The 56067-nt window shown below is 59.8% G+C and carries 54 protein-coding genes (1 of these 54 only partly in view); 23 read left to right on the forward strand and 31 right to left on the reverse strand.

What is annotated here, in order from left to right; translation table 11 throughout:
• Nucleotides 1–207, forward strand: the end of a protein-coding gene (locus GOX63_RS00840) for a potassium channel family protein (protein ID WP_170324596.1). Its footprint begins 564 nt before the window's first position; 207 of the gene's 771 nt are visible here — the last part of the coding sequence; its start codon lies off the left edge, out of view; its stop codon occupies nt 205–207.
• On the opposite strand, the gene cobS is transcribed toward GOX63_RS00840, so the two are convergent.
• Nucleotides 204–968 carry an adenosylcobinamide-GDP ribazoletransferase gene (gene cobS, locus GOX63_RS00845; protein WP_170544521.1) on the reverse strand — a complete coding sequence of 255 codons (765 nt, stop codon included), beginning with the start codon at nt 966–968 and terminating at the stop codon, nt 204–206. The two genes, GOX63_RS00840 and cobS, sit on opposite strands and share 4 nt — an antisense overlap.
• A gap of 79 nt (nt 969–1047) precedes the next feature.
• Between cobS and cobT the strand changes: the two genes are divergently transcribed.
• Entirely contained in the window at nt 1048–2061 is a 1014-nt protein-coding gene (gene cobT, locus GOX63_RS00850; RefSeq protein ID WP_170544524.1) for a nicotinate-nucleotide--dimethylbenzimidazole phosphoribosyltransferase, read from the forward strand.
• Nucleotides 2062–2089: 28 nt separating this feature from the next.
• Here cobT and GOX63_RS00855 read toward each other — a convergent pair whose 3' ends face one another.
• Nucleotides 2090–3970 carry a monovalent cation:proton antiporter-2 (CPA2) family protein gene (locus GOX63_RS00855; RefSeq protein ID WP_170544527.1) on the reverse strand — a complete coding sequence of 627 codons (1881 nt, stop codon included), beginning with the start codon at nt 3968–3970 and terminating at the stop codon, nt 2090–2092.
• Nucleotides 3971–3989: 19 nt separating this feature from the next.
• Entirely contained in the window at nt 3990–4445 is a 456-nt protein-coding gene (locus GOX63_RS00860) for an Lrp/AsnC family transcriptional regulator (RefSeq protein WP_170324600.1), read from the reverse strand.
• Nucleotides 4446–4593: 148 nt separating this feature from the next.
• Here GOX63_RS00860 and hppD point away from each other — a divergent pair, with 148 nt between their 5' ends.
• Nucleotides 4594–5691 carry a 4-hydroxyphenylpyruvate dioxygenase gene (hppD, locus tag GOX63_RS00865; RefSeq protein ID WP_170324601.1) on the forward strand — a complete coding sequence of 366 codons (1098 nt, stop codon included), beginning with the start codon at nt 4594–4596 and terminating at the stop codon, nt 5689–5691.
• 33 nt (nt 5692–5724) lie between these two features.
• On the opposite strand, the gene GOX63_RS00870 is transcribed toward hppD, so the two are convergent.
• Nucleotides 5725–7581: a hypothetical protein gene (locus GOX63_RS00870; RefSeq protein ID WP_170324602.1), complete on the reverse strand. Its 1857-nt coding sequence runs from the start codon at nt 7579–7581 to the stop codon at nt 5725–5727.
• Between the two features lie 164 nt (nt 7582–7745).
• On the opposite strand from GOX63_RS00870, the gene GOX63_RS00875 reads away from it, so the two are divergent.
• On the forward strand, nt 7746–8441 hold the full coding sequence (locus GOX63_RS00875; protein WP_170324603.1) for an SIMPL domain-containing protein: 696 nt from the start codon (nt 7746–7748) through the stop codon (nt 8439–8441).
• Here GOX63_RS00875 and GOX63_RS00880 read toward each other — a convergent pair.
• The 3 genes from GOX63_RS00880 to GOX63_RS00890 form a co-directional block, all read right to left on the reverse strand.
• Nucleotides 8397–9155: a GNAT family N-acetyltransferase gene (locus GOX63_RS00880; protein WP_170324604.1), complete on the reverse strand. Its 759-nt coding sequence runs from the start codon at nt 9153–9155 to the stop codon at nt 8397–8399. The genes GOX63_RS00875 and GOX63_RS00880 overlap by 45 nt on opposite strands.
• A 3-nt stretch (nt 9156–9158) precedes the next feature.
• Complete coding sequence (locus GOX63_RS00885; protein WP_170544530.1) at nt 9159–10451, reverse strand: O-acetylhomoserine aminocarboxypropyltransferase/cysteine synthase family protein; 1293 nt, start codon at nt 10449–10451, stop codon at nt 9159–9161.
• Nucleotides 10452–10523: 72 nt separating this feature from the next.
• A complete protein-coding gene (locus tag GOX63_RS00890) occupies nt 10524–11519 on the reverse strand; it encodes a hypothetical protein (RefSeq protein ID WP_170324606.1) in 996 nt (331 codons plus the stop codon).
• 311 nt (nt 11520–11830) lie between these two features.
• Between GOX63_RS00890 and GOX63_RS00895 the strand changes: the two genes are divergently transcribed.
• Together GOX63_RS00895 and preA are read left to right on the forward strand one after the other, a co-directional pair.
• Entirely contained in the window at nt 11831–13165 is a 1335-nt protein-coding gene (locus tag GOX63_RS00895; RefSeq protein ID WP_170324607.1) for an NAD(P)-dependent oxidoreductase, read from the forward strand.
• A 45-nt stretch (nt 13166–13210) separates the two neighbouring features.
• A complete protein-coding gene (gene preA / locus GOX63_RS00900) occupies nt 13211–14515 on the forward strand; it encodes an NAD-dependent dihydropyrimidine dehydrogenase subunit PreA (RefSeq protein ID WP_170324608.1) in 1305 nt (434 codons plus the stop codon).
• 293 nt (nt 14516–14808) lie between these two features.
• Here the strand turns inward: preA and GOX63_RS00905 are convergent, their stop codons facing one another.
• A complete protein-coding gene (locus GOX63_RS00905) occupies nt 14809–15315 on the reverse strand; it encodes a hypothetical protein (RefSeq protein ID WP_170544533.1) in 507 nt (168 codons plus the stop codon).
• A gap of 238 nt (nt 15316–15553) precedes the next feature.
• On the reverse strand, nt 15554–16162 hold the full coding sequence (locus GOX63_RS00910) for a TetR family transcriptional regulator C-terminal domain-containing protein (RefSeq protein ID WP_170324610.1): 609 nt from the start codon (nt 16160–16162) through the stop codon (nt 15554–15556).
• Nucleotides 16163–16333: 171 nt separating this feature from the next.
• Here GOX63_RS00910 and GOX63_RS00915 point away from each other — a divergent pair, with 171 nt between their 5' ends.
• The 9 genes from GOX63_RS00915 to GOX63_RS00955 all read left to right on the forward strand — a co-directional run bounded on the left by GOX63_RS00915 (nt 16334) and on the right by GOX63_RS00955 (nt 25227).
• Nucleotides 16334–17584 carry a Zn-dependent hydrolase gene (locus GOX63_RS00915; RefSeq protein ID WP_170544536.1) on the forward strand — a complete coding sequence of 417 codons (1251 nt, stop codon included), beginning with the start codon at nt 16334–16336 and terminating at the stop codon, nt 17582–17584.
• Between the two features lie 92 nt (nt 17585–17676).
• On the forward strand, nt 17677–19131 hold the full coding sequence (gene hydA / locus GOX63_RS00920) for a dihydropyrimidinase (protein WP_170324612.1): 1455 nt from the start codon (nt 17677–17679) through the stop codon (nt 19129–19131).
• Nucleotides 19132–19187: 56 nt separating this feature from the next.
• Nucleotides 19188–19982, forward strand: coding sequence for an ABC transporter ATP-binding protein (locus GOX63_RS00925; RefSeq protein ID WP_170324613.1), 795 nt, complete (start codon nt 19188–19190; stop codon nt 19980–19982).
• Nucleotides 19975–20907 (forward strand): ABC transporter permease, encoded by a 933-nt coding sequence (locus tag GOX63_RS00930; protein WP_174826663.1) that lies wholly within the window; start codon nt 19975–19977, stop codon nt 20905–20907. Before GOX63_RS00925 ends, GOX63_RS00930 begins: the two co-directional genes overlap by 8 nt.
• Nucleotides 20904–21749 (forward strand): ABC transporter permease, encoded by an 846-nt coding sequence (locus GOX63_RS00935; RefSeq protein WP_170324614.1) that lies wholly within the window; start codon nt 20904–20906, stop codon nt 21747–21749. The genes GOX63_RS00930 and GOX63_RS00935 overlap by 4 nt, the downstream gene beginning before the upstream one ends.
• 56 nt (nt 21750–21805) lie before the next feature.
• Entirely contained in the window at nt 21806–22795 is a 990-nt protein-coding gene (locus tag GOX63_RS00940) for an ABC transporter substrate-binding protein (RefSeq protein WP_170324615.1), read from the forward strand.
• Nucleotides 22796–22948: 153 nt separating this feature from the next.
• Nucleotides 22949–23662, forward strand: a complete 714-nt coding sequence (locus GOX63_RS00945) for an ABC transporter permease (RefSeq protein ID WP_170325507.1) — start codon at nt 22949–22951, stop codon at nt 23660–23662.
• Complete coding sequence (locus GOX63_RS00950; protein ID WP_170544539.1) at nt 23655–24389, forward strand: ATP-binding cassette domain-containing protein; 735 nt, start codon at nt 23655–23657, stop codon at nt 24387–24389. The genes GOX63_RS00945 and GOX63_RS00950 overlap by 8 nt, the downstream gene beginning before the upstream one ends.
• Before the next feature lie 22 nt (nt 24390–24411).
• Nucleotides 24412–25227 carry an extracellular solute-binding protein gene (locus tag GOX63_RS00955; protein WP_170324617.1) on the forward strand — a complete coding sequence of 272 codons (816 nt, stop codon included), beginning with the start codon at nt 24412–24414 and terminating at the stop codon, nt 25225–25227.
• A gap of 6 nt (nt 25228–25233) precedes the next feature.
• On the opposite strand, the gene GOX63_RS00960 is transcribed toward GOX63_RS00955, so the two are convergent.
• From GOX63_RS00960 to GOX63_RS01000, 10 genes are all read right to left on the reverse strand, one after another.
• Nucleotides 25234–26106 (reverse strand): helix-turn-helix transcriptional regulator, encoded by an 873-nt coding sequence (locus GOX63_RS00960; protein WP_170324618.1) that lies wholly within the window; start codon nt 26104–26106, stop codon nt 25234–25236.
• Nucleotides 26107–26232, reverse strand: coding sequence for a hypothetical protein (locus GOX63_RS23925; protein WP_302477108.1), 126 nt, complete (start codon nt 26230–26232; stop codon nt 26107–26109).
• Complete coding sequence (locus GOX63_RS00965) at nt 26229–27506, reverse strand: c-type cytochrome (RefSeq protein ID WP_170324619.1); 1278 nt, start codon at nt 27504–27506, stop codon at nt 26229–26231. Before GOX63_RS00965 ends, GOX63_RS23925 begins: the two co-directional genes overlap by 4 nt.
• Nucleotides 27507–28709: a formate dehydrogenase subunit gamma gene (locus GOX63_RS00970; RefSeq protein WP_170325508.1), complete on the reverse strand. Its 1203-nt coding sequence runs from the start codon at nt 28707–28709 to the stop codon at nt 27507–27509.
• A 70-nt stretch (nt 28710–28779) separates the two neighbouring features.
• Complete coding sequence (gene fdh3B, locus GOX63_RS00975; protein ID WP_170324620.1) at nt 28780–29373, reverse strand: formate dehydrogenase FDH3 subunit beta; 594 nt, start codon at nt 29371–29373, stop codon at nt 28780–28782.
• 11 nt (nt 29374–29384) lie between these two features.
• Nucleotides 29385–32279, reverse strand: coding sequence for a formate dehydrogenase subunit alpha (locus GOX63_RS00980; RefSeq protein WP_170544541.1), 2895 nt, complete (start codon nt 32277–32279; stop codon nt 29385–29387).
• Nucleotides 32280–32411: 132 nt separating this feature from the next.
• Nucleotides 32412–32600: a ubiquinol-cytochrome c reductase iron-sulfur subunit N-terminal domain-containing protein gene (locus tag GOX63_RS00985; RefSeq protein WP_170324622.1), complete on the reverse strand. Its 189-nt coding sequence runs from the start codon at nt 32598–32600 to the stop codon at nt 32412–32414.
• A gap of 58 nt (nt 32601–32658) precedes the next feature.
• A complete protein-coding gene (locus GOX63_RS00990; RefSeq protein WP_170324623.1) occupies nt 32659–33270 on the reverse strand; it encodes a TorD/DmsD family molecular chaperone in 612 nt (203 codons plus the stop codon).
• A gap of 4 nt (nt 33271–33274) precedes the next feature.
• The gene (locus GOX63_RS00995) at nt 33275–33835 is read right to left on the reverse strand and encodes a DUF3306 domain-containing protein (protein ID WP_170324624.1); all 561 of its coding nucleotides are present in this window, start codon (nt 33833–33835) and stop codon (nt 33275–33277) included.
• Nucleotides 33832–34386 carry a DUF3305 domain-containing protein gene (locus GOX63_RS01000; protein ID WP_170544544.1) on the reverse strand — a complete coding sequence of 185 codons (555 nt, stop codon included), beginning with the start codon at nt 34384–34386 and terminating at the stop codon, nt 33832–33834. Before GOX63_RS01000 ends, GOX63_RS00995 begins: the two co-directional genes overlap by 4 nt.
• Before the next feature lie 231 nt (nt 34387–34617).
• On the opposite strand from GOX63_RS01000, the gene GOX63_RS01005 reads away from it, so the two are divergent.
• Nucleotides 34618–36570, forward strand: a complete 1953-nt coding sequence (locus GOX63_RS01005) for a 4Fe-4S binding protein (RefSeq protein ID WP_170324626.1) — start codon at nt 34618–34620, stop codon at nt 36568–36570.
• Here GOX63_RS01005 and GOX63_RS01010 read toward each other — a convergent pair.
• Nucleotides 36564–37292: a c-type cytochrome gene (locus GOX63_RS01010; protein WP_170324627.1), complete on the reverse strand. Its 729-nt coding sequence runs from the start codon at nt 37290–37292 to the stop codon at nt 36564–36566. The two genes, GOX63_RS01005 and GOX63_RS01010, sit on opposite strands and share 7 nt — an antisense overlap.
• A 108-nt stretch (nt 37293–37400) precedes the next feature.
• Between GOX63_RS01010 and GOX63_RS01015 the strand changes: the two genes are divergently transcribed.
• From GOX63_RS01015 to GOX63_RS01025, 3 genes are read left to right on the forward strand one after another with little or no spacing between them, the layout of a single operon-like run.
• Nucleotides 37401–38462 (forward strand): Mrp/NBP35 family ATP-binding protein, encoded by a 1062-nt coding sequence (locus GOX63_RS01015; RefSeq protein ID WP_170324628.1) that lies wholly within the window; start codon nt 37401–37403, stop codon nt 38460–38462.
• On the forward strand, nt 38459–39151 hold the full coding sequence (locus GOX63_RS01020) for a biotin/lipoate--protein ligase family protein (RefSeq protein WP_170324629.1): 693 nt from the start codon (nt 38459–38461) through the stop codon (nt 39149–39151). Before GOX63_RS01015 ends, GOX63_RS01020 begins: the two co-directional genes overlap by 4 nt.
• Entirely contained in the window at nt 39151–39630 is a 480-nt protein-coding gene (locus GOX63_RS01025; protein ID WP_170324630.1) for a DUF6505 family protein, read from the forward strand. The genes GOX63_RS01020 and GOX63_RS01025 overlap by 1 nt, the downstream gene beginning before the upstream one ends.
• On the opposite strand, the gene GOX63_RS01030 is transcribed toward GOX63_RS01025, so the two are convergent.
• The 8 genes from GOX63_RS01030 to acs all read right to left on the reverse strand — a co-directional run bounded on the left by GOX63_RS01030 (nt 39627) and on the right by acs (nt 49054).
• Nucleotides 39627–40127, reverse strand: coding sequence for a flavin reductase family protein (locus GOX63_RS01030; RefSeq protein ID WP_170324631.1), 501 nt, complete (start codon nt 40125–40127; stop codon nt 39627–39629). The genes GOX63_RS01025 and GOX63_RS01030 overlap by 4 nt on opposite strands.
• 88 nt (nt 40128–40215) lie before the next feature.
• Nucleotides 40216–41628 carry a 3'-5' exonuclease gene (locus GOX63_RS01035; protein WP_170324632.1) on the reverse strand — a complete coding sequence of 471 codons (1413 nt, stop codon included), beginning with the start codon at nt 41626–41628 and terminating at the stop codon, nt 40216–40218.
• Between the two features lies 1 nt (nt 41629).
• Nucleotides 41630–42148: a hypothetical protein gene (locus tag GOX63_RS01040; RefSeq protein ID WP_170324633.1), complete on the reverse strand. Its 519-nt coding sequence runs from the start codon at nt 42146–42148 to the stop codon at nt 41630–41632.
• Between the two features lie 49 nt (nt 42149–42197).
• Nucleotides 42198–44021: a DUF294 nucleotidyltransferase-like domain-containing protein gene (locus tag GOX63_RS01045; RefSeq protein ID WP_170324634.1), complete on the reverse strand. Its 1824-nt coding sequence runs from the start codon at nt 44019–44021 to the stop codon at nt 42198–42200.
• A gap of 109 nt (nt 44022–44130) precedes the next feature.
• The gene (locus GOX63_RS01050; protein WP_170324635.1) at nt 44131–45915 is read right to left on the reverse strand and encodes a sodium:solute symporter family protein; all 1785 of its coding nucleotides are present in this window, start codon (nt 45913–45915) and stop codon (nt 44131–44133) included.
• Nucleotides 45916–45930: 15 nt separating this feature from the next.
• Nucleotides 45931–46215 carry a DUF4212 domain-containing protein gene (locus GOX63_RS01055; protein ID WP_170324636.1) on the reverse strand — a complete coding sequence of 95 codons (285 nt, stop codon included), beginning with the start codon at nt 46213–46215 and terminating at the stop codon, nt 45931–45933.
• 183 nt (nt 46216–46398) lie between these two features.
• A complete protein-coding gene (locus tag GOX63_RS01060) occupies nt 46399–47082 on the reverse strand; it encodes an adenylate kinase (protein WP_170324637.1) in 684 nt (227 codons plus the stop codon).
• 7 nt (nt 47083–47089) lie between these two features.
• On the reverse strand, nt 47090–49054 hold the full coding sequence (gene acs / locus GOX63_RS01065) for an acetate--CoA ligase (protein ID WP_170324638.1): 1965 nt from the start codon (nt 49052–49054) through the stop codon (nt 47090–47092).
• A gap of 414 nt (nt 49055–49468) precedes the next feature.
• On the opposite strand from acs, the gene GOX63_RS01070 reads away from it, so the two are divergent.
• The 3 genes from GOX63_RS01070 (at nt 49469) to GOX63_RS01080 (ending at nt 52585) form a co-directional block, all read left to right on the forward strand.
• Nucleotides 49469–50485, forward strand: a complete 1017-nt coding sequence (locus GOX63_RS01070; protein WP_170324639.1) for a C4-dicarboxylate TRAP transporter substrate-binding protein — start codon at nt 49469–49471, stop codon at nt 50483–50485.
• Nucleotides 50486–50548: 63 nt separating this feature from the next.
• On the forward strand, nt 50549–51178 hold the full coding sequence (locus GOX63_RS01075) for a TRAP transporter small permease subunit (RefSeq protein ID WP_170324640.1): 630 nt from the start codon (nt 50549–50551) through the stop codon (nt 51176–51178).
• Between the two features lie 3 nt (nt 51179–51181).
• Nucleotides 51182–52585 (forward strand): TRAP transporter large permease, encoded by a 1404-nt coding sequence (locus GOX63_RS01080; protein WP_170324641.1) that lies wholly within the window; start codon nt 51182–51184, stop codon nt 52583–52585.
• 51 nt (nt 52586–52636) lie between these two features.
• Here the strand turns inward: GOX63_RS01080 and GOX63_RS01085 are convergent, their stop codons facing one another.
• From GOX63_RS01085 to rocF, 3 genes are read right to left on the reverse strand one after another with little or no spacing between them, the layout of a single operon-like run.
• Nucleotides 52637–53677, reverse strand: a complete 1041-nt coding sequence (locus tag GOX63_RS01085) for an ornithine cyclodeaminase (RefSeq protein ID WP_170324642.1) — start codon at nt 53675–53677, stop codon at nt 52637–52639.
• A 9-nt stretch (nt 53678–53686) separates the two neighbouring features.
• Nucleotides 53687–54604 carry a citrulline utilization hydrolase CtlX gene (ctlX, locus tag GOX63_RS01090; RefSeq protein WP_170324643.1) on the reverse strand — a complete coding sequence of 306 codons (918 nt, stop codon included), beginning with the start codon at nt 54602–54604 and terminating at the stop codon, nt 53687–53689.
• Nucleotides 54604–55524 (reverse strand): arginase, encoded by a 921-nt coding sequence (gene rocF / locus GOX63_RS01095; RefSeq protein WP_170324644.1) that lies wholly within the window; start codon nt 55522–55524, stop codon nt 54604–54606. Before rocF ends, ctlX begins: the two co-directional genes overlap by 1 nt.
• Nucleotides 55525–55610: 86 nt before the next feature.
• Here rocF and GOX63_RS01100 point away from each other — a divergent pair, with 86 nt between their 5' ends.
• Nucleotides 55611–56039: an Lrp/AsnC family transcriptional regulator gene (locus GOX63_RS01100; RefSeq protein WP_170324645.1), complete on the forward strand. Its 429-nt coding sequence runs from the start codon at nt 55611–55613 to the stop codon at nt 56037–56039.
• Nucleotides 56040–56067 lie beyond the last annotated feature (28 nt).

Below are 56067 nucleotides of genomic sequence, written 5' to 3' on the forward strand. Positions count from 1 at the left end.
TTGGCAACGCCGGGTGGTAAGTTGTTTTCGGTGTTCATCATGGTGGTGGGCGTGGCGCTGTTCGTGCGATTGGCGCAGGCGATCTTCATGCCGCAGAAAGTCCGGCACAAATGCCCAAGCTGCGGACTTTACCGTCACGATCCGGATGCCGTGCATTGCAAGCATTGCGGCGAAACCCTGAGGATCGAGACCGGCGGTACGTCCTAAAGTGCTGCCGCAGTTGTGGCCAGAAAGGCCAGCTCGGCCAGTTGTTGCGTCGCACCCAGAATGTCACCGGTTTGGCCGCCGATTTTGGTTTTCGCGACTCTGGCAAGCACAGCGACGACCAGAGCAGCAATGAGGACGGGAAGGGTGGCTGCGAACCCCATTAAAAGCGCGCCGCAGAAAACGGCCAGTACAAGCCCGGCCGCTACTGTTGTGCCGCGTGGTCCACCGACTGAATGGCTCAGGCCGCTGTTGCGGGCGTTGGGCAGGGTGCTCATTAGTACTGGCATGAACGTGCGCGATACGATGCACGCGGCGAGAAACGCTCCATAATCACCTGCCGTCAGCAGGGTTGCGATCAAGGCGACGCGCATCAATTGGGTGAAGATCAGCGTCAGAACCCCATAGGCCCCGATATGGCTGTCCTTCATGATTTCCAGCCGACGTTCCCGCGTGAACCCGCCCCAGAGCCCGTCTGCCGTGTCGGCCAGCCCGTCTTCGTGCATTGCCCCGGTTGAAATCACCAGCGTGACGGTGACGAGTACGGCCGCGACCATCGAGGGGAGCCCTAATGCCATCGAAACCCAACCAACGGCGCAGGCCAGCAGGCCCACTACCAGTCCGACCACCGGGAAAGCCCAGGCGGAATCGGCTTGGCGCGCAAAGACACTCTCGGGCAAGCGCGGTACCGGCAGGCGCGTCAGTAGCACCAGTGCCAGTGGAATATCCCATGCGGAAATCAGGGGGTTGTCGTTTTTATGCACTTCCGCGCCTTTCCGGGCCTTGTTGGATCGAACGCTTCGGTTAAACACACAGCACCACTCTGATGCAACGAGGCTTTCGATGCTACCCGAACTTAATGACCTGAAAACACTCCGTGATGCTTTGGCACAAGCGCCTGGTCCTGACGACGCCGCGCTGGCAGGCGCAACTGACCGCAACGGGCAGTTGACCAAGCCGCCAGGCGCATTGGGGAGGCTCGAGGATCTGGCGATCTGGTATGCGGGATGGCGTGGGGATGCCCGCCCGCAAATCAACGCACCTCAGGTAATCGTGTTTGCTGGTAACCACGGTGTCACGGCGCAGGGCGTTTCGGCCTTCCCGCCGGAAGTCACCGTGCAGATGGTGATGAATTTCGAACATGGTGGCGCCGCGATCAACCAGTTGGCCAAGGCGGCTGGTGCCACGATGGATGTGCACGCGCTGGATCTGGACACTCCCACTGCCGATTTCACTGCAGGCCCGGCGATGTCTGAGGACGAGCTGTTGCAGGCGCTGCGGACCGGTTGGAACGCTGTTGATCCCAAGGCTGACCTTCTGGTTGTCGGAGAGATGGGGATCGGAAACACCACGCCGGCCGCTGCAATAGCTTGTGCCCTGTTCGGCGGGGACGCGGCTGGCTGGACAGGGCGGGGCACCGGTGTGGATGACGCTGGGCTGATCAACAAAACCCGCGTCGTGGCCGAGGGTGTGGCCCTGCACGCGGCCTCAGGTGACGGGCTGGACATCCTGCGCTGCCTCGGCGGGCGCGAGATTGCCGCCATGGCTGGTGCCATCGCCGCCGCGCGTGTTCTGCGTATTCCGGTCATTCTGGACGGTTTCATCTGCTCGGCAGCTGCGGCCTGTCTGGCGAATGTCTCCGCAGGGGCTTTGGATCACGCCGTTGCCGGGCACCAAAGCGCCGAAGGCGCACATGGCGCTGTGCTGGAGAAACTTGGCAAGGAACCGTTGCTGAACCTCGGCCTGCGACTGGGTGAAGGCTCGGGCGGGGCGCTGGCGATCAACATTCTGAAAAGCGCGGTGGCTTGCCATTCCGGCATGGCCACCTTTGCCGAGGCCGGCGTTTCTGACGGATGAACCCATCGGCCTGACCGGTTCGCTCCGGTCAGGCTGATTTCTTGGCGTGCTTTTCGGCCAGCTCCAAAAGCTCGGTTTCCAGATCTTTCTCGAACTGCTGCGCGCGTTCGATGTATTTCTTATTTTCTGCCGTCGGCATCCCGGGGATCCACAACTCGGCCAGTTCTCGGATCGATGTGCGGTCGTGGTGGTAGAAGGTCTGCTCGGCCTGCGCGGCCTCATATTCGCTCAGACCGATATTCTCGAGCACATAGCGCCCGGCCCGAAGTGAACTGTCGAACATTTCGCGCACGATATCGTTCGCGCCTGCCTGATACAGCTCGTACACATGGGTGCGGTCATGGGCGCGGGCGATGATGTGCAGGTCCGGGCGCTGACGCCGGGCAAAGCTGACGATCCGTGTCACCTGTTTGCGGTCATCCATCGCGGCGACGAGCACAGCCGCTTTCTCAAGCCCTGCGGCGCGCAGCAACTCGGGCCGGGTTGGATCGCCCAGAAACCCTTTGACGCCAAAGCGGCGCATCAGCTGGATCGTTTCGATATCATGATCCAGAACGATGGTTTTAAAGCCGCTGGCGCGCACCAGACGGTTCACGATCTGACCAAAGCGACCGATACCCGCGATGATCACGGGCCCTTGCTCGTCGATTTTATCGGGTTCCTGCTGGGGTCCGCTATCCCGAATCCGGCGGGATAGCAGGTCATAGATAATGAACAGCAGTGGCGTGATCAGCATGGTCAGCGCGATGATCATCAGCAGTTTTTGCGACAGATCGGATGGGATGACGTTCTGCTGGGTCGAAAAGGCCAGCAGGACAAAGCCGAACTCACCCGCTTGCGCGAGGCCCAGAGTGAACAGCCAGTGATCCCGCCCACGCAGCTTGAAAGCGCGCCCGACGAGGAACAGAATGATCCCTTTGAATAGAATAACCAGAAGGGCCAGGCCGATCAGTTCAAGCGGGTCATTGAAGAAATAGGCGACATCAATCCCGGCGCCGACGGTGATGAAGAACAAGCCCAGGAACAGGCCCTTGAATGGCTCAAGGTCGCTTTCCATTTCATGGCGGAACTCCGAGCTGGCCAGAACAACGCCCGCCAGAAATGCGCCGAGAGCAGGGGAGAGGCCAACAAGCGTCATCAGGAAGGAAATCCCCACCACGATCATCAGCGCCAGCGCCGTATACATCTCGCGCAGACGAGTGGCGTGGATAAAGCGGAACAGCGGGCGCGTCAGGTAGACGCCCGCAAGGATCACAAACGCGATCGCACCGATGGTAACCAGTGTCACGGCCCAGCCCGGCAGGCCTTCGACCAAAGACAGGCTGTGATGGGCGGTATCGTGCAGGTCTTTCACACCCCGGTCGATCGACCCGTCGCTTTCCAGATGCGGTATGGACGGCAGGGCCAACAGCGGCAGCAGCGCCAGAATGGGGATGACCGCGATGTCCTGCGTCAGCAGCACTGAAAACGTTGCGCGGCCGCCATTGGTCTGCATTAGACCCTTTTCCGATAGCGTTTGTAGCACGATCGCGGTTGAGGACAGCGACAGGGTCAACCCGACCGCCAGAGCCACCGACCAGGGGTGGTTTGCGTACATGGCGACGCAAGCGATAGCAGCCGTGGACAAGCCGACCTGCAGACCACCCAGGCCCAACAGCCGGTCCCGCATATCCCAGAGCGCGCGGGGCTCAAGCTCCAACCCGATAAGGAAAAGCATCATGACCACGCCGAACTCGGCCACGTGCTGAAGGCTTTCGGTTTCGGCGCCGACCAGGCCGAATACGGGGCCGATGACGATACCGGCAGCCAGATACCCCAACACGGACCCCAACCCCAGACGTGCCGACAGGGGCACGGCGATCACCGCGGCTGCCAGATAGATCGAGGCCTGGTAGAGGAAATCGTCCATGTCGGTCCTTTCGGTCTGGTCAGGTGGGCAAAGGGGCGTCGCGCTTGAGCTGGTCCATCACGATCTGGCTTTGCACCCGTGCGACCGCAGGATGCGGCAGTATCACCTGATGAAGCAAGCTGTTGAGCGCAGATAGATCATCGCAGTAGACGCGCAAGAGGTAATCTGCCTCACCGGTCATCGTCCAGGCGCTGGTGATCTCGGGGCGCGAGTGGACCATGCGGGCGAAACTCTCCGATTGTTCGGGGCCATGGGTGCCCAGATGCACCTGAACGAATCCCTGCACATGCAGGCCCAGCTTCAGCGCGTCCAAACGTGCGGTGTATCCGGTGATGTACCCTTCGGCCTCCAGCCTTTGCCGCCGCCGCCCGGCCTGACTGGGTGACAGGTTCAGCATTTCCCCCAATTGATGCGCGGTCAGATGGGCGTCTTTCTGAAGGGCGGACAGCAGGCGCGTGTCTGTGGCATCCAGCATATGCGTACTTTCTTCATTAAAGCTCGAAATGATGCGGTTTTTACGCGTTTTTTATTAGGTTACACGAAAACTACGCGCAGAAACAGCGCTGATTAAGGCGTATTTTGGAATCAGCAAAGAAATTCCTGTTTTTAAAAGGAGGTGCGCCATGGGTCCTTTCCCTCACAACGCCCCGAAATCTGTCATCAGCAAGGAAAACCCGGTCGGAACCGACGGGTTTGAATTTGTGGAATTTGCGCATCCTGAACCGCAGGAACTGCGCGATCTGTTCGCCAGAATGGGCTTTGAACATGTCGGCTACCACACAGACAGACCCGCGGTTGAGCTGTGGCAGCAAGGCGACGTGACCTACATCCTGAATGCCGACCCCGAAAGCTTTGCCGCCCGCTTTGTGGCCGAGCATGGACCCTGCGCATCTGCGATGGGCTGGCGCGTGGTGGATGCGAAGAAAGCCTATGACCATGCGGTCGCCAAGGGCGCAGAACCTTATGACGCGGCGGACAAGACTATGGATGTACCGGCGATCAAGGGGATCGGAGGGTCGCTGATTTACTTCATCGACCAATACCATGATACGTCGCCCTATAACCAAGAGTTCACCTGGACCAAACAGTCCAAGCCGCGCGGCGACGGGTTCTATTACCTCGATCACCTGACGCACAATGTCTATCGCGGAAATATGGACAAGTGGTTTCAGTTTTACGAAAGCCTGTTCAACTTCCGCGAAATCCGGTTCTTTGACATTCAGGGTAAATATACCGGCCTCTTCAGCCGTGCCCTGACTTCGCCCTGTGGCCGTATCCGCATTCCGATCAACGAAGATCGTGGAGAGACCGGGCAGATCGTATCTTACCTGAACAAGTACAAGGGTGAGGGCATTCAGCATATCGCGGTGGGCAGCGAGGATATCTATGCCTCGACCGATGCGATTGCCGAGAAGGGGCTGAAGTTCATGCCCGGTCCGAACCAGGCTTATTACGACATGTCCAAGGAACGTGTCACCGATCACGAAGAGCCTCTGGACCGGATGATGAAGCACGGCATCCTGATCGACGGCGAGGGCGTTGTAGACGGTGGAGAGACTCGAATCCTGCTGCAAATCTTCTCGAAAACCGTGATCGGGCCGATCTTTTTCGAATTCATTCAACGCAAAGGCGATGATGGGTTCGGCGAGGGGAACTTTCAGGCCCTGTTCGAATCCATTGAACGTGAGCAGATTGAAAGCGGCGAGATTTCAGCGGCTTGATTGAGTAACTTAAAGCGGGCGTTATCGCCCGCTTTAGCTCCGCGGCATTTTCAGCGTCACGTTCCGGCCTTTTTTCTGATAGCGTAACTCGTTGTCACCGATGGCGATGACTTTACCGCCGTCCAGCCTGTCACCCACTTTCAGTTTCTTGTAGCGACCGCTGGGCAGGCGTACCAACGCCCGACGGTTTGCGGGCGTGCCGTAGACGCCGATCAGGTTCAGCTTGCGCAGGTTCAGCGCATTGTCGATCGTCGCCTGACGCGCGACAGAGGCTGATGACGGGATCTTGGGGGCCACGGCTTTGGGCTTGAACCCGTCTGTGTCGATCTGACCAATACCAGCAGCCGAACCCAAGCTCGCGGTTTGTGTGCTGGGTGAACGTGCAAGACCGGCAGGGCGCGTTTTTGGACGTGGCACGCGCATCCCGCCCAGCACAACGGGTGCAGGGGTTTCTTCAATCTCTGGCTGAAGCAAGGACGCGGGGCGAACTTTGGGGCGCAGCGCCGCCAATTCCTCGCGCGATCGCCCGCCCAATTGCTGACGTTCGAACCGTTCGACCAGGTCATCGGGGCGCGGTTTAGGGCGTAACCCGGCCAGCCTGTCAGAGGGCTCTTCCAGGCTTGGTTCCTGCTCGAACCGGAGCGGCGGGGCAGGAGGTGCTTTTGACGGGCGCCCGAGATAGACGGCAATCCCCTCGGGGTTCAACGTCCCCTCGGTGCTGGGGATGACCAGCCCGCGTTCATCCAGATCGAACCGGGAGCCGGCGATGCTGGGCAGGGCGACCTGATCGAAGGGCATGTCGGTGGCAAAGCTTTCGACGGAAGGTTGCGCAATCGCGTCTTTGGACAGGTCGGAATTGTCGATGGAGGCCAGATATAGATCGTCCTCCGGGGTCAGCGCCGGGGATGTCAAAGGGGCCGGCGTCGTGATCTCAATGGCGGGTTGCGCCGGGATGTCCTGCGGTTCGGGTTCACGGTCGACCTCTTCGACCAGCGTAGGTTCCACGTTCAACGCTTCGAGGATGGCGGCATCCGTGGGCGACGGGCCAGCGTCCTCTACTGGCGCAACATCCGGTTCGCGCTCGACTATTTCTGTAGGCGGTGTTTCGAGTTCGGCCTCAATCTCCGGCGTGGTTTCACTGACTTGAGTGTCAGGCTCGGGCAGGGTGAAGTCGTCCTGCGCGGTTTCCGGCTCCTCGCCACCATCCGACGAGATCAGAGCCCAAGCCCCCAACGCAACCACGACGGCAAGCGCCGCAGTTCCTGGCAGGGCATATCGTTTGACCAATGCGTCAGCGGTCGGCTTAGGGGCCGCGCTGTCGGACGGCGTGCGGAACACATCCGGAGCCGTTGTGTCCGCAATCGCGTGGACGTTTGGCGCTACGGTATCGCTGTCCTGCGCCACTGTTGGGCTTTCGCTTTTCTGGTCCGAAAACTGCGGCTCAGACGGAAACTGGGCCTGATCGGTGTCTGCTGTGAACTGAACCGGGATAAAGCCGTGTTCGGCGGCAAAATCGCGTGCTTCGTCCAGTGTCTGTCTCGTGACTGCCGCAACATGGGTGGTGGCGCCAACCGTTGCACTGTCAAAGACAAGCTCTTCGACCGAGTAGGGTGTCGAATCTGCCAGCGCGGATCGCGCCTGTTTCGCGCTTTCATCCGGGGTTTCGGCGCCTGTTTCCACCGACAGAAATCGGACCTGATCGGCCGGAATCACAACCTTGCAGTTTAGGTTGTTTTCCAATGCAAAGGCCTTGTCCCGCAGGGCATGTAGCTGAGCTTTCAGGTCTGGCGCATCCAGTGAAACCTCACCAATGCAGAACCAGTCGTCATTCGACTGGTGGTGCACAGATATTCCGGTCGCAGAAAAAGTCAGCGCAAAGGCGGGTTTCATATTCCCGAGGAACCATATTTGTCAGCATCATTGCAAACGACATCTCGTTCGCAGAGCGACATTAAAGCAGGTTCCCGCCGAGGGAAAGAAAAAGCCGGACATTCCCCTTGTTTGATCGGCCCTCACATCCCCATGTTGGTGCGGAAGAAATTGGAGGGAAGACCTTGAAGAAAATCGCTTTTCTGGCCGCGATGATGGCCGTGACAGCCGCAGGCATTGCCCATGCGGAAGAACGTCGCATCACGGTGGATGCAGCCGGTACCGTTCAGGCCGCGCCTGACATGGCGACCATCACTCTGGGTGTAACAAACGAAGACCCCGAGGCGTCGAATGCAATGCAGGCGACCTCTGATGCAGTTGCGCAGATTCTGAAGCGGCTGGAAGACATGGGCATCGAATCCCGCGATGTACAGACCCGCGACCTGTCGCTGTCGCCGGTCTGGTCCGGGCGCAATAGCCCCAATGGCGAACGCCCCGAGATTTCGGGGTTTGTTGCGTCCAACAATGTTCAGGTGCGTGTGCGTGATTTGACCAAGCTGGGAACAATCATGGATGCGGTCATTCAGGATGGTGCCAATGATTTTGGCGGGCTGAGCTTTGGCGTGCAAGATCCCGCGCCACTGCAGGCAGAGGCGCGGGCCAAGGCCGTGGCCGAGGCCACCGCAAAAGCCGAGCAACTGGCGCAAGCGGCCAACGTGAATCTGGGGCAGGTTCAGACGATCAGCGAACAGGCTGGCGGCATTCGTCCCGCGCCTCAGATGCGCGCGATGAGCATGGCCGAAGCGGGCGGCGTTCCGGTGGCGGGGGGCGAGATCTCAGTCTCGGTCAACGTGTCTATGGAATTCGGGATTGCCGACTGATCCAGAGTCTTTGGCGCGGGCCTGCAGTGATTGCCGCTGCTGGCCCGTCTGGTCGAAATTGTCCGGCGACAGCCAGGCCTCGAACGCGCTCTTGATGCGTGGCCATTCGCTGTCGAGGATCGAATACCACGCCGTATCCCGGTTGCGGCCTTTATAGTGGGTTGCCTGCCGGAAAATACCTTCGAAGGTAAAGCCCAACCGTTCTGCCGCTTGGCAGGACGCGGCATTCAGCGCGTCGCATTTCCATTCGTACCGGCGATAGCCCAACTCGTCGAAGACGCGACGCATCATTAGGTACATGGTCTCGGTCGATGTCGGGCTGCGCTGCAACAGGGGTGAGAAGTGGATGTGCCCCACTTCGATCGCACCCGCTGCAGGTTCAATCCGCAGGAATGAGGCCATGCCCACCGGTGTCTCGTTTTCATCGAGTACCGTGTGGAACATCGGATCGGCATCCATGCAGGTCGCGCGTGTCCATTCCACAAAATCGTGTTCCGACTCGAACGGTCCATAGGGCAGGTAGGTCCAGTTGCGACCGTCTGTATCGTTGGCAAACGCCCGGTATAGCCCGGGCGCGTGCCGATTCACGTCCAGCGGTACGACAGAACAATACTGGCCATCCATCGGCGTATAGGGCGGCGTCGGTCGCGGGAAGTCGCCCGAAACCGGTTGGCCGATGGGTTGGCCCAGATCATTGGTGTCGTGCCCGCTCATCCGTCAGGCCGAAGCTTTGGCCAGCGCCTGATCCAGATCAGCGATAAGGTCGTCGGCGTCTTCGATGCCGATGGACACACGCACCACGTTCGGGCCAGCGCCTGCAGCCTCTTGCTGTTCCGGCGTCAGCTGGCGGTGGGTGGTCGAGGCCGAGTGGATGATCAGCGACCGCGCATCGCCCAGGTTGGCGACGTGGCTGAAAATCTCAAGCGAGTTCACCAGCTTGACGCAGGCGTCATAGCCGCCCTTGACCGCAAAGGTGAACAGGGCGCCAGCACCTTTCTTGTACTGCGCCTGAACCCGGTCGTGATAGGGCGAAGAGGGCAGACCGGCATAGGTCACGTAATCCACGCGGTCGTCGGCCTCGAGCCAGGCGGCGATCTTCTGGGCGTTTTCGACGTGACGCTCCATCCGCAGCGAAAGAGTCTCGATGCCCAGCAGCGTATAATGGGCTGCTTGCGGGTTCATGGTCATGCCCAGATCGCGCAGGCCGATGGCGATGCCGTGGAAGGTAAAGGCCAGCGGGCCGAACGTCTCGTGGAACTTCAGTCCGTGATAGGCCGCTTCCGGCTCGCTGAGCGAGGGGAACTTGTCATTCGCCGACCAGTCGAACTTGCCCGAATCCACGATGCAGCCGCCGGTGACGGTGCCGTTGCCGGTCAGGTACTTGGTGGTCGAATGTACCACCAGAGTGGCACCTTGTTCGATCGGGCGACACAGGTACGGCGTGGCCGAGGTGTTGTCGACGATCAGCGGAATGCCCGCGGCATCCGCCACATCCGCCAGCGCGCGGATATCGGTTACATAGCCGCCGGGGTTGGCGATGGATTCGCAGAACACCGCGCGGGTGTTTTCGTCGATGACGTCTTTCACGGCGTCTAGATCGTCGGTGTCCACAAACTTGGCCGACCAGCCAAAGCGTTTGATGGTCTGGCTGAACTGTGTGACCGTGCCGCCGTACAGGCGGGTCGAGGCCACCACGTTGCAGCCCGGTCCCATCAGCGGGAACAGCGCCATGATTTGTGCCGCGTGACCCGAGGAGCAGCAAACTGCACCAACGCCGCCCTCAAGCGTGGCGATACGTTCCTGCAGAACAGCCACGGTCGGGTTGGTCAGGCGGGAATAGATGAAGCCAACCTCTTGCAGGTTGAACAGGGCCGCGGCGTGATCGGCATCGCGGAACACGTAAGCCGTGGTTTGGTAAATCGGCGTCTGGCGCGCACCTGTAGCGGGATCGGGCCGTGCGCCGGCGTGAATCTGCAATGTGTCGAAACCGTAAGTCGGGCCGTCAGACATCGTCGAAATCTCCTGTTGGAATGTGTGTTGCTGAATCTCTAGGCGATCCGGCGCGCGCGCACAACAATCCTGTCAGCGCATCCACAGGCCGTTGTTGCGGATCGTGTTACGAATGGCCTGCTCGCGCTGGGGCAGCTTTTCACGGTCGAACAGATCGCGGATTTTGTGGCCCTTGCGTTGCAGAACCAGCTTCTTGATTGGCTCATACCCTTTGAGCACCTTCTTGACCCGGTTCGGGGCTGCAACGGTTTCCAGTACCTCGATCACCTGGTCGCTTTCACGTGCATAGAGCAGTGGGAACAGGCGATAGTGGCAGCTAACCGACCCGTCCAGCAAGCCTGGGGGCAGGACATCACGGCCGCCGCCAAACGAATGGATGACCAGCGGAAGAGCAGCCTGATCCAGCCAGGGGTCAAGGTTTTGCCCAGCCAGTTCTGGGATTTCCTCATCCCGGATCGTGCGGGCATAGTCCAGAAACCGCTCTCCGAACTTGTGCGGGCAGGAATAGAAGAAATACCCGGCGTTGAAATATAGATAACGTCGCCAGTAATCCATCGGCTGGCTGGTATCCTGAGAGCTTTCGAAATCCAGCCCAAAGCGGCGGTACAATGCGTTCCAGATGCCATCAAAGCCGGGGCCATAGAGCGTTGGTTTGGGCCATGTGCCCTCGACCTTTTGCGAGGCTCCGGGACGGTCGAACTCAAACGGCACCGAGGTCACGTCGCCGGTGATCAGCGTGTCGCTGTCGAAGAAGACGAAAGGCTCGCCTTCGGGCAGCGCCAGCAAGGACTCGATCTTGTTGCCATAGGGATAGCTGTCGCCGAAGACGTGTGTGTCGAAAGGCAGTATCTCGACATCCAATTGTCGCAGGGCTTTCAGTACGTCCTCGTTCCGGATGCTCGGGTCCTGACGCCAGCGCGGCCCAGGCTGTGGCACCGCCACAAACAACCGCCCTGTGAAGTTCGGTGAGCTGTGCCGCAGAGAGGCCGCGAACAGCAGGGCTTCGTATTGCAGCCGGTTGTTTTGCCCGATGATGACGATGTTGAACTTCGAAGGACTGGCCTGCATCAGGTGACTTTCACGTATCTGGCCGTCGTTCGGCGCTGCTCGTTGTGTTTGACCTACAGCACGTTGCAAGGCCCGTCAAAACCAGATGCGGGGAATCTTTTGTTTCCATGCAACCAGAGGCCGTATCGGCACATCCCATGTGTTGCGCGTTTTCAGAATGCAAGAAAAACAGGCGTATTTGCCTGTGAATCCCGGGCAATCCGCCTTGGATTTGCGGTTTTTGACGATTTTCTAAATTTTACCAATTGATAAAAAATCAGATTGTGGCAAGCTGAGAGCATAACAAACATATCTACACAGGGAGTAGAGCGATGGCACAGGGCCAGATTGCCCCCGGCATTGTCTCCGGGCGGCTTTCCAGCGATGAGCTGACCTCGAATTTTACCGATCTGCATCCGCCATTGGCTGCCCATGAGGCCGCTGTGGCGGCAGACCGGTGCTATTTCTGCTATGACGCGCCATGTGTGACGGCCTGTCCGACGGATATCGATATTCCGTTGTTCATGCGCCAGATTCAGGCCGGACAACCGGAGGCCGCGGGCGAGACTATTCTGGCGCAGAATATCTTGGGCGGCATGTGCGCCCGCGTTTGTCCGACCGAGACATTGTGCGAAGAGGCCTGCGTGCGCGAAACCGCCGAGGGTGCTCCGGTCGAGATCGGCCGCCTGCAACGCTATGCGACGGACAGCGTAATGGCTGCAGGGGGCCACCCGTTCGAGCGTGCCGCGCCGACAGGCAAAACCGTTGCCGTGATCGGGGCAGGGCCTGCGGGCCTGGCCTGCGCGCATCGTCTGGCGATGTTTGGGCATGACGTGGTGATCCACGAAAGCAAACCCAAACCGGGTGGTCTGAACGAATACGGCATCGCCGCCTACAAATCGACCAATGACTTTGCGCAGGCCGAGGTGGATTGGCTGCTGAACATCGGCGGTATCACGATTGAGACCGGTTCGGTGCTGGGCGAGGGCGTCTCGCTGGACGGTCTGGTCGAAAACTACGACGCCGTCTTCCTGTCCATCGGTCTGGCCGGGGTGAACGCTCTGCGCGCGGACGGGGCTGATAAGGACGGCGTGCGCTTTGCGGTCGATTTCATCTCGGATGTGCGTCAGGCATCCGATCTGGCGGATTTGCCGGTGGGGCGAAATGTCGTCGTCATCGGTGGCGGTATGACTGCCGTGGACGCGGCGGTGAAATCCAAGCTGCTGGGCGCCGAGCATGTGACCATCGCATATCGGCGCGGCCGTGACGCGATGGGCGCCAGTCGGTACGAGCAAGACCTGGCAGCCTCGCATGGTGTTAAAATCATGACCAATGTGCAGCCTGTTGCCGTACACGGAAACGGGGCGGCGGCCGAGATCGAATTGGAGTATACTACCAGCCACAACGGTCAGCTTTCGGGGACCGGAGAAATGATCCGTCTGCCTGCAGATCAGGTCCTCAAGGCGATCGGTCAGAAACTGGAAGGCGCGCCGGAAGGGCTGAAGCTGGACGGCAACAAGATCGCTGTGACCGAGGATGGCCGTACCTCACTGGCCGGTGTCTGGGCCGGGGGCGACTGCGCGGCTGGGGGCGAAGACCTGACCGTGACCGCCGTGGCCGAAGGCCGCGATGCCGCGATGGATATCCACGCAAGCCTGACTGCGTGAAACTCAAAGACAAAGATGCTGAATTGCATCAGGGAGGCCGGATAAATGGCTGATTTGAAAACGAACTTTCTGGGTATCGAAAGCCCGAATCCGTACTGGCTGGCCTCGGCGCCGCCGACTGATAAAGAATACAACGTCCGCCGCGCCTTTGAGGCCGGATGGGGCGGTGTTGTGTGGAAAACGCTGGGATCCGAGGGGCCTCCGGTCGTGAACGTGAACGGGCCGCGCTATGGCGCGATCTATGGCGCTGATCGCCGGTTGCTGGGCCTGAACAACATCGAACTGATCACCGACCGCCCACTTGAGGTGAACCTTGAGGAGATGGCGCGGGTCAAGGCCGACTATCCGGACCGCGCTCTGATCGCCTCGATCATGGTGCCGTGCGAGGAGGAGGCGTGGAAAGCCATCCTGCCGCGTGTGGCCGAGACCGGCGCGGACGGGATTGAGCTGAACTTCGGCTGCCCGCACGGGATGAGCGAACGCGGCATGGGTTCGGCTGTGGGGCAGGTGCCGGAATATATCGAGATGGTCACCCGCTGGTGTAAGAAATACTATGACCGTCCGGTCATCGTGAAGCTGACGCCGAACATCACCGATATCCGTAAGCCTGCCGAAGCCGCCAAGAACGGCGGTGCAGATGCGGTGTCACTGATCAACACCATCAACTCGATCACCAGCGTCAATCTGGACACGTTCAGCCCCGAACCCTCGATCGACGGCAAGGGCAGCCACGGCGGCTATTGCGGTCCGGCGGTGAAGCCGATTGCCCTGTCGATGGTGTCCGAGATTTCGCGGGCGCAGGCAACGCATGGTTTGCCGATTTCCGGCATCGGCGGCGTGACCACATGGCGCGATGCGGCAGAGTTCATGGCGCTGGGTTGCGGCACCGTTCAGGTCTGCACCGCTGCCATGACCTATGGGTTCAAGATCATCGACGAACTGACTGCTGGTCTGTCCAAGTGGATGGATGAAAAAGGCTACAAGGACGTCTCGGAAGTCGTGGGTCTGGCCGTTCCGAACGTCACCGATTGGCAGTATCTGAACCTGAACTACGTGGCCAAGGCCAAGATCGATCAGGACCAGTGCATCAAATGCGGCCGCTGCTATGCCGCCTGCGAAGACACCAGCCACCAGGCGATCTCGATGTCCGAGGATCGGGTGTTCGAGGTCATGGATGACGAATGCGTCGCCTGTAATCTTTGCGTGGATGTTTGTCCGGTGGATGGATGTATCTCGATGGAACCGATGGCGGCTGGAGAGGTCGATCCGCGCACCGGCCTGGAGGTGCAGCCTGACTATGCCAACTGGACGACGCATCCGAACAATCCCATGGCAAAAGCCGCCGAATAGATCGGTTGGTGAAAAACAAGAAAGGGCTGGCGGACGCCGGCCCTTTTTTGGGCACGCTGCAATCTCTGAACCTAAAAGGAGGCCTTTGCTTAACAAGGCTGAACGATTGCTAACAAGCCTTTAAAAATTTAAGAAATTTCTTGCGAGCAAACGCTTGTTTCTAACATTGCGGTTGGCCGACAAAAAAAGCTTCAAAATACATTGGTCCAATTCAAAACTGCCAAACCAATGAAGACCGGTTGCCCTAAGGTTCTGTGCGTCTGACGATTGCCGTTTGCATCACTGTCTGGACCTCAGCCTTTACCCTTACCCTTACCCTTACTTTTGCCCTTGCCTTTACTGTTGCCTTGACCTTTGCCTTTGCTCTTTCCTTTGCTTCCACCTTTACTCTTGCTTTTGCCGTTGCTGGCACTGACCAAGCGTTGGCCGCCTTGCGATTTCGTTCCCTGATTTTGGTTGACCGCCGTGCCTCCGCTGGCCTGTGCGCTTGCAACCAAGGCTACCAATCTGCTGCTGGCAGCGGGTTCGGATCTACCGGAGCGAGAGCCTTGCGAAAAACCATCGTTGTCGGCGTCACAATCATTGCGGGACCGCCAGACAAAACTGCGCAATTCCTTTGATAATTCGTCACTGCCTGTAAGGGCGAACGGGCGAGCGACCACGTACCGCCACACCCCACAGCTGTCATTCACCCTCAATAGTCTGTCGATTTCTTGCAGGTATTCGACTTCGGAAGGGCCACGGGATGTAACACCGCACGCCGACAAAAAAAGAATAGCAGTTAATAGTAACTGGCGCATATCGCACATGCCCCCGCATTCACTTTGGAACGCGCAAGCGAGGCGCGTGCCTCAGCCAAAAATCTGTACGAAATAAGCAATCATTCTATCATTCAAATGCAATCATGACAGAAAAAAACAGGGTACCTTCACCAGTGCGAAACCGGATCTAATCGTTTGTATGGGCGAATTCGCTGCAAACCGCCTTTTGATCGCGTGCGGAATATACCCAGCTTAATTGTTGGCAGGCGGCTCTTGCTTAGGGCGACAGCAGCTTACGATACAGCGTGTCGATAAAGGGTTCGGCCCCTTCGAACGGGTCCTCGTCGCCCAGAATCGCGCGGACCTGAACATCGAAATCCGCGTAATGCTGGGTCAGCGCCCAGATCGAAAAGATCAGGTGATAGGGGTGAACCTGCGCGATTTTGCCCTCGTCCATCCACTGCTTCAGGATCGCGGTTTTTTCATCCACCAGCTGTTTCAGGTCCTGCGACAGCGCGTCGTGAATGCGTGGGGCACCTTGGACCAGTTCGTTGGCGAACAGACGGCTTTCGCGCGGCAGTTCGCGGCTCATCTGCAGTTTGCGACGGATGTACGAGAGAATTTCCTCCATCGGGTCGCCGGCCTCGTCCAGATCGTGCAGCGGGGCAAGCCAGACGTCCAGTAGGCCGGACAGCAGGGCAGTGTGAATCGCCTCTTTCGACGGGAAATAATACAGCAGGTTTGGTTTACTCAGCCCGGCTTCGGTTGCGATCTGATCAACGGTCGATCCGCGAAATCCGTGTGCCGAGAACACATTCAGGGCAGCGTCCAGAATCGCTGCTCGGTTCTTTTTCTGAATTCTGGTTGGGGCGCGGTCTTTGGGCATGTTCTCAGGCTGACTCTTTTTCCGGCAAGCAGGCGCCGTTTATGCCAAAATTATCGACGGCGTCTCGCAATTTCTTGACTGATGACCAACCCGTGATAGCGTGAGTTTGACCAGATGGTCAAATCAAGACACCAAAAGCGAGCCAAATCGCAAGCAACAGGGAAGAAGAAAATGGCAGCTCCGGCGCAGAACCTCAGGATCAATGGCGACAGGTTGTGGGACAGTCTGATGGAGATGGCCAAGATCGGCCCCGGTGTGGCGGGTGGCAACAATCGCCAGACCCTGACGGATGAGGATGGCGAAGGGCGCGCGTTGTTCCAGAAATGGTGTGAGGATGCGGGTTGCACGATGGGGCTGGACCAGATGGGCAACATGTTTGCCCGCCGCGAGGGTACTGACCCCGAGGCACTGCCGGTCTATGTTGGCTCGCACCTGGACACGCAGCCGACGGGCGGAAAGTATGACGGAGTGTTAGGTGTTCTGGGCGGTTTGGAAGTTCTCCGCACGTTGAACGATCTGGGGATCAAGACCAAACACCCGATTGTGGCCACGAACTGGACCAACGAAGAGGGCACGCGTTATGCGCCGGCGATGTTGTCTTCGGGCGTGTTTGCTGGGGTGCACACTCAGGATTGGGCCTATGACCGAGAGGATGCCGAAGGCAAGAAATTCGGCGATGAGCTGCAGCGCATCGGCTGGCGGGGCGACGAGGAGGTCGGTGCCCGCAAGATGCACGCCTTTTTTGAGCTGCATATCGAACAAGGGCCGATCCTTGAGGCCGAGGGAAAAGATATCGGTGTTGTCACTCACGGGCAGGGCCTGAGCTGGACGCAGGTCACGGTGACGGGCAAGGACGCCCATACCGGCTCGACCCCGATGCCGATGCGCAAGAATGCCGGGCTGGCGATGGCGCGGATTCTTGAGAAGGTGGACGAGATTGCGTGGTCAAATGCGCCGCATGCCGTTGGTGCGGCTGGGCATATCGACGTCTATCCGAACTCGCGCAATGTGATCCCGGGCAAGGTGGTGTTCACGGTCGATTTCCGTTCGCCTGATCTGGATGTGATCACCGATATGGAGAACCGCCTGCGTGTCGCCGCCCAGGAAATCATTGATGAGATGGGTCTGCAGATCGAGTTTGAGAAGGTCGGCGGTTTTGATCCGGTGAAATTCGACGACGGCTGCGTCGCCGCCGTGCGGAATGCGGCCGAGCGGCTGGGTTATTCGCATCGGGACATCATCTCGGGCGCCGGGCATGATGCGTGCTGGATCAACCGCGTGGCGCCGACCGCTATGGTCATGTGCCCGTGCGTGGACGGGCTGAGCCACAATGAGGCCGAGGATATCAGCAAGGAATGGGCTGCGGCCGGGGCAGATGTTCTGTTTCATGCAGTCGTCGAGACGGCGGAAATCGTGGAATAGGGGGCTCTGCCCCCGTCGCCCGTCGGGCGACACCCCCGGGATATTTTTGGCCAGATGAAGCAAGCGGCGCAGACCGCATCAGGGAGATTAAAATGAGCACTGTTATCAAGAACGGGACCGTCGTGACCGCCGATCTGTCTTACAAGGCGGATGTTTTGGTGGAAGATGGTGTGATCACCGAGATCGGAATGGATCTGAAAGGTGACAAGGAACTGGATGCGACCGGGTGCTATGTCATGCCGGGCGGGATCGACCCGCACACCCATTTGGAAATGCCCTTCATGGGCACTTATTCCAGCGATGATTTTGAAAGCGGTACGCGTGCGGCTTTGGCTGGGGGCACCACAATGGTGGTGGATTTCGCACTGCCGAACCCCGGTGAGGGTCTGCTGGACGCGCTGAAGCGCTGGGATAACAAGTCGACGCGGGCGAATTGCGACTACTCGTTCCACATGGCGGTTACATGGTGGGGCGAGCAGGTGTTCGACGACATCAAAACGGTGATCGAGACGCGCGGCATCAACACGTTCAAGCACTTCATGGCCTATAAAGGCGCGCTGATGGTGAACGATGACGAGCTTTTTGCCTCGTTCAAGCGTCTGGCGGAGCTGGGTGGTATTGCCATGGTTCACGCCGAGAATGGTGACGTTGTGGCCGAGTTGCAGGCCAAGCTGATGGCCGAAGGCAACACTGGCCCCGAAGCGCATGCCTATTCGCGACCGCCGCAGGTGGAGGGTGAGGCCACCAACCGCGCCATTATGATCGCCGACATGGCAGGTGTGCCGCTATACGTGGTGCATACGTCCTGCGAAGAGGCGCATGAGGCCATTCGCCGGGCCAAGATGAACGGCAAACGGGTGTGGGGGGAACCTCTGATCCAGCATCTGACACTGGATGAGAGCGAGTATTTCCACCACGATTGGGATCACGCGGCGCGGCGGGTAATGAGCCCTCCGTTCCGGAACAAACAGCATCAGGACAGCCTGTGGAACGGTCTGCACTCGGGTACTCTCAGCGTTGTGGCGACCGACCATTGTGCCTTTACGACTGAGCAGAAGCGCTATGGCGTGGGGGATTTCACCAAGATTCCGAATGGCACCGGTGGTTTGGAAGACCGGATGCCGATGCTGTGGACCCATGGGGTGAACACTGGACGGCTGACGATGAACGAGTTCGTAGCGGTGACGTCAACAAACATCGCCAAGATCATGAATTGCTATCCGAAAAAGGGTGCGATCCTTGTCGGCGCAGATGCGGATATCGTGGTGTGGGATCCGGAAAAGACCAAGACGATTAGCGCGGACACACAGCAATCCTCGATCGACTATAACGTGTTCGAGGGCAAAGAGGTCAAAGGTCTGCCGCGCTTTACACTGACACGCGGTCAGGTGGCGGTGCATGACGGTGAAATTCGCACTCAGGAAGGGCATGGTGAGTTTGTCGCGCGCGAACCCAACGGTCACGTGAACAAGGCGCTGAGCACCTGGAAAGAGCTGACCGCGCCGCGGCCGGTCGAGCGGACGGGTATCCCGGCGACGGGCGTCTGATTGTGCGCGGGTCGTCCCCTGGACGGCCCAAAGCCCAACCTTTTCAAGGCAATGGAATGAATACTGAAAGCACTACCCAGCCCGTGATCGAGGCAAGACAACTGGACCTTACTTTCCAAACAAATGATGGACCGGTTCACGCGTTGAAAGACGTAAATCTGACCATCGACAAAGGCGAGTTCGTCAGCTTCATCGGCCCCTCGGGCTGCGGCAAAACCACCTTTCTGCGTTGTATCGCAGCACTGGAGACACCGACCGGAGGAGCGCTGACCGTCAATGGCATGACCCCGGACGAGGCACGGCGGAACCGTGCCTATGGCTATGTGTTTCAGGCGGCGGGTCTTTATCCGTGGCGGACCATTGCCAAGAACATCAAGCTGCCGCTTGAGATCATGGGCTATTCGTCTGCCGAACAGGAAGAACGGGTAAGCAAGGTTCTGGACCTTGTTGATCTTGCAGGGTTTGGTGGCAAGTTCCCGTGGCAGCTGTCGGGCGGGATGCAGCAACGGGCCAGTATCGCGCGGGCGTTGGCGTTCGATGCCGATATCCTGTTGATGGACGAACCCTTTGGCGCACTGGACGAGATCGTGCGCGACCACCTGAACGAACAGCTTTTGGCGCTGTGGGCAAGGACAGAGAAGACTATCGGCTTCGTAACGCACTCGATCCCCGAGGCGGTGTATCTCAGCACCAAGATCGTGGTGATGAGCCCGCGGCCCGGGCGGATTACGGATGTGATCGATAGCCCTCTGCCGAAGGAACGCCCGTTGGATATCCGTGACACGCCTGAGTTCATCGAAGTTGCCCATCGCGTGCGCGAGGGCTTACGGGCGGGGCATTCGGATGACTAGTGCCAGTATCAGAGCTGTTTGCGCTGTCCTCACTGTTGTTGGCGTCATCATTCTGTTCTGGTACGCCGCCAGCGTGCCAATGAACATCAAAGGCGTGCTGAACGAATTCGAACGGGCAGGCGAGCAGGTTGATCCGCCCAAGGCGGTGGACCGGCGTGACATGAGCGAGATTGAACTGGTCATCGACAACCCTTACGCCATCGACGAAACATGGGAGCAGGAACGACCGCGTCTTCCTGCTCCACATCAGGTGGCCGAGGAGTTGTGGGACACGACGGTTGAGAAGAAGATCACCTCAAAGAGGTCGTTGATCTATCACTCTTGGGTAACACTCAGCGCGACGATGCTGGGTTTTGCGATAGGCACAGGGCTTGGCATTTTGCTGGCTGTCGGGATCGTGCACAGCCGGGTCATGGACCTGTCAGTAATGCCCTGGGCCATCGTCAGTCAGACCATTCCGATCATCGCATTGGCGCCAATGATCATCGTGGTGCTGTATTCCGTGGGGATTCAAGGGATCATCCCCAAGGCAATCATCTCGGCCTACCTTAGCTTTTTTCCTGTCGTCGTCGGCATGGTCAAAGGCCTGCGCAGCCCGGATGCGATGCAACTGGACCTGTTGCAGACCTACAACGCCAGCCGGTCTCAGGGGTTCTGGAAACTGCGTTTGCCGGCGTCGATGCCGTACCTGTTCACCTCGCTGAAGATCGGCATCGCGGCCTCTCTGGTCGGGGCCATCGTGGGTGAGTTGCCGACCGGGGCGGTTGCCGGTCTGGGCGCACGCCTGTTGGCGGGCAGCTACTATGGTCAGACGGTGCAAATCTGGTCGGCCCTGTTTGCCGCAGCCATCTTGGCGGCCTGTTTGGTCGGCTTGTTGGGGCTGGTAGAGCGGACGGTGCTCAAACGGATGGGGATGGCGCAATGATCCTTGTTTTCTGTGCAATCCTTCTATGGCTGTTCGGATGGTGGCTGAACGGGCGCCTGGCCAGCGGTCCTTATGCCGATACGCAGATGGTGCGGTTCGTGGCGCCGCTGGTGTTCGGTCTGACCGTGATTGGCATCTGGGAACTGGTGGTGCGAGGGCTTGAAGTGCCCTTGGTCATCTTGCCAGCACCCTCTGTGATCGCGGTGCGCTTTGGTGACAGTCTGCCGGTCCTTTGGGCCGACTTCGTACAGACCATCATCAAAGGCGCGCTCAGTGGCTACATCATTGGTTGCGGAGCGGCTTTTTTGATGGCGATTGCCGTAGACCGCTGGGATTTCCTGCGCCTCGGGTTGCTGCCGGTGGGGAACTTCGTAGCGGCGCTGCCGATTGTGGGCACGGCGCCCATTCTGGTGATGTGGTTCGGGTTCGACTGGCACTCCAAGGCGGCCGTCGTCGTGGTGATGGTCTTCTTCCCAATGCTGGTGAACACTGTGGCGGGTCTGCGAGAGGCCACGGCCATGCAGCGTGACCTGATGGAGACCTATGCAGCGACCTATTGGCAGAGCTTTCTTAAACTCCGCCTGCCAGCGGCGATGCCGTTTATTTTCAATGGGCTAAAGATTTCTACCACTCTGGCGCTGATCGGCGCTATCGTGGCCGAGTTCTTTGGTTCGCCAACCCTGGGCATGGGGTTCCGGATCTCGACCAGCGTCGGACAACTCTCGCTGGATATGGTCTGGGCCGAGATCGTTGTGGCCGCATTGGCCGGGACGGCGTTTTATGGGCTGGTTGCCATGATCGAGAAAGCGGTGACGTTCTGGCACCCGTCGCAAAGAGGATAACAAAACTTCAACAGACCCCGAAAACGGGGCACCAACAACAACTAGGAGATATGAAGATGAACAAGCTACTCAGCGGGGCGGTTGCCGCCTTCAGCCTGGCAGCCAGCGCGGCGCTGGCGGCGGATGAGGTGACATTGCAGCTCAAATGGGTCACGCAGGCGCAGTTCGCGGGCTACTACGTGGCCAAGGACAAGGGGTTTTACGAAGAAGAAGGGCTGGACGTCACCATTCTGCCTGGTGGCCCTGATATCGCGCCGACGCAGGTCATTGCAGGTGGTGGTGCCGATGTGACCGTTGAGTGGATGCCTGCGGCGCTGGCCGCGCGCGAAAAGGGTCTGCCGCTGGTCAACATCGCGCAGCCGTTCAAAAGCTCGGGCATGATGCTGACTTGCTGGAAGGACGCCGGGATTTCCTCGCCCGAGGATCTGAAGAACCGCACGCTAGGCGTCTGGTTCTTTGGCAATGAATTCCCGTTCATGAGCTGGATGAGCCAGTTGGGCATCGACACCGGTGGTAAAAGCGAAAGCGGTGTCGAGGTTCTGAAGCAAGGCTTCAACGTCGATCCTCTGCTGCAGCGTCAGGCCGATTGCATTAGCACCATGACCTATAACGAATACTGGCAGGTGATCGACGCAGGCGTAAACCCCGATGAACTGGTGACCTTCAAGTACGAAGATCAAGGCGTCGCCACGCTGGAAGACGGTCTTTATGTGCTGGAGGAAAACCTCAGCGATGCCGCCTTCACCGACAAGATGGAGCGCTTTGTTCGCGCCTCGATGAAAGGCTGGAAATACGCCGAGGAGAACCCGGACGAGGCCGCAGAAATCGTGCTGGAAAACGATGCCACCGGTGCCCAAACGGAAGAGCACCAGAAGCGTATGATGGGTGAGATTGCCAAGCTGACCGCCGGTTCGAACGGCGCGCTGGACCCGGCGGATTTCGAACGCACGGTTGGCACTCTGTTGGCTGGTGGTTCCGATCCGGTGATCACCAAGCAGCCTGAGGGCGCGTGGACGCACCAGATCACGGATGCGGCCCTGAACTGATCCCGCCTTAGTCGTTGAACATGCGCGGTCCCAATCGGGGCCGCGTTTTCTTTTTGATATGTCGGAAACGTGTCTGTACTTGGTGCGCAGTCAAGTTAGTATTATCCTGTAATCAAACGCATTTCATACGAAATGCCGATGAACAGGAAGAAAATGCAGGGATTTGCATCAGAATTCAATTCAGCCCTGTCTCTGATCCTCCAAGGGGATCCGGAGCTGTGGGCGATTGTGCTGTTATCCCTGAAGGTTTCGATCTTTGCCGTGCTTATATCCGCTCTGATCGGGATGCCGGTCGGGGCCGCGCTGGCGGTTGCGCGTTTTCCTGGGCGGCGGGCTGTGATCGTGCTGATGAACGCCCTGATGGGGTTCCCACCGGTTGTTGTGGGGCTGCTGGTCTATCTGATGCTGTCGCGCTCGGGGCCGTTGGGTGTTCTTGAACTGCTCTATACACCGACCGCGATGATCATTGCGCAGGTGGTACTGGTCACACCCATTATCGCTGCGCTGACCCGGCAAGTGGTCGAGATGCTGGCCGAGGAATATTCGGAACAGCTGCGCTCGTTGGGCGTGTCGCGACTGGCCTCGGTACCGGTGCTGCTGCGGGATGCGCGGCTGGCGCTGGTGACCGCATTGCTGGCTGGGTTTGGCCGCGCCATAGCCGAAGTCGGGGCGGTGATCATTGTGGGCGGCAACATCAACCATGTGACTAGGGTGATGACGACGACCATCGCGCTAGAGACGTCCAAGGGCAATCTGGCGCTGGCATTGGCGTTGGGGGCCATCCTGATCGGCATTGCCGTGGCGGTGAACGCCATGGTCAGCACGCTCAGCCTGCGGGCCGAGCAGGAGGGGTTGCGCCATGCGTGATCTGGTCCATGAAATGGCTAGCTGTCTATCGGTCGACGGGGTGCGGATCACCCGCAAAGGTAAGGCATTGCTGGATGTACAGCAACTGTCGCTGGATGGGCCGGGGCCGACCCTGATCCTTGGGCCGAACGGGTCGGGCAAAAGTCTGCTGTTGCGCTGCCTGCACGGGCTGATCATGCCCGATCGCGGGCAGGTTCGGCAGGACGGAGTGGTCCTGAATGCCGAACACAAAGCGCGTCAAGCGATGGTGTTTCAGCAACCTGTGTTGCTGCGCCGGTCGGTTGCGGCCAATCTGGACTTTGTGCTGAAACGGCAAGGTCTGCCCCGCAGCTCCCGCAAAGCCCGTATCGAGGAATTGCTAGCCGAAGGTGGCCTGGACGGCAAAGCCCGGCAATCCGCACGGTCCCTGTCCGGGGGTGAGGCGCAACGGTTGGCGATTCTGCGCGCGCTCGCCTTGGACCCCGAAACGCTGTTTCTGGACGAACCCACCAGCGCGCTTGACCCAAGTGCGACGCAGATGATCGAACGGATGATCCTGCGCGCCTCGACCCGTGGGGTTCGGATCGTCATGGTCACCCATGATATCGGGCAGGCTCGGCGGTTGGCCGCCGATATCGTGATGATGCAGGGTGGCCATGTGGTTGAACATGGGGCCGCCAAACAGATACTGGATGCCCCCGAAAGTGACGCGTCGCGTCGGTATTTGGCCGGTGGGCTGGTGACTTAATCAAAATAATACGGAGATCGAAATGATCCGGAATATTGTTCGGGCAGCATTGGTAACCCTTGGCCTGATGGCAACGTCGGTCAGCGCCGAAGAGCCGTTCATCGTCGTGCAATCGACCACATCAACCCAGAACTCGGGCCTGTTGGATTACATCCTGCCGGGGTTTGAGGCCGAGACGGGCATCGACGTTCGTGTCGTCGCGGTTGGCACCGGGCAGGCGATCCGAAACGCCATCAATGGGGATGGTGACGTAATGCTGGTGCACGCCAAAGACGCAGAAGAGAAGTTCGTCGCGGATGGTTGGGGCGTTGAACGGTTTGACGTGATGTATAACGATTTCGTCCTGGTCGGGCCGAAATCGGACCCGGCCAAGATTAAGGGCGGCGCGGATATCGTGACGGCCCTGAGTGCCGTTGCCAAGGCCGAAGCGCCCTTTGCCTCTCGCGGGGATGACAGCGGCACCCACAAGGCCGAGATGCGCCTGTGGGGTGCTGCCGGTTCCGATCCGACCGAGGCGTCGGGCGAATGGTACCGAGAGACGGGCTCGGGCATGGGGGCGACACTCAATGTGGCCAGCGGAATGGACGCCTACGTTTTGACGGATCGCGCCACGTGGCAGTCCTTCGGGAACAAAGGCAAACTCGAAGTTCTGGTCGAAGGCGACCCGCGTCTGTTCAACCAATACGGTGTCATCCTTGTGAACCCCGAAAAGCACCCACGTGTGCGGGCTGCGGCAGGGCAGAGGTTCATCGACTGGCTGACTGGTCCGGACGGGCAGGCGGCGATCGAGTCCTATAAGCTGGAAGGCCAGCAGCTGTTCTTTCCCAACGCCAAGTGACCGAGGCTAACCGCTTGCGCCGTTGTGGTGGATCGTGCCCAGACCGGACAGATCATATCCACCAAATTCGGCGGCGCGGGTGGCAAAGCGGTCCGATTGCACGAAGCCAAGCAGTTTGAGCATCGGGTCATCGAAATAGGCCCGGCGCCAGATCGCAAGGTCCAGACGTTCGGAATGGGTCGGGGTAAAGCCCAAATCATAAAGGCCCGCCAAAGCACCCAGTCCGAACCCGGCCTCGGCCTTGCTGTCATGCAGCGCGATGGCCAGTTCCTCTTCGGTGCGGGCGCAGGTTGGCAGGGCGTCCAGATCCTCGCGCGTCAGGCCGTGGGTCTTGAGCTGTGCTTCGAACAACCGTTGGCTGGCGGCGCTGTCCTGCCGCAGGATCACCCGGCGCCCTTTCAGATCGGAAAAGCCCGCGATGTCGGTGACACCGGGCGCAAGCAGCAACCCGCGCTGCCGTTGCGCGATTTCATACAGGACAACCGGGGCCTCACCCAGATTGTCGCGCAGGGCCTGCGTGTTGAACCCATCGTCTTCGTGAATATGCAACGCGGCGGCTTGCGCGGTTCGGTCCTTCAGACGGGTCAAGCCGTCGAACGAGCCATCGTAATACGTAGCCAGACCCGAGCCACTTTCGCGCAAGGCCCAGTCCAGCAGCGGGTCGTGGCTGCCGGCAACAATCGGGGGTAGGGGCGGTTCGGCCACCTGTGGCCCCGAACGTGAGGCGTTCAGCCAGGCAATGACCTCAGCGCGGGGAAACAGCAGCTTGCCCATGGCGCGGACACAGGGGACCTCGCCGGAAGAAGCCAGATCATAGGCCTTACGCTCGCCAATGCGCAGCAGGTCGGCCAGTTCTTTGGTTGTCAGATATTCGGACATTCAGTCGAGCCGCACCGCCGCACCAGAGCCCGCATCCGCGGCGCTGAACCCGATCTGTTGCAAAATGAAGGGCGCGGCGACGGTGATGACGACCATTGCGGCCACAGCGGCAAGAAAGGCTTTCATTGGTCTCCTCCGGTTCCGTTTTCCGGTGCTGTCGCACGGCGCAGAAAGGTGATCAGGTCGTCCCGGTCGCTGGCCTGCGTAATTCGCTGCATCGGCATCTTTGATCCCGGTATGTAGTGGTCTGGCCCCTGATCGAAAAGGGCGTTTATCGTTTCGTCATTCCAAATGATATCAGAGTCTTGCAGCGTGTCCGAGTAGAAATATCCCGGCAGCGTGCCAGCCTTGCGGCCAAAGATGCCATGCAGGGTCGGGCCCGCGCGCCTTTGCCCATTGGGCGTCAGGCTGTGACAGATCGAGCATTTGCGGGCAAACTGACGTTCTCCGTTGCTCATCTTGTCGGGGTTCTTCAGAAAGCTGGGTTCGGCGGCGGCCATCTGCGCCTGATCGCCAAGCGCGGTGACGGGCCAGCTGTACATTGCCTCGTCAAGACCGCCTGCGTGCAGATTCTGGCCGTCGGCAGAAAAGGCCAACGCCCAAACCGGCCCGCGCAAGGTGGCGCGGAAATCCTGCGCGATACGCCACTCGGCGGTGTCGATCACCATGATATATCCCTGACCATCTCCCACAGCCAACAGGCTGCGATTCGGGCTGAGCGCCAATGCCAGAATAGGGCGGCGGTCGAGGGTAAAGTCACGCACCTCCCCGGTGGTCAGGTCCAGAATGCGGGTGACGCCGTCCACCGCGCCATAGCCGATCCAATTGTCGCTGGCGTTCAGAACCAGTTCATTGATCCCAAATCCGTGTTCGATCAGTCGCTGGGTTTCCTGGCCGCTGGCCACATCCCACACCCGCAGCGTTCCATCCATGCCCGCCGAATACAGCGTCGAACCATCCGGGGAAAACGTCACGGCGTTCACGCCGCTGCCCGCCTCAAGCACTTGCGGGGCCGAGCCATCCTCGGGCCACAGCCCTATGGTGCCGTCCCAACTGGCGGTGGCCACATGGGTTTTCGAGGCCGCAAGCCCCACGATCTTACCCTTGTGCTGGCCGACAATGGCTCCGCCCGGCCACCGACGCAGGGTGAAATCATCTCCGGCCGAATAGACCGCTCGACCGTTGAATGCGACAGAGTTGACGGCAGCCTCGTGCCCCTCCAACCATTCTGGCTTGCGGTCAGACCACAGGCCGACGGAGTTGTCGAAACTGGCCGTGGCGATCCGGCCGTCGGGCGCAGCAGCGATCCCCATGATCGGCCCACCGTGGCCTTTGAGTGTAAAGAACTCGGCCAAAGCGGGCAGGGGAAACAGCGCCAGTGCCAGAGCCAGCCAGCGCATCTATTCAGCGGGAGAGGCCGCAGCCTTGTCGGCCTCTTTGTCCTGCACCTCTTCCAGCCATAGCGAATGGTGCTCGCGCGCCCATTGCTCTTCAACCTCGCCCGTGCCCATCGCATCAAACGCGCCTTCCATGCCGACCGAGCCTAGGTAGATATGGGCGATGATGATAGCGATGAACACATAGGCGACCATCACGTGCCAGACCTGCGCGTATTGCATCTCTTCCTGTGGCGACATCTGCGTTGGCAGGTTCAGGCCGAACATCTGTGGTATGCCGGTGGAATTGGCGATCTCGAAGGTTTTGGCAAACATCGGCAGTTCAAACGGGAACAGCAAGGACAGCCCCGACAAGCTGATCGAGACGCCCAGCAGGATGCAGGCCCAGAAGATCACTTTTTGGCCCGCGTTGAATTTTTTGGCGGGTGGGTGGCTGCCTTTGGTGAACAGTCCACCTCCTGCGGCCAACCACTTCAGGTCGATGCGGTTGGGAATGTTGTGTGCGATCCAGTTCACGGTGACGATGACCAGCCCCAGCATGAAGGACCAGGCCAGATTGTTGTGTAGCCATTTGCAGCCCTGGGCGATGGTCGCAAATCCTTCCTTGCCGAAGATCGGGATCAGGAAGTCACGGCCATAGAGAGTAAGCAACCCGGTCACCCCGAGCACCAGAAAAGACCCGGCGAACAGCCAGTGGCCGAACCGTTCAAAGCCATTGAAACGGGTGACGGTGCGACCGGTTTTCTCTCCGTCGATGCGGATTTTCCCGCGGATCAGGAAGAACAGAACGATGATGGCGACCATCCCGCCCAAAATGTATGTGCCGTATTCGCGCAGTGGCCCGGTGCGGAAGTTCAGCCACCACATGCCACCATCCTGAATCAGAACACCCGCTGCGGGCCCTTTGGAGGAAACGGTGGTATCCGCCGAGCCATATCGTATGGCACGGTAAACATCGCTGTCGGAGGCAACGCCGCGTGTACCCAGTTGCCCCAACAGGCCCTCGGCATTCCCCTGACCGGTGTTTTCCGAGCGATAGCTGTTGTCCACTTTCTCGCCGCGTTGCCGCGCGAGGATGTCCTCAAGCGTGGTCGCGCCCCCGGTTTGGGCTCGTTCTTCGGTTGTGGCTTCTGCTTCGGTAGACTGCGCCAGGGCGGCGCCGGTTAACCCCAGGGCGAACAGGAATGCGATGAATAAGCGGAACATCTGAACCTCGGTCAAAATTCCAAAGCAGGCGACCCGCATGGGCGGGTCACCTGTTTTTTAAACAGACGGATCAGCCGTCTTTCTGGTCGTAAGCCGTGCCCCAGCCCCACGCGCCCGAGCCAAACCCGCGCGCGACGACACGCTCGCGGTAAATGGCCGAGACCACGTCGCCGTCACCGGCAAGCAGGGCCTTGGTGGAACACATCTCGGCGCAGAGGGGCAGTTTGCCCTCGGCGATCCGGTTGCGACCATATTTGGCAAACTCTGCGGTCGAGTGCGTTTCCTCGGGGCCGCCAGCGCAGAAGGTACATTTGTCCATCTTGCCGCGCGATCCGAAGTTGCCCGCCTGCGGGTATTGCGGCGCGCCGAACGGGCACGCATAGAAACAATAGCCGCAGCCGATGCACAGGTCCTTGGAGTGCAGGACGACCCCTTCTTCGTTCTGATAGAAGCAGTCGACCGGGCACACCGCCATGCATGGCGCATCCGAACAATGCATACAGGCCACCGAGATCGAGCGTTCGCCCGGGTTGCCGTCATTGATCGTCACCACCCTGCGGCGGTTGATGCCCCATGGGACCTCGTGCTCGTTCTTGCACGCGGTGACGCAGGCGTTGCATTCGATGCAGCGTTCAGCGTCGCAGAGAAACTTTGCTCTAGCCATTATCGTCCTCCTTACGCTGCCGAGATTTTGCAGAGAGTCGCTTTGGTCTCCTGCATCTGGGTCACTGAATCGTAGCCATAGGTCTGGGCGGTGTTGGAACTTTCACCCAAGACATAAGGATCGGCTCCTGCGGGGTATTTGTGCCGCAGGTCTTCACCTTGGAAATGGCCGCCAAAGTGGAATGGCATGAAGGCCACGCCGGCGCCGACCCTGTTGGTCAGCATCGCCATCACCTTGACCTTGCCGCCTTCGGGACCTTCGACCCAGACCTGTTGCCCGTCACGGATACCAAGGTTGTTGGCATCGCGCGGGTTGATCTCGACGAACATGTCCTGCTGCAGCTCGGCCAGCCACGGGTTCGACCGGGTTTCTTCGCCGCCGCCTTCATATTCGACCAGACGACCAGACGTGAGGATTATCGGGTAATCCTTTGAAAAGTCGTTCTTTTGGATCGAGGCATAAAGGGTGGGCAGGCGATAGGCCTGACGGTCCTCGTAGGTCGGATAGTCCTCCACCAGATCGCGCCGGTTGGTATAGAGCGGTTCGCGATGCAGTGGAATCGGATCCGGGAAGGTCCAGACGACCGCGCGGGCTTTGGCGTTCCCGAAGGGCGCGCAGCCATGCTCGATCGCAACCCGCTGGATGCCGCCTGACAGGTCGGTTTTCCAGTTGGTCTCTGGTCCCGCAACGGCGTCGATGGCGGCACGTTCTTCGGCCGTCAGGTCACCGTCCCAACCAAGGTCCATCAGCATCTGCATCGTGAATTCGGGATAGCCATCCTGAATTTCCGATCCAGCGCTATAGACCCCTTCGGCCAGCAGGTTGTCGCCATCACGTTCCACGCCAAAGCGCGCGCGGAAGGTCAGGCCGCCTTCGGCCACCGGTTTGGACATGTCATAGAGGTTTGGTGTCCCTGTATGACCCATTTCCGGCGTTCCCCAGCAGGGCCAGGGTAGGCCATAGTACTCGCCGTCGTTTGGTCCACCAATGGCTTGCAGCGTGGTTCTGTCGAACGTGTGCTGGTTGGCCATGTGGCTTTTCAGACGTTCTGGCGACTGACCGGTATAGCCGATGGTCCAGAGGCCCCTGTTGAACTCACGCGTGATGCTTTCAACATTGGGGGTTTCGGGGTCGTCCATCTCGATATTGCGGAACAGCCGATCCGCCCAGCCGAACTTGTTGGCGAATTTGGCCATGATGACCTCGTCCGGCAGGCTTTCGAACAGCGGTTCTACCACCTTGTCGCGCCACTGCAGCGAACGGTTCGACGCCGTGACCGAGCCACGGGTTTCGAACTGCGTACAGGCGGGCAACAGGTAGACGCCATCGGTGCGGTCATGCAGAACGGCCGAGACGGTGGGATACGGGTCGATTACGACCAGCATGTCCAGCTTCTCCATCGCCGTTTTCATCTCCGGGCCTCGCGTTTGCGAGTTCGGAGCGTGACCCCACAGAACCATGGCGCGGACGTTGTTGTCCTGATCCATGTTAGCCGGGTCTTCCAGAACACCGTCGATCCAGCGCGAGACCGGGATGCCGCGCTCGTTCATTAGCGGCTTGTCCTTGCCTTCCTTGTCCTTGATCGTGGCGAACTGACCTTTCAGCCAATCCAGATCTTCACCCCAGACGCGGCTCCAATGGCCCCATGCGCCGTTCGACAACCCGTAATAGCCGGGCAGGGTGTGGGACAGGACACCAAGGTCCGTCGCGCCCTGCACGTTGTCATGGCCACGGAAGATGTTGGTGCCACCACCCGAGGTGCCCATGTTGCCCAAGGCAAGCTGAAGCACGCAGTAAGCACGGGTGTTGTTGTTGCCATTGGTGTGCTGTGTGCCGCCCATACACCAGATCACGGTGCCGGGACGGTTGTTGGCCATGGTGCGTGCAACACGTTTTAGCTGCGATCCCGGAGTACCGGTGACACGTTCGACCTCATCCGGGTTCCACTTGGCAACCTCTTCACGGATCTGGTCCATACCCCAGACGCGGGTGCGGATGAACTCTTTGTCCTCCCAGCCGTTGTCGAAGATGTGCCACAGGATTCCCCAGATCAAAGCAACGTCTGTGCCGGGGCGGAACCGGACATATTCATCCGCATGCGCCGCGGTGCGCGTGAAGCGCGGGTCGCAGACGATCAGCGGGGCGTTGTTCTGCTCTTTCGCGCGCAGAACGTGCAGCAGCGAAACGGGATGGGCCTCGGCCGGGTTGCCGCCGATGATGAAGATGGCCCGAGAGTTATGGATGTCATTGTACGAGTTGGTCATGGCGCCGTAGCCCCATGTATTCGCAACACCCGCAACCGTGGTTGAGTGGCAGATACGGGCCTGATGGTCCACGTTGTTCGTGCCCCAGTAGGCGGCGAACTTGCGGAACAGATAGGCCTGTTCGTTGTTGTGCTTCGCCGAACCCAGCCAGTACACGCTGTCCGGTCCGGATTCCTCGCGGATGCTCATCATGCCGTCGCCGATCTCGTTGATCGCCTCTTCCCAGCTGATGCGCTTCCACTCGCCACCTTCCTTTTTCATCGGGTATTTCAGGCGGCGTTCGCCATGGGCATGCTCGCGAACCGAGGCCCCCTTGGCGCAGTGTGCACCCAGATTAAACGGGCTGTCCCATCCGGGTTCCTGTCCGATCCAGACGCCGTTCTGCACTTCGGCGACAACGGTACAGCCGACCGAACAGTGGGTGCATACGGATTTGATGTTTTCGACGGCGGTGTTGGCCGCTGTTTGGGCGCTGGCTGGCGTCACGGTTCCACCCGTGGCGCTGATCGCGGCGAGGCCGCCGATCGTCAGGCCCGAGCCACGCAGGAATGCGCGGCGATCGACGGTTTTCTCGCCGATTTGGGACAGGATACTTGTCCGCTGGGGGCGTCTCGCAACCCCGTTGGTCTTTTTCCTTAACATTGGTTTCCTCCCTTGCTCGCCATGTAAGCCATGGCTGGCTTGGTACTTCTGCTGCCGACGTCAGGGCCAATCGCAACCGTCAGTCGGGTGGTGACAACGTCCGGGCAGTGGGCCGGGCGAGGTCGAGGCGGCTTAGAAGCGCGCGCTTTCCAGATACGCGCGGGTATGCGCGGTGTCCTGCATCCGGGTTTCGTCCGTTGGCAGTTCGCCTGCCTCGGCTTTCCCGGTCAGGGTGGCGGCGGCAACGGCAGCAGGCGCTGCGGTTCCGGCCAGTTTTAGGAAGTCGCGGCGCGTGGCACCTTCTTCCTTGGTCTTGCTCATGGGCTCCTCCTTTCCCATTTGCGATTTAGCGCCAACTCGGGCGCTGGCGAGTGGCGGGTTATGCCGCCGTCATTCGGAACGCCTCCCGCTCTATCTCCATGAATACCCGACCGGCGGTGCCGACCGAGGCATAGAGAACCGAGTTTTCAGCAGCTTCCAAATCCGAATAGAAATGCGTGGCCCAGGGGCCGATATGCTTGTTCCAGAACGCTTTCTGATCCTCGAGCGAAGCGGGCGCGCCAAAGCGGCCTACAATCATGCCCGCCATCATCTCCATCAGCGATGCGATGTTGTCTTCGGGTTCGAACACGTTCTGCGCCCGAGTGATGCCGCGAGCGGCCATGTCGTTGCGCAGCTGGGCCAGAGGTTTCTCGTTCAGGAATCCGGTCAGGTAGAAACTGGCATAGGGCAGCAACTCACCGCGTCCCAACCCGATGAACAGGGCGTTGAACTCACGTTCCGCCGCCGCGGGTTTGGTCACCTTTGCCACTCGCGCCATGGCCTGAATGGCCTGACCCAAGTCAGTCTCATCCCCGGTCAGACCAGCCACCTGATCCAGCAGCAACTGATCCGGCGGTGCTGCCAGCATCAGTCCGAGGAAGTTGTAGAAATCCGCGCGCAGTCGATCCTCGGCCGAAACATCCAGATTTTGCGCGTTGCTTGCGGCCATGGGGTTATCCTTCAAACTCGAATTTCATGCGGCGTGGGGTGGGGCGCAGGTCGACCTCTTCGGGGGCTTCTGCCTCGGCTGTCACAACCGGTTCAGGCGTCGGTTCATCGATCACTTCTGGCTCCGGTTCTTCGGTGACGGGATCGGGCTCACTCTCTTCGGACTCTGCTGCCAAGGCTTCGATATGGGCCAACATACCCTTGCCGACTTGATAGGCGGTGGGGATGTTTTCGATCACGCAGGCAGCGTCGGTATAGTCCTCGCCATAGTCAACCAGCCCGTCCACATTGGCCAACACGGGGTTCAGCCGCCACAACCTCCGCAGCGCGCGTCGGCGCAGACGGTCGGGCACCGCCTTGGCCATGAAACCCGAGACGTCATCCCCAACCTGCAACTGATCGGGGTCGGGCAGGTTGAACTCGGCCAGTATCTCGGCATCCGACTTTTCTTCCAGTTCAGCCTGCTGCGCTACGATGGCTTGTTCCTCGGCCGCGATAACCTCAGCTTCGGCCTCGGCCTGAACAGCGGCCTTGCGTCGGGACCAGAAATCGCGGGCTTGCGTCATTGCACGATCCTCCGCGGGGCGCGGTAGACATCCGAGGCCTGACGGATACGGGCATCGCCCTTGCCGTCCTCGACCAGATCTGTCCGCTTCTTGTCGCGGCGCCGTTTGACAAAGACCTCATCGCGGTGGTGCTCCAGCGCGAAATCCCGAACCCAGGCGATCAACCCTTCGGTCATGGGGATTTTTTCGACGATCTCTTCCCCGGTGTCGGCATAGTCCTGCCCCTCGAACGGGGACGCCGTGATCAGCACCGCATCCATAGGCCGTTCGCCATCCAGAGCGTCACGCAAAATAAGGTAGATTGAGGGCTGGCCGTCTGAGAGGTTGACCATGTAGGCCTCGGTCTCATCTGCCCATAATGTAAGCGGGAGGGTCGCCGCGTGATACTCCACAGCTTCACCCTCGCGGCGCAGTTCCTGCCAGTCGGCAGGTCCAGCACCGGGCAAAACGGCAACTGCGCGCCAGTTCCATTTCGCCCAGCGGGTTACACCGGGTGTTTTGCGCACGACGACGCCGATTGGCATTTCAATCTGGCTTGCGGCCTTCGCCACTTAGTCCTCCCCGGAAGGCTCTCCCCTGCCTTCCATTGCGTCCACTATGGTACACAATCTGGCTTTGTGCCAAGCCTGAACTGCTCCGAATGGACGCAATCACCGATTGTTTATGAGTCTGCGCCATTTCATGGACCCTGTACGCAGGTAGTTTGACCTGCGGGGATTGCCACTTTTAGCAGACACCCTAATCTGAACCTCAGAAGGGAAGGACGTCCGGGAGGGGAGGCCATGGGCACAAAAATTCTGCTTTGCGACTGCGCGGGGACGCAAGAACTGGACGCCGAGAATATCGCGTCGGCCTGCGGTACTGCGTGTTCCCGGGTTCATACGGCCCTGTGTACTTCTGAGCTGGAAACTGCGGCCTCGCTAATGCAGGACGGGGACGCCGTGATTGCCTGCGGGCAGGAGCAGGAGGTGTTTGGTGCACTTGCCGAAGAGCTGAATATCGAAACGCCGGGGTTTGTGGATCTGCGCGACCGGGCCGGTTGGTCCGAGCAGGGCGCGGATGCAGCGCCCAAGATGGCCGCTCTGGCCGCCGAGGCGTTGCTGCCGCAACCGATCACAACCAGCGTGGACGTCTTCAGCGAGGGCACCTGTTTCATCATCGGACCGGGGGAGCTGTGTTTCGATCTGGCCGAACGTCTGGCGACGACGCTGGCGGTTACGGTGCTGGTCACCGATGACGCCCAGCCGATCTCGCGGGCCTTTGACGTGGTGCGCGGGCGGGTACGGTCGCTGACCGGTGCGCTGGGCGGGTTCACGCTGCGGCTGGACGGCTTGCAGCAGATCGAACCGGGCGGGCGTGGCGCTTTTGCTTGGTCCACGCCGCGCGACGGGGCGAAATCGGCCTGTGATATCGTGATCGATCTGACCGGCGGAACACCGTTCGTGCAAGCCCCCGCCAAGCGTGAGGGGTATTTGCGCGCCGATCCCAAGGATGCAGTCGCAGTCGAACGACTGGCATTCGAGGCGGTGCAGTTAGTCGGGACCTTCGAAAAACCGCTATACGTGCGGATGGAAGAGACGCTCTGCGCCCATTCCCGCGCAGAACAGGTGGCCTGCACCAACTGTCTGGATATCTGCCCAACGGGTGCGATCACTCCGGCTGGCGAGCATGTGACCATCGACCCAATGATCTGCGCCGGGTGCGGCGAATGCGCGGCGGTGTGCCCGTCGACCGCGATCACCTACGAAGACCCGCCGGTCTCGGCCCTGTTGTCTCGAATGCACATTCTTGCGCGCACCTATCGGCGTGCGGGAGGGACCGCCCCACGGTTGTTGGTGCATGACGCCCACGGGGCAGAGATGATCCGGCTGGCCGCCAGGTTCGGGCGCGGTCTGCCCGCGGATGTCGTTCCGCTGGAGTTGAACGTGATCTCGGGCTTTGGCCATGCCGAGATGTTAGCCGCACTGGCGCACGGCTTTGCCCGGGTTGATGTGCTGCTGGCTCCAACCACAGAACGTGACGCGCTGGACCGGGAACTGGCACTGGCGCAGGCGATTGCCGGGCCGGGCAAGGTGGGGCTGATGGATGAGGTCGACCCGGAAGCGATGGCGGATCTGCTATACGCGCAGGACGTCCCGCCACCGCTGGCCGATCCGGTGCTGCCCTTGGGCAACCGCAGACAAATCGCGCGACTGTCGGCGCAGGCGCTGAACCCAAAGGCGGAGGCTCCGTTGCCCTTGCCTGAAAACGCGCCTTATGGGGTGGTGGCTGTGAATACGGATGCCTGCACGCTGTGCCTCAGCTGTGTCTCGCTCTGCCCGTCGGGGGCTTTGGTTGATAACCCGGACAAGCCGCAGCTGAACTTTCAGCAGGACGCCTGTCTGCAATGCGGGCTGTGCAAGGGCATCTGCCCCGAGGATGCCATTACTCTGGTCCCGCAGCTTGACCTCAGCGATGCGGCCCTGTCTCAGCAGGTGCTGAATGAAGAGGAACCCTTTGCCTGTGTCGAATGCGGCGCCCTGTTTGGCGTGAAATCCACTATCGAGCGGATCATGGATAAACTCGCAGGTACGCATCCGATGTTTGCCACCTCGGACAAGGCGCGGATGATCCAGATGTGCGACAATTGTCGTGTTAACGCGCAGTTCCAGCAGCAGGACAACCCGTTCCAGTCCAATCCCAAGCCCAAGGTGGTTACGACAGAGGACTATTTCTCAAAACGCAAGGATCACTGAAGCTGTAGCGGTGCGCCCAGATCGGCCGCCTTGATGACCGAGACGAAGGCAAGGATGGCTTCCAGGTCTTCAAATGTCATTTCGACCGGATGAATGGGCGAGGGGCGCGCGGGATCAAAAGGCGGGGTCAGCCCGTCGATCTGGGTGAAGGCGGGATGGGGATTCAGCGCAAAGAAGGCCTCGAACCGTTCCGACCAGTCGGGCATCGCGCGCAGCACGGCAAAAGAGGGGGTCGAGCCCAATCCGTTCATGCGGTTCTTTGGCCCGATCACGTGGCAGCGTCCGCAATGGGTCATCGACAGTTCCTCACCTCGGGCGGTGTCACCGTCGATCACCGTGTCGGTTTGCGCCGCCTTGACCTCGAAACGGGCAGAGAAGGGCGCGCCGTGTTCAGGGGTAAAGCTTTCGACCGTGTTCTTGCCGATATCGGACAACAACCAATCGCGGAACCGTTCGTGCCTGGCGTCGCCTTCGATCCGCAGGTGATAGATCACTCCGTCGCGGGTAAAGACCGGATCGCCCGGCGGCTCGGTTTCCAGCACTAAAACACCCCCATCATCCGCAATAACGCGTATCCCGGTCTTGAGAGAGAAGCGTGGAAGGATATGTTGCAACAGACCAGAGTCTTTCACATCGGCCGGGGCGGCCAGACCCAATGCCTCCTGCGACCAAGAGGGACTGGTAGAGAGCGTCAGGCTCAGGCACAAGAGGACAAAGCGCATGGCCCAGCCTAACGGTCCGGCCCCGAATGCGTCAAATGAACTGAACTAGACGGAGACACGTGCAATGAAACGCAACCTCGTGGTGGGGCAAGTCAAAGGGGTAATAGCATGAGTGTTCGTGACGCGGTTCTGGCGAACCTGAAGAAGATCACTGATCCTGTTTCCGGACAGGATATCGTCAGCGCAGGTGTGGTGCGTGCGCTGAACGTCGAAGGCGACACGGTGCGCTTTGTGCTGGAGATTGACCCGAAGCACGCCGAGCAGATGGAGCCGGTTCGCGCGACTGCCGAGAAAGCCGCGCAGATGGTTGACGGGGTGGCCAAGGTCTCGGCCATGTTGACCGCGCATTCCGACAAGGCACCGCCGGATCTGAAGCCTAAACCCAAGCCCTCGCAAACCGGTCCGCAGGCCGTTCCGGGTGTGGACCGGATTATTGCCGTAGCTTCGGGCAAGGGCGGTGTCGGCAAATCCACCGTTTCGGCCAACCTCGCCTGTGCCTTGGCGGCTGAGGGCCGTCGTGTGGGTCTGTTGGACGCCGACGTCTACGGCCCGTCGCAGCCCCGGATGCTGGGTGTCTCGGGCCGTCCGGCCAGCCCGGATGGCAAGACCATCCTGCCGCTGCGCAATCACGGCGTCACCATGATGTCGATGGGTTTGATGACCAATGAAGGGCAGGCGGTTGTTTGGCGTGGCCCGATGCTGATGGGCGCGCTGCAGCAGATGATGAATCAGGTGCAATGGGGCGCGCTGGACGTGCTGATCGTTGACCTGCCACCGGGAACCGGCGACGTGCAGCTGACGCTGAGCCAGAAGTTCAAGGTGGACGGCGCCATTGTTGTTTCCACCCCGCAGGACGTGGCCCTGATCGACGCTCGCAAGGGGATCGACATGTTCAACCAGCTCAAGACGCCCATCGTTGGTATGATCGAGAACATGTCCACCCATATCTGTTCCAACTGCGGGCACGAGGAGCATGTGTTCGGTCATGGCGGTGTGAAGTCCGAGGCCGAGGCGCTGGGCGTACCGCTGCTGGGGGAAATCCCTCTGCACCTGGATATCCGGGTCGCGGCCGATGGCGGTGCCCCGATCGTTGTCAGTAAACCCGACAGCCCGCAGGCCGACGCATTCCGCAAGATCGCCCGCGACATGATCGCCAAGGGCAACGCATGAGCCAGCCTGTCTTCCCCCCGTTGCTGTCGGGCCATCCGGTGCAGGGTGGGGAAGACCCGTTCGAACGCGCACAGTCCATGGCCGCGCTGGGCTGCGATGCCGGGTCGGTCGTATACAATATTCAGGCCGACCGGCTGCGGGTGGCGATTGTCTTCGCCCCCGAGGTTCCGTTGCAGGATGCAATAGCGATGTTACCCCTCTGCGCCGTCGGATTCCAGAACGCGCTGGGCGCTCTGGCTCCGCCCGAAGTTGCGGTGCACCTGGGCTGGGAGGGGTTGATCTGTGTGAACGGCGCGAAATGCGGTGCGTTCCGTGTTGCAGCGTCCGCAGCAACTGTGGATGAAGAGCCCGACTGGCTGGTGGTCGGATGGGAACTGGCGCTAATGCAAACCAGCGCGGCACCGGGTGAAACTCCGGATGTGACGGCCCTCTATGATGAAGGCTGCGCCGAGGTGTCGCCGGTGCAACTGGTCGAAAGCTGGTCGCGGCATATGCTGACCTGGCTCAACCGCTGGCAGGAAGACGGCAATGCGCCCTTGCACGGTGAATGGATGGGCTTGCTGCGCGGTGTCGGTGAACCCTGTGACACGGGCGTTTTTCTGGGCACGGACGAACGGTTCGGGATGCTGATCCGCGACGGTGCCGAAACCCACCTGCGCCCCCTGACCGAATTGTTGGAGAACGGATGATGAAACTGGCGCGCGCGATCCATTTCGACGAAAGCGACATCAACGTCTTCCATTCCCCGGCCCGGACCGGAGAATGGTGCATCTCGGGCGGGTTCGAGTTTTCGAACTGGGGGCAGGCCGATCTGGAAGGCAAGGCTCGGCAGGCCTTTTCGAACGGCTGGCTGGGGGTCGAGACATTCGGACGGGTGACCTTTGTAGCCGTCACACAGATCGAGCAATCGGAACTAGAACAGATCGCCCAAAACCTGGCCGAGCATTTTGTGCAATTCTACGGCGCGCCTTCGGTCGAGGCCGCGTTAGGAGTGGCGCAGACCGAGATCGCCCACATGGCCGAACTGTGTGAAGAGCACGCGCCCAATACTCTGCTGACCGTTGCGCGCGAATTGTCCGAAAGTGGCGTGCACGAGGCATTTCGCATCATCACCCCTCAGGAAACGCAGCTTGAGGCGCTGGCCGTTCACGGATCATTGGACGATTAAAGCAGGTCCGCGAACCCGCCGAACTGACCGCGCTTGAAAATCAGGCCCTTGCCGGTGCGGTACATCACCTGTTCGACCTCACCAACGAGGATCAGGTGATCCCCAGCCTCGTGTTTGGCATGAAGCTTGCAGTCGAACCGAGCCAGACAATTGGCCAGCTGTGGTCGACCCTTGTGATCGGTTTCCCAAACGGCGTGTGAGAAATCCAGCCCATCGCGCGCAAACCGCAATGCCTGATCCTGCTGCTCTTCGGCCATCACGTGAATGGAATAGTGCTGGCACGCATTGAAGGAATTAAACCGGTGCGAATCGTTGGCCAGACACCACAACACCAGCGGCGGGTCCAGTGACACCGAAGAAAACGAATTGACGGTGATCGCGCGCGGTCCGTTGCCCGAGTCCGTCGTGACAACGGTGACTCCGGTTCCGAAACACCCCAGTGCTTCGCGAAACGCGGGGCTGTTATCCGGGGTTGGGGTGAAGGTCTTTTCCGTCATCGCGCGCTCGTGCAGTGGCCGCGCATCAGGTGCCACGGCCTGCGGGGATTGTCCATGAAAAGGTGAATTTGGCTCGAATATTTTACGGTTAGTTCAGGTCTTCCAGCAAACGGCCGTGCTGACGGGTGGCCTCGATGACGGCCCCGAAGGTCGTCATGCCGCGCGCCTGTAGCATCGGCAGCATCTTGACCAATGCCTGCGCCGTGGCGACCGCATCCCCAAGCGCCGTGTGGCGCAGCTCGTGCGGAATGGTGATCTCCAACCTGTCGCAGAGGGCGTCCAGCGTGTGTTTGTCGCTGGCCCCAAACAGAACCGCAGACAACAAGACCGTATCCAGAATGGGGTGGCCCCATTCGACATCCATACGTTTGGCGTGACGCCGCAGAAAGGCCATGTCGAAGGGCGCGTTGTGCGCGACAATCACCGCATCCCGCGCAAACTGGTGAAAGGTGCGTCCGGCATCGGCAATATCCGGTGCGCCTTCGACCATGCGGTCGCTGACCTTGTGAACCTTGGTCGATGCCGGCGGAATCGGCATCCCCGGATTGACAAGCATGTCCAGTTTCTCACCCTCGACAATCCGGCCATTGACCACCCGAACCGCGCCAATCTGAACGATCTCATCCTTGTGCGGCAGCAACCCGGTAGTTTCGGTGTCAAAGACGACAAAGCACAGATCCTGCAGCGCGAGGGTTTCGAACTGGCCTCCGGCCGCACTGTTCAGCAGGTCGAAGTCATAGACCAGAGGCCGCGCGGCCTCTGGTTCGATATTGGCTGCGCTGTCATCAAAGATCAGCAGGTAACCTGGAGCGTCGCCCAACGGTTTCATCCGCGCGGAGTAGGTCTGCGCGCCGTCGATGCTGGTCAGGGTACAAGTAACCTCGAGCCCGGTTTTGCTTAGTTTTTCATAGGCTTCTTGAAGAGCTGCGGGCTGCAGGTACTCGAAGAGAGAGGAATTCAGGCGAGGATGTGCGATTTGTGCCAGAACCCCGGCAGCCTGACCGTCATAGAGAACGATCTTATGGGTCGGACTGGCCAAAACCATCGCCACCGGAATCTCGGTCAACAGCGCCGTCAACCGTTGTTTTTCGGCGGCCAGATGCGCCGTTTCGGCTGCCACGGCTTCGGCGACATCCATCGTCTTGCCGGACAATTGATCGGCGAGACCGGCGGCAGCTGGGGCCAGATCGCCCAGGTAGCGCGCGGCCTGCATGTCGACATCCGTACTGACCCCGGCATGAGCACGGGCGCGCAGTTGAGCCGACAACCGCTCGATCGGTTTGGCGACATTGTCGTCAAACAGCAGCCACACGCCGACGATCAACCCGACCATGCCGAAGGCCATCAGGATTTCGGCGAATATGAAGGCATTTGCCAGGGCCGGGTCGGCTGCGCGCCTGTAGCTAATCCACAGCGCCAGAGAGCTGACCGCCACGCCCCCCAAGGCCAGCAGGCAGAAAAACAGGAAAATACGTATGCGCAGGCTTAGCCGGGTCAGCATGTTACACTCCGCAGGTTGCCTCGATGATTGGGTCACCGTCTTCGACACTCAGCCAGTCGACGTTTATTAGATGGCCGTCATCGCCAAACTCAACGCCATCGGCCAGGCTGGCCCGGCTGTTGGAGGCGCAATCGACGGCCACCGGCAGTTTCGAAATTGGTGCCCAGCGGCCAAAGAAGTACATGTCCACAAGACGTTGCTGGGGTACCTGTTCATTGGTGCGGACCGAGACCGTATCGATGGCTGCAAACCGGTCGACGAAAGGCACCGCATAAGTCCACGGGCGATAGAAGGCACGGCTTTCGACCTCTTGCACGATTTCCATGCCGTCGGGCAGGGTTTCAACGGTGCGGTCGTACCAGGAATATTCGCTGGCGATGGTCATGCCGATCATGCCCAGACCCGCGGCGACCGGAGCCGCCCAGCGGGGCAGGCGGCCGCCCGTCAGTTTGTTCAAAACCATCACCACGCCTGCAAAGGCGAAGCCTGCAAAGATGGTGCCGATCAGTTCCAGAAACATGTGTCTCTCCGAATTTCAGACGTTTGCGTCCGTTTAGTGTTTTTCTGGTTTAGCCCAGCATACCTTTGCCATGACCCACCGCAGATTGCATCGTTTTTACAACAACAAAGGCGTCGCGCAGGTGGCTCCGCTCAAAATCCGACAGGGCGGAGGGCGGAAGATAGTTGTCGGGCTTTTCGCCGGATTTGACCAGCCTCACCTGATGTTCCAGCCGGGTTTCGGCAATCAGGTCATAGGCGTCCAGAATGTCGCGCGCGCCTGCGGGGCTGAGCACACCGGCAGCTTCGGCAGCTTTCAGGCGGGCGCGGGTGTTGGCCTCGGTCAACTGGCCCTGCAGGCTGTAGACGCGGGCCAGATCCACCACCGGCACCACGCCGTTGTGTTTAAGGTCCAGCGTATTGCGATGCTCGCCCGAGCGGATGGTGGCAAAGCCCCGCAACAGGCCAAGCGGCGGTGTGTGTTTCAGCGAGTTCGAGATCATATGAGCGACAAAGATCGAATTCGCATTGGCGGCAGCCAACGTGTCGGACTGAAGATCGGTAAACAACTCGAATGCGCCACCGATCGGGCGCAAGTCGAACATGACCGAGGCCAGCATCTGCGCCTCGGGGTTCGGTTTCGCGATCCAGCCCTTGAAGTAGTCGCGCCAGACGCGCACCGGCTGACACCAACGGGGATTGGTCGCCATCATGTCGCCGGGGCAGTAGAAATATCCGCAGGTATCCAGCCCGTCTGACACGAATTTCGCCAACTCTGTGAAATAGGCCATATCCCCATCGGTCACCCGGTCATCCAGCACCAGGCAGTTGTCCTGATCCGACACGCCGGTCTGTTCCTGACGCCCTTGTGAGCCACAGGCCAGCCATAAATAGGGCACCGGCGGCGGGCCAAGTTTTTTCTCGGCCAACATCAGAAGCCGCCGGGTCGCGGTGTCAGCAATGTCGGTGATTAGACGGGTGACGATTTCGTGCCGGTTTCCTGCTGCAACCAATTGCACCAGCAACTGAGGGATTTCGGCGGTGACCTGTGCCATTTCAGAGGCCGAATTGGCAAGGGCGATCTGACGGACCAGTTCGGCTGAACTGACGGCCTGATAATGGGTCAGGTCGGTCTGTGTCACGATGCCGACCAGCTTGCCGCCCTCGGCAACCGGGATGTGACCAATCCCGCGTTCCATCATCACATGCAGCACATCCGAGCCGATATCGGAGGGCGACAAGGTGATCGGATCAGCGGTCATGATTGCCGACACCGGCGTGGCCTCGGGCATGGCGTCCGCCACGTATTTGCCTGAGATGTCGCGCAGCGTGACGATGCCCAACAACGACTCGCCCTCGGTCACGCAAAGGCTTGAGATATGGCGGTCACGCATCAACCGCGCAGCTTCCTGAACCGGCATGGCTGCGGGGCAGGTGGCCGGGTTGCGGGCCATCAATACATCAATCGCACTGGTGGCTAGGCTTTGCGGTCCGGACCGTTCGCCGCGTGTTCGGTTAAAGAACTTGGCGACGAAGTCATGGTTGTCGATCAGCTGGCGTACCACCGCGGGGGGCAAAACAAAAAGAACAGCCGGAGTGTCAGCGTGCGCATGCGTTGCGGCTTTGCCGTCTTTCAGCAGGCCGCGCTCGCCAAAGGAATTTCTTAGCCCGAGATGAGAGACTACGGCGCCGTTTTCATCGGTGATCTCGACCTGACCTTCGTAGATCAGGAAGATACCGGGCAGGCTGTGGCCCAGTCTGTAAACCGGGGAGCCTTCATCCACCTCGCGCACCTCGATCTGTTTGGCCAGGTCGTCCAGTGCTGTGGCGGGCAGGGCGTCATAGGGGTGTACGGATTTCAGAAACCGGGTGATCTGATCATGTGAAAGGGGCATCACGAAATCCTGGGTCTTTGGTTGAAAAATCCCGCCCGGTGGTGTGCCGGACGGGAGTAGTAGATCGAAAAATGCGGCACATGGAAGTTAGCCTGATGCCGCATCATGCTCATTTGTTCTGAGCTGCGCCCGCGCCACGGGGAATGCGAACGCTTTCGACCAATTCGACGATCTCCTGCGGAGTCTCTTTGGTCATTCCGGCGACAACATATGCGACTGCAAAGTTGATCATCGCACCGATGGCACCGAACGAAGTCGACTTGATCGGACCCAGCAGCGGGTCAGCATCGGTGAACGAGTTGGTGCCCGGAATGAACAGCCAGCCCTTGTGCAGGAAGATGTAGATCAGCGTAACGGTCAGACCCGCCAGCATACCTGCAACCGCGCCGGTGTTGTTGATGCGGGTCGAGAAGATCCCCATCATCAGCGCCGGGAAGATCGAGGCAGCCGCCAGACCGAAGGCCAAGGCCACGGTTTGAGCCGCAAAGCCCGGTGGGTTCAGACCCAGATAGGTTGCGACAACGATAGCCACAGCCATTGCGACCCGAGCCGCCATCAGCTCGCCTTTTTCCGAGATCTGCGGGTTGATTGCGCCTTTGACAAGGTCGTGGGACACAGCCGACGAAATCGCCAGCAACAGGCCCGCAGCAGTCGACAGAGCAGCCGCAAGACCACCGGCCGCGACCAGACCGATCACCCAACCCGGCAGGTTGGCAATCTCGGGGTTGGCCAGAACCAGGATGTCACGGTTGAACTTGGTCAGCTCGTTGCCAACCCAGCCCTTTTCCGCAGCAATTTCCTGCATCTTTTCGGACTTGTCGTTATAGTACTGGATCTTGCCGTCGCCGTTCTTGTCTTCCCAATCCAAAAGACCGGTTTTCTGCCAGGTTTTCATCCAGTCGTAACGCGGATCAGTGTCGATTTCCTCGACCGAGACAGCGCCACCTTCGATGCCACCGTTGGGCCACATCATGTCGGTGATGTTCAGACGCGCCATTGCGCCAACCGCGGGGGCGGTCAGGTACAGCAGAGCGATGAAGACCAGCGTCCAGCCAGCCGACCAACGTGCGTCAGACACTTTCGGCACGGTGAAGAAGCGCATGATCACGTGCGGCAAACCGGCGGTACCGATCATCAGCGACAGCGTGAACAGAACCATGTTCAGCGTGTTCGAGTGGTGCGCCGTATAGTCAGCAAAACCCAACTCGGTCACGATTGCGTCCAGCTTGGTCAGCAGGGGCTCACCGCTGGCGGTGTCACCGAACAGACCCAGAGCCGGGATCGGCGTGCCGGTCAGCTGCAGCGAGATGAAGATCGCCGGAATGGTGTAGGCTGTGATCAGCACGCAGTACTGAGCAACCTGGGTGTAGGTCACACCCTTCATCCCGCCGAAAACCGCGTAGGCAAACACGACACAGGCACCGATCAGCAGACCGGATGTGTTCGAGACCTCAAGGAAGCGGCCAAAGGCCACGCCCACGCCGGTCATCTGACCGATAACGTAGGTCACCGACGCGACGATCAGACAGATCACAGCAACGATACGTGCGGTCTGGCTGTAAAAGCGGTCGCCGATGAATTCCGAGACGGTGTATTTGCCGAACTTACGCAGGTAAGGCGCAAGCAGCAGAGCCAGCAGCACGTAGCCACCGGTCCAACCCATCAGGAAGGTCGAGTTGTCATAGCCGGTAAAGGCAATCAGGCCCGCCATCGAGATGAACGAGGCCGCGGACATCCAGTCCGCCGCTGTCGCCATACCGTTGGTGACCGGGTGAACGCCGCGACCGGCGGCGTAGAATTCCGATGTGGAACCCGCACGGGCCCAGATCGCGATGCCGATGTATAGCGCAAAGGACGCGCCAACAAACAGCAGGTTGATGGTAAACTGATCCATTTTCCCCGCTCTCCCTTACTCTTCGTCTACGCCGTATTCGGCGTCCAGCTTGTTCATGCGCCAGGCGTAGTTGAAGATCAGCACCAGAAAGACCAGAATCGATCCCTGCTGAGCGAACCAAAAGCCCAGATCGGTTCCGCCTACGGCGATGCCCGACAGTAGCGGACGCAGCAGAATGCCGAATCCAAACGACACCAGCGCCCAGATGATGAGGCTGATGTAGATGAGGCGCAGGTTGGCCTGCCAATAGCCCTTATCGGACTCGGCAGCCTGCGCGGAGTTTGTAGAATTATCCGCCATTGCGGGTTCCTCCTTGCTTCCTCGTTGGGCGGCCCGTCACCCAACTCCTCCAGCGCGTCGGGCCGCTTCTCGATTGTGCCGAACACCGGGTTGGCGTCAGGCAAAACTCCACCGGTCCGCCAAGGCGGGTCCTTTGAAGTATTCCGTTGTAGGATCAAAGCCGCGGGGGCTTATCTCCTCCCCTTAATTCACGACCTCGCGCACGAGCCCTTGCAGGTCGTTGGCGATGTCATCGATCTGACCCATGGCGTCGATGCCTTTCAGCACGCCTTGGGCCTGATAATAATCAATCAGCGGCGCCGTCTGCGCGTGATACGCGGCAAGGCGCGAGGCCACGGTTTCCGCGTTGTCATCGGCGCGGCGCTTGAATTCGGTGTGGCCACACTTGTCGCACTTGCCGTCCTCGGCAGGCTGCTTGAACTGATCGTGATAGCCTTCACCGCAGCCGGCGCAGGTGTAACGGCCCGAGATGCGGATCACCATTTCGGCGTCCTGAACCTCGAGGCTGATCGCGGCGCTGATCTTTTGACCGGCAGATCCCAGGAGGCCATCCAGCGCCTCGGCCTGAACCGTGGTGCGGGGGAAGCCGTCCAGAATGACGCCCTTGGCGCAGTCCGGTTGGGCCATACGGTCGCGCAGGATGGCGATGACGATCTCGTCGCTGACCAGATCACCGGCCTCCATGACGACCTTGGCGGCCAGACCAGCCTCGGTGCCTGCAGCAACGGCTTCGCGCAGCAGATCACCAGTGCTGAGTTGAACCAGCCCGAAGTTGTCTTCCAGCATACGCGCTTGCGTACCCTTCCCGGCGCCCGGAGGGCCGAGAAGGATCAGAACGGCGGGGGTAGTGGTAGCGGCAGCGTCCATCACATCCTCACTTGTTCGCGCGGTTTGCAATCAGGTCATCAACCACTGACGGATCGGCCAGGGTCGAGGTGTCACCCAGCGAACCAAAGTCGTTCTCGGCGATCTTGCGCAGGATACGGCGCATGATCTTGCCCGAACGGGTTTTGGGCAGGCCGGGGGCCCACTGGATTACATCCGGTGAGGCGATCGGGCCAATCTCGGTCCGGACCCAGGTGCGCAGTTCTTTCAGCAGATCGTCGGAGGGCTCGCGGTCATTCATCAGAGTGACATAGCAATAGATGCCTTGCCCTTTGATTTCATGGGGATAGCCCACCACGGCGGCCTCTGCCACGGCGGCGTGGGCGACCAGCGCGCTTTCGACCTCGGCGGTGCCCATACGGTGACCCGAGACGTTGATCACGTCATCGACACGGCCGGTGATCCAGTAATCGCCATCCTCATCACGACGGCAACCGTCGCCGGTGAAGTAGTAGCCTTTGTAGTCCGAGAAATAGGTCTTCTCGAACCGTTCATGATCACCCCAGACGGTCCGCATTTGGCCCGGCCAACTGTCCTTGATGCACAGAACACCTTCGACACCATTGCCGTTGATTTCAACACCGGATTGCGGGTCAAGAACCACGGGCTCGATGCCAAAGAAAGGCTTCATGGCCGCACCGGGTTTCATAGCGTGTGCGCCGGGCAGGGGAGTCATCAGATGACCGCCGGTTTCGGTTTGCCACCAGGTGTCAACGATTGGGCATTTGCCTTTACCGATGACCTCGTTGTACCAGTTCCAGGCTTCCGGGTTGATCGGTTCACCGACGGTGCCCAGCAGGCGCAGGTCGCTGAGGTCGTGCTTTTCGACGAACTCGTTGCCTTGACCCATCAGGGCGCGAATGGCGGTCGGAGCGGTGTAGAACTGGTTGACCTTGTGCTTGGCGCAGACTTCCCAGAAACGACCCGCATCGGGGTAGGTCGGAACACCTTCGAACATGACCGAGGTTGCGCCGTTGGCTAGCGGGCCATAGACGATATAGCTGTGGCCGGTGACCCAGCCCACGTCCGCAGTACACCAGTACACGTCACCTTCGTGGTAGTCGAACGTGATTTCGTGGGTCAGCGCAGCATAGACCAGATAACCACCGGTGGTGTGAACAACACCTTTTGGCTGACCGGTCGAACCCGACGTATAAAGGATGAACAGCGGATCTTCGGCGCTCATCTCGGCGGGTGCGCAATAGTCATCCGCCTCGAGAGCCATTTCGTTATAATCGTAGTCCCGGCCCGAAACCCAGGTGGTTTGACCGCCCGTCCGCTTGACGACCAGACATTTAACCGTGTCCTTGCAGTGCAGCAGCGCAGCATCCGCGTTGGATTTCAGCGGGGTTTTACGTCCACCACGCGGTGCTTCGTCGGCTGTGATGATAACCTTAGCGTCGCTTCCGTTCACACGGGCTGCCAGAGCGTCAGGAGAGAAACCGGCGAACACGATCGAGTGGATCGCACCGATACGGGCACAGGCCAGCATCGCATAGGCCGCTTCGGGGATCATCGGCAGATAGATGACGACGCGGTCACCTTTACGCACACCCATCGACTCCAGGATGTTGGCCATGCGGCAGGTGCGGCGGTGCAGTTCGGCATAGGTGATGTGCTGTGCCGCTTCAGACGGATCATCAGGCTCCCAGATGATTGCGGTCTGGTCACCGCGCGTTTTCAGATGGCGGTCCAGGCAGTTGGCGGAAACGTTTAGCGTGCCGTCGGCGTACCAGTTGATATTGACCGACCCAAAGTCATAGCTGACATCCTTGACCTGGGTGTACGGCTTGATCCAGTCGATCCGCTTACCTTGCTCACCCCAGAACGCGACGGGATCTTCAATCGAGGCCTTGTACATTTCGTTGTACTTGTCGGCATCGACATGTGCACGCGCAACGGTCTCGGCGGACGGCGGATAGACGTTGGCATCTGCCTGGGCAGCGGTTGTCATACTGAGGCTCCTCCCTCTGGACTGAAATTTCTGGACCGATATTGCCCGCCCGACGAGCGCTGTCGATCCGTTTCCTCCCCGACATGGATAATACGGAGAACTGAAAACAATGAAATAAATTACCGAAATCCCAGCATTTGTTTGTAAACAAATTTTACCAACGCTGGTAAAGTAGTAAAGGAAACTGTATATTTCGTCGAAAGTATAAATAAAACAAATGATTGTGTGTTAATGATATCCTTCGTGTGTCGACGGGGTTGTTTCGGTATTTTCCGATCATTCAATTCATCTTTTGGTTGTTAGCGCTGGCGGTCCCCCTTGCGGCGGCCTGTCCGGGGTTGGCACATTTCGATGTTGGCGCTAGCTTGAATCTCAAGCGCTTGAACAAGAAGCGCAACAAAGGGAGAACTCATCATGAAAAATTATTTGAGCGGCGCTGCCGTCGCCGCCTTGGGTGTTGCATTCGTCACCGAGGCCGCAGCAACCGAATGGAACGCCTCTGTCTGGGGCAAGCGGCGCGCCTTTACCGAACATGTGGAAAAGCTGGCTGAGCTGGTCAGTGAAAAGACCGGTGGCGAGTTCACCATCAATGTCAGCTATGGCGGCCTGTCCAAACCCAAGGAAAATCTGGACGGGATCGAGATCGGCGCATTCGAGATGGCCCAGTTTTGTGCTGGTTATCACCGTGACAAGAACCGCGCCATCACCGTGCTGGAACTGCCGTTTCTAGGTGTGAACACTCTGGAGGAAGAGGTGGCCGTCAGCCACGCCGTCTATGATCACCCGGCGGTCAAGGATGAGATGGCGAAGTGGAACGCGCGCATTATCATGACTTCGCCCATGCCGCAGTACAATATCGTTGGCACTGGTGAACCGCGCGATGAACTGGCCGAATTTGACGGGATGCGCGTGCGTGCGACCGGTGGTCTGGGGCAGGCGTTCGAAGCAGTCGGAGGGGTGCCGACTTCGGTTCCCGCGACTGAAGCCTTCAACGCGATGGAGTCGGGTGTTGTCGATACAGTGGCCTTCGCCCAGCACGCGCACCTGTCTTTTGGCACAATCAACGAGGCCGACTGGTGGACCGCCAACCTGAACCCCGGCACTGTCAACTGCCCGGTTGTGGTCAATATCGAAGCCTATGAGGCGCTTCCTGCAGAACACAAAGAGGCGCTGAACAGCTCGATCAGCGAAGCGATTGATCACTACCTCGCCAATTACGGCGGGCTGCTTGAGAAATGGGACAGTGTTCTGGAAGAAAAGGGCGTCCAAAAGGTCGAGATCGACGATGCCGTGCTCGAAGAGTTCCGCGCCAAGGCCGCTGATCCGATCCGTGAACAGTGGATCGCGGACATGACCGCTCAGGGTTTTCCGGCGCAGGATCTTTATGATCTGGTCCAGACAACGCTGAAGCAGCAACGCGGCGGCAACTGATTGCCCGTTCCGGGTGCCTGACCGGGCACCCGGACACCAATCAAAATACAGGGGATCACCGGAATGGCAGGACAGGCCACGGTGCTTGAGGACGGCAGCCGTCTCAGTCGGCTGGACCGTTATCTATTAAAGTTAGAGCAGTTTCTGGCACTGATCAGCGGTTTGGCCGTATTCGGGCTGATGGTGCTGGCCGTGGTCTCGGTCAGCGGCCGGAACGCGATCAATGCGCCGTTGCCGGGTTACGTGGACTGGATCGAACAGGCCATGCCTCTGATCGCCTTTCTGGGCATTTCCTACGTGCAGCGCAGCGGTGGTCATATCCGCATGGACATCGTCATCTCGCGCCTGCATGGCCGGGCGCTGTGGCTGTTCGAACTGATCTCGGTGATCCTGATCCTGGCGCTGATGTTGGCGCTGGTCTGGGGCAGTTGGTCCCATTTCCTTCGCTCCTTCAGTTTTGACGCACCAAGGTGGAGCCTAGACAGTTCGATCGACATCAATATTCCGTTGTGGCCTGCCAAGCTATTGGTTCCGATTGCATTTTCGGTTCTGTGCACCCGATTGGCACTGCAAGTCTGGGGCTATGGCCGCGCTTTTGTACTGGGGCTGGAACATCCGGTGGCGGTACCTCTGATCCAGGACGCCGCCGCCCAGGCCGCTGCCGAGGCCGAGCAATTCGAAGGGCAGGACTAGCGCATGGACTCGATAGAAATCGGCCTCTGGGTCTCGGGAGGCCTGCTGCTTTTGGTCGTCACGGGAATGCGCGTGGCCTTTGCTGCGGGTCTTGCGGGGTTGGTGGGGTTGATCTGGATTTTCTGGGCCAAGTCCGGGTACGACCCCAGCCGATTTGGCAAGGCGCTGACGGTATCCGTGAAGATCGCGGGGCAGGTGCCGCATTCCAAAGTGGCCGCCCATACACTCAGCCTGATCCCGACCTTCATTCTGATTGGCTATTTAGCCTATTACGCAGGCCTAACTCGCGCGCTGTTCGAAGCAGCCAAACGCTGGGTGGCGTGGGTGCCGGGTGGGCTGGCGGTGTCGACCGTGTTTGCTACTGCCGGGTTTGCCGCTGTGTCGGGCGCGTCGGTTGCCACCTCGGCCGTTTTCGCCCGGATCGCTATCCCCGAAATGCTGAGCGTCGGGTACAACAAACAATTCGCTGCCGGGGTTGTCGCCGCCGGAGGCACCCTGGCCTCGCTGATCCCACCGTCGGCCATCCTGGTGATTTACGCCATCATCGTTGAGCAGGACGTGGGCAAGTTGTTATTGGCCGGTTTCATTCCGGGCGCATTTTCGGCGGTGATCTACGGGCTGCTGATCGTTGGTATCGCCGTATTCTTCAAAAGCGTTGGCCCCCCGGTTACAGGCTTTACTTGGAAACAACGCTTCACTGCGTTGCCCGGAGCCTTTCCCATTGTGGCCGTGATCCTGATCATCATCTGCTTTGTCTATAACCCGTTCGGCGAAAGGGCGTGGGGCACCCCAACGGAAGGCGGCGCCATCGGGGCCTTCATCGTCTTCTGTTTTGCTCTGTTCCACGGGATGCGTTGGAAAGAACTGAAGTCGGCGCTGTTGGAAACCGCCAAGTTGACCGCGATGATCTTCTCGATCATCTGGGGTGTGCTGATCTACGTGCGGTTTTTGGGGTTTGCCGACCTGCCGGGGGCGTTTTCGGATTGGATCACCTCATTGGAAATGTCACCGATGTTGATCCTGATCTGCATCCTTCTGGCCTATGCGGTGCTAGGCATGTTCATGGATGCCATCGGGATGCTGCTGCTGACATTGCCTGTGGTTTATCCGGCGGTGATGGCCCTGAACGGAGGCGAGGCAGTCAGCGCGGCAGAGAGCACGTTCGGAATGTCCGGCCCAATGTGTGCGATCTGGTTCGGCATTCTGGTCGTGAAAATGGCGGAGTTCTGTCTGATCACGCCGCCCATCGGTCTGAACTGTTTCGTGGTGGCAGGGGTGCGCCCCGATCTCAGCGTTCAGGATGTTTTCAAGGGTGTGACCCCGTTCTTCATCGCAGATGGCGTCACCATCGCGCTGCTTGTGGCGTTCCCAAGCATCGTTCTCTACCTGCCGTCCCTGGCCGGATAGAAAAAGCCCCCGGGGTTAACCGGGGGCGAGGTAATGCTATTTGCAGGTTCTTTAGCTTGCCCGCATCAGCATCCCATACAGATCGCGCGGGTCATCCGGGTCTGCCAACATGTCCAAAGGTTCAAAGAAGTCAGTGCCTTCGATAGCGGTCTTTATGTAACGCAGAGCCGAGAAGTCCTCGATCGCAAAGCCCACGCTGTCGAACAAGGTGATCTGCCGATCGTCGCGGCGACCCTCGGCCTGTCCGGTCATGACCTGCCACATTTCGGTCACTGGGTGATCGTCTTCCAGCGCCTGAATCTCACCTTCGATCCGCGTCTGTTCGGGGTATTCCACGAAGATGTCCGAGCGCAGAAGGATATCGCGGTGCAGTTCCGTCTTGCCCGGGCAATCGCCGCCGATGGCGTTTATGTGCACGCCGGGGCCAACCATGTTGTCGGTCAGGATCGTGGCATACTTCTTGTCGGCCGTGCAGGTGGTGATGATATGCGCGCCCTCGATAGCCTCTTCGGGGGTCGAGCAAGGCACAACGGTCAGGCCAGTTCCTTGCAGGTTGGCGGCACATTTCTTGGTCGCATTGCTGTCGGTGTCATAGAGGCGCACGGTGGTGATCCCGCACATCGCCTTGAAGGCCAGACACTGGAACTCCGACTGCGCGCCGTTGCCGATCATTGCCATGACCGTTGAGGACTTCGGCGCCAGATAGCTGCCAACCAGCGCCGAGGTTGCGGCTGTTCGCAGCGCGGTCAGCATAGTCATCTCGGTCAGCAGGGTGGGGTAACCGGTATAGACATCCGCAAGCAGGCCAAAGGCGGTCACGGTCTGCAGCCCCTCAGACGTGTTCTTGGGGTGGCCGTTGACGTATTTGAACCCGTAAGCCTCACCATCCGAGGTCGGCATCAGTTCGATCACGCCATGCGGCGAGTGGGCCGGGATGCGCGGGGTCTTGTCAAAGCTCTCCCAACGTTTGAAGTCGGATTCGATTTGGGCCGCGATCTGGGTGATCATTTTTTCGACCCCGACGTGATGCACCAGACGCATCATGTTGTCGACGGACACGAAGGGCACAAGCGCCTTGTCTGAAGGTTGCATCGGGGTCTCCTATCGGCGGGACAGGTGGATGCCCGCAATCATGCAGCGCACGGATCCACCGGCAGTTTCAATTGTCGGCACCGAGAGCGGCAGCGGCGTGGCGCTGGCCTCGATTGTGGTGATTTGTTTAGGCGTCAGCGCGGCAAGCGCCCGGCTGGACAGCGCCAGTACCAGACCGTCACGACCGCTGAGTTCGATGGCGTTGCCGGCAAACTCGGCGATCTGTTCGTGGCTCAGATCAATGACGGTACGACCGCTTTCCTCAAGTCGCGCCTTGACCGTCGCACGGCGTTCTAGGTCGGTGATCATGTCCAGGCAAATCAGCGCATAGTTGGTGCCGATGCCCATCAGGACGTTGGTGTGATAAACATCGCGCCCCTCTGCATCCTTCGCCTCGAACACGATGGGCTCATAGTTGAAATGGGTGCAGAAACGCTCCAGCAACACGGGATCGGCGCGGTTGGACTTGACCGTATAGGCCACGCGGCCGATGTGATCCAAGACCATAGCGCCGGTACCTTCCAGCGCCAGTTTGTCTTGTTCCAGACCGGAATAATCGATCACGTCCTGAACGCGGTATTCCTGTTTCAGCACTTCGATGACATCCGCCCGGCGCTCGCGTCGACGTGACGGAACAAACATCGGATAAATCGCAACATGCCCGCCGGGATGGGTCGAGAACCAGTTGTTCGGGAATACGCTGTCAGGCGTGTCCAGATCGCCGTGATCGTCAAAGACGTGAACCCTCACACCGGCGTCACGCAATTGAGCGACCGCTTTGTCATGTTCCGCGCGCGCAGCGTCAGAGGGTGTCGCCGTGTGCGTGGCGAGTGTCTGGAACGCGTTGTCACCCTGTGTCTCGGGGTTCGAGGTAAACGCATGGGGCCGGATCATCACGACGGCTGAAGGGGCTTGCAGAGATTGCATCAGAAACTCCGGGTTGGGCGGTCGAATATGCGGCGGCCCAGCAATGAGGCGGCCAGGTCGACCATCAGTTTTGCGGTGCGGCCGCGTTCATCGAGGAACGGGTTCAGCTCGACCAGATCCAGGGAACAGACGAGGCCGCTTTCGTGAAGCAGTTCCATCACCAGATGCGCCTCGCGCTCGGTCGCACCACCGGGGACGGTGGTGCCAACCGCGGGGGCGATGGATGGATCGAGGAAATCGACGTCCAGAGAGACATGCAGAATGCCATCGGCCGCCCGAACCCGATCCAGAAACGCCATCAGCGGCGCTTTGATCCCGTGCTCATCGATGCTGCGCATATCGGCCAGCATGGCGCGGTCCTGTTCCAGCCGTGCGCGCTCGGCAGGATCGACGGAACGCAGGCCGATCATGCCAACGCGGTCGGTCGGTACTGGGGCGGGCACCGGTGGGAAGGCGTCAAATCCCGGCTGGCCGGTGAAGTACGCCACCGGTGTACCATGCAGATTGCCGCTGCCGGTGCTGTCTGGCGTATGAAAGTCACTATGGGCGTCCAGCCAGAGCACGAACAGGGGGCGTCCGATCTGTTCCGCATGTGCGGCCATGCCGGCCACGGTTCCCATCGATAGGGCATGATCGCCGCCCATGAAGATCGGCAGGCCGTTTGGCGCTATATCCTGTGCCGTGCGGCTCAAAGCGCTGGTCCATCCGATCACCTCGGGCAGGGCGAACAGATGTGTGTGTTCAGGGGTGTCCGTTTCGTCTGGGTTGATGTCGCCAAGATCGGTGACCCGGTGCCCCAGATCGGTCAAGGCCTGATCCAGACCCGCCACGCGATAGGCATCCGGCCCCATCCGGCAGCCCTGACGCCGCTTACCTGCGTCCATCGGGGCGCCGACCAATATTACGTGTTTGTTGTCCATATGACTATTTAGAGCTGCGGGCTGGGTTGCGAGAAGAGATCAAATTGTTCAAAATGAAACTCGCGCGATCGAAGTGGAAAGTAATTATGGACGATTTGGATAGCAGATTGCTGAATGCCCTACACCGGGACGCACGGGCGTCGCTGTCCGAGCTGGCCGAAACCCTTGGGGTCACCCGCACGACGGTGCGCAGCCGCTTACAACGCCTGAAGCAATCGGGTGAGATCGTGGGCTTTACCGTCCTCACCCGGCAGGACGTGGCCGAAAGCCCGGTGCGCGGATTGATGATGCTGGAAATCGAAGGACGTGGCACCGAGCGCACGATGGCCCGCATCGCCGCCCTGCGTCAGGTCCGCGCCGTGCATACGACCAATGGCAGCTGGGACCTGATCGCCGAAATCGGAACCGAGACTCTGGCCGAGCTGGACGAAGTTCTGTTTCAGATCCGGCGGATGGAGGGGATCACCAAGTCCGAGACCAACCTGTTGCTGTCCACGCGCAAGGGTCGTGTTTGAGTCGCCCATAGTGCTTTGAGGTTCAAGG

The organism is Ruegeria arenilitoris, assembly GCF_013031355.1.
GTDB classification, from domain to species: domain Bacteria; phylum Pseudomonadota; class Alphaproteobacteria; order Rhodobacterales; family Rhodobacteraceae; genus Ruegeria; species Ruegeria arenilitoris_C.

Excerpts from the sequence above, each read along its gene's own strand:
- cobT (WP_170544524.1), top strand. The coding sequence starts at position 1,048 with ATGCTACCCGAACTTAATGACCTGAAAACACTCCGTGATGCTTTGGCA.
- GOX63_RS00855 (WP_170544527.1), bottom strand. The coding sequence starts at position 3,970 with ATGGACGATTTCCTCTACCAGGCCTCGATCTATCTGGCAGCCGCGGTG.
- GOX63_RS00860 (WP_170324600.1), bottom strand. The coding sequence starts at position 4,445 with ATGCTGGATGCCACAGACACGCGCCTGCTGTCCGCCCTTCAGAAAGAC.
- hppD (WP_170324601.1), top strand. The coding sequence starts at position 4,594 with ATGGGTCCTTTCCCTCACAACGCCCCGAAATCTGTCATCAGCAAGGAA.
- GOX63_RS00870 (WP_170324602.1), bottom strand. The coding sequence starts at position 7,581 with ATGAAACCCGCCTTTGCGCTGACTTTTTCTGCGACCGGAATATCTGTG.
- GOX63_RS00880 (WP_170324604.1), bottom strand. The coding sequence starts at position 9,155 with ATGAGCGGGCACGACACCAATGATCTGGGCCAACCCATCGGCCAACCG.
- GOX63_RS00885 (WP_170544530.1), bottom strand. The coding sequence starts at position 10,451 with ATGTCTGACGGCCCGACTTACGGTTTCGACACATTGCAGATTCACGCC.
- GOX63_RS00890 (WP_170324606.1), bottom strand. The coding sequence starts at position 11,519 with ATGCAGGCCAGTCCTTCGAAGTTCAACATCGTCATCATCGGGCAAAAC.
- GOX63_RS00895 (WP_170324607.1), top strand. The coding sequence starts at position 11,831 with ATGGCACAGGGCCAGATTGCCCCCGGCATTGTCTCCGGGCGGCTTTCC.
- preA (WP_170324608.1), top strand. The coding sequence starts at position 13,211 with ATGGCTGATTTGAAAACGAACTTTCTGGGTATCGAAAGCCCGAATCCG.
- GOX63_RS00905 (WP_170544533.1), bottom strand. The coding sequence starts at position 15,315 with ATGCGCCAGTTACTATTAACTGCTATTCTTTTTTTGTCGGCGTGCGGT.
- GOX63_RS00910 (WP_170324610.1), bottom strand. The coding sequence starts at position 16,162 with ATGCCCAAAGACCGCGCCCCAACCAGAATTCAGAAAAAGAACCGAGCA.
- GOX63_RS00915 (WP_170544536.1), top strand. The coding sequence starts at position 16,334 with ATGGCAGCTCCGGCGCAGAACCTCAGGATCAATGGCGACAGGTTGTGG.
- hydA (WP_170324612.1), top strand. The coding sequence starts at position 17,677 with ATGAGCACTGTTATCAAGAACGGGACCGTCGTGACCGCCGATCTGTCT.
- GOX63_RS00925 (WP_170324613.1), top strand. The coding sequence starts at position 19,188 with ATGAATACTGAAAGCACTACCCAGCCCGTGATCGAGGCAAGACAACTG.
- GOX63_RS00930 (WP_174826663.1), top strand. The coding sequence starts at position 19,975 with ATGACTAGTGCCAGTATCAGAGCTGTTTGCGCTGTCCTCACTGTTGTT.
- GOX63_RS00935 (WP_170324614.1), top strand. The coding sequence starts at position 20,904 with ATGATCCTTGTTTTCTGTGCAATCCTTCTATGGCTGTTCGGATGGTGG.
- GOX63_RS00940 (WP_170324615.1), top strand. The coding sequence starts at position 21,806 with ATGAACAAGCTACTCAGCGGGGCGGTTGCCGCCTTCAGCCTGGCAGCC.
- GOX63_RS00945 (WP_170325507.1), top strand. The coding sequence starts at position 22,949 with ATGCAGGGATTTGCATCAGAATTCAATTCAGCCCTGTCTCTGATCCTC.
- GOX63_RS00950 (WP_170544539.1), top strand. The coding sequence starts at position 23,655 with ATGCGTGATCTGGTCCATGAAATGGCTAGCTGTCTATCGGTCGACGGG.
- GOX63_RS00955 (WP_170324617.1), top strand. The coding sequence starts at position 24,412 with ATGATCCGGAATATTGTTCGGGCAGCATTGGTAACCCTTGGCCTGATG.
- GOX63_RS00960 (WP_170324618.1), bottom strand. The coding sequence starts at position 26,106 with ATGTCCGAATATCTGACAACCAAAGAACTGGCCGACCTGCTGCGCATT.
- GOX63_RS23925 (WP_302477108.1), bottom strand. The coding sequence starts at position 26,232 with ATGAAAGCCTTTCTTGCCGCTGTGGCCGCAATGGTCGTCATCACCGTC.
- GOX63_RS00965 (WP_170324619.1), bottom strand. The coding sequence starts at position 27,506 with ATGCGCTGGCTGGCTCTGGCACTGGCGCTGTTTCCCCTGCCCGCTTTG.
- GOX63_RS00970 (WP_170325508.1), bottom strand. The coding sequence starts at position 28,709 with ATGTTCCGCTTATTCATCGCATTCCTGTTCGCCCTGGGGTTAACCGGC.
- fdh3B (WP_170324620.1), bottom strand. The coding sequence starts at position 29,373 with ATGGCTAGAGCAAAGTTTCTCTGCGACGCTGAACGCTGCATCGAATGC.
- GOX63_RS00980 (WP_170544541.1), bottom strand. The coding sequence starts at position 32,279 with ATGTTAAGGAAAAAGACCAACGGGGTTGCGAGACGCCCCCAGCGGACA.
- GOX63_RS00985 (WP_170324622.1), bottom strand. The coding sequence starts at position 32,600 with ATGAGCAAGACCAAGGAAGAAGGTGCCACGCGCCGCGACTTCCTAAAA.
- GOX63_RS00990 (WP_170324623.1), bottom strand. The coding sequence starts at position 33,270 with ATGGCCGCAAGCAACGCGCAAAATCTGGATGTTTCGGCCGAGGATCGA.
- GOX63_RS00995 (WP_170324624.1), bottom strand. The coding sequence starts at position 33,835 with ATGACGCAAGCCCGCGATTTCTGGTCCCGACGCAAGGCCGCTGTTCAG.
- GOX63_RS01005 (WP_170324626.1), top strand. The coding sequence starts at position 34,618 with ATGGGCACAAAAATTCTGCTTTGCGACTGCGCGGGGACGCAAGAACTG.
- GOX63_RS01010 (WP_170324627.1), bottom strand. The coding sequence starts at position 37,292 with ATGCGCTTTGTCCTCTTGTGCCTGAGCCTGACGCTCTCTACCAGTCCC.
- GOX63_RS01015 (WP_170324628.1), top strand. The coding sequence starts at position 37,401 with ATGAGTGTTCGTGACGCGGTTCTGGCGAACCTGAAGAAGATCACTGAT.
- GOX63_RS01020 (WP_170324629.1), top strand. The coding sequence starts at position 38,459 with ATGAGCCAGCCTGTCTTCCCCCCGTTGCTGTCGGGCCATCCGGTGCAG.
- GOX63_RS01025 (WP_170324630.1), top strand. The coding sequence starts at position 39,151 with ATGAAACTGGCGCGCGCGATCCATTTCGACGAAAGCGACATCAACGTC.
- GOX63_RS01030 (WP_170324631.1), bottom strand. The coding sequence starts at position 40,127 with ATGACGGAAAAGACCTTCACCCCAACCCCGGATAACAGCCCCGCGTTT.
- GOX63_RS01035 (WP_170324632.1), bottom strand. The coding sequence starts at position 41,628 with ATGCTGACCCGGCTAAGCCTGCGCATACGTATTTTCCTGTTTTTCTGC.
- GOX63_RS01040 (WP_170324633.1), bottom strand. The coding sequence starts at position 42,148 with ATGTTTCTGGAACTGATCGGCACCATCTTTGCAGGCTTCGCCTTTGCA.
- GOX63_RS01045 (WP_170324634.1), bottom strand. The coding sequence starts at position 44,021 with ATGCCCCTTTCACATGATCAGATCACCCGGTTTCTGAAATCCGTACAC.
- GOX63_RS01050 (WP_170324635.1), bottom strand. The coding sequence starts at position 45,915 with ATGGATCAGTTTACCATCAACCTGCTGTTTGTTGGCGCGTCCTTTGCG.
- GOX63_RS01055 (WP_170324636.1), bottom strand. The coding sequence starts at position 46,215 with ATGGCGGATAATTCTACAAACTCCGCGCAGGCTGCCGAGTCCGATAAG.
- GOX63_RS01060 (WP_170324637.1), bottom strand. The coding sequence starts at position 47,082 with ATGGACGCTGCCGCTACCACTACCCCCGCCGTTCTGATCCTTCTCGGC.
- acs (WP_170324638.1), bottom strand. The coding sequence starts at position 49,054 with ATGACAACCGCTGCCCAGGCAGATGCCAACGTCTATCCGCCGTCCGCC.
- GOX63_RS01070 (WP_170324639.1), top strand. The coding sequence starts at position 49,469 with ATGAAAAATTATTTGAGCGGCGCTGCCGTCGCCGCCTTGGGTGTTGCA.
- GOX63_RS01075 (WP_170324640.1), top strand. The coding sequence starts at position 50,549 with ATGGCAGGACAGGCCACGGTGCTTGAGGACGGCAGCCGTCTCAGTCGG.
- GOX63_RS01080 (WP_170324641.1), top strand. The coding sequence starts at position 51,182 with ATGGACTCGATAGAAATCGGCCTCTGGGTCTCGGGAGGCCTGCTGCTT.
- GOX63_RS01085 (WP_170324642.1), bottom strand. The coding sequence starts at position 53,677 with ATGCAACCTTCAGACAAGGCGCTTGTGCCCTTCGTGTCCGTCGACAAC.
- ctlX (WP_170324643.1), bottom strand. The coding sequence starts at position 54,604 with ATGCAATCTCTGCAAGCCCCTTCAGCCGTCGTGATGATCCGGCCCCAT.
- rocF (WP_170324644.1), bottom strand. The coding sequence starts at position 55,524 with ATGGACAACAAACACGTAATATTGGTCGGCGCCCCGATGGACGCAGGT.
- GOX63_RS01100 (WP_170324645.1), top strand. The coding sequence starts at position 55,611 with ATGGACGATTTGGATAGCAGATTGCTGAATGCCCTACACCGGGACGCA.